Source organism: Sphingobium lignivorans (assembly GCF_014203955.1).
GTDB lineage: Bacteria > Pseudomonadota > Alphaproteobacteria > Sphingomonadales > Sphingomonadaceae > Sphingobium > Sphingobium lignivorans.
On record NZ_JACHKA010000001.1, the window covers coordinates 3,095,986 to 3,153,656 of the forward strand.

General features: G+C 63.6%; 46 protein-coding genes, 3 tRNA genes, 6 pseudogenes and 1 other annotated feature (2 of these 56 only partly in view). Of the genes and pseudogenes, 37 read left to right on the forward strand and 18 right to left on the reverse strand.

Annotated elements, in window-relative coordinates:
• A protein-coding gene (locus HNP60_RS14220; RefSeq protein WP_184155014.1) for a TonB-dependent receptor crosses the window boundary here: on the reverse strand, positions 1–452 show its start. Its footprint begins 2,023 nt before the window's first position; only the first 452 of its 2,475 coding nucleotides appear in the window; its start codon is at positions 450–452; its stop codon lies off the left edge, out of view.
• Between the two features lie 322 nt (positions 453–774).
• Here HNP60_RS14220 and HNP60_RS14225 point away from each other — a divergent pair, with 322 nt between their 5' ends.
• The 7 genes and pseudogenes from HNP60_RS14225 to HNP60_RS14255 form a co-directional block, all read left to right on the forward strand.
• Positions 775–1,251, forward strand: a complete 477-nt coding sequence (locus tag HNP60_RS14225) for an RNA polymerase sigma factor (RefSeq protein ID WP_184155017.1) — start codon at positions 775–777, stop codon at positions 1,249–1,251.
• A complete protein-coding gene (locus HNP60_RS14230; RefSeq protein WP_184155020.1) occupies positions 1,248–2,264 on the forward strand; it encodes a FecR family protein in 1,017 nt (338 codons plus the stop codon). The genes HNP60_RS14225 and HNP60_RS14230 overlap by 4 nt, the downstream gene beginning before the upstream one ends.
• 72 nt (positions 2,265–2,336) lie before the next feature.
• The gene (locus HNP60_RS14235) at positions 2,337–5,471 is read left to right on the forward strand and encodes a TonB-dependent receptor domain-containing protein (RefSeq protein WP_184155023.1); all 3,135 of its coding nucleotides are present in this window, start codon (positions 2,337–2,339) and stop codon (positions 5,469–5,471) included.
• A gap of 13 nt (positions 5,472–5,484) precedes the next feature.
• A complete protein-coding gene (locus tag HNP60_RS14240; RefSeq protein ID WP_184155026.1) occupies positions 5,485–6,561 on the forward strand; it encodes an amidohydrolase family protein in 1,077 nt (358 codons plus the stop codon).
• A gap of 277 nt (positions 6,562–6,838) precedes the next feature.
• Positions 6,839–7,269 (forward strand): annotated as a pseudogene (locus HNP60_RS14245) (transposase family protein); the annotation flags it as partial.
• A gap of 53 nt (positions 7,270–7,322) precedes the next feature.
• Positions 7,323–8,550, forward strand: a pseudogene (locus tag HNP60_RS14250) (IS3 family transposase).
• Positions 7,604–7,720, forward strand: a sequence feature (AL1L pseudoknot). (Overlaps the previous pseudogene by 117 nt.)
• A gap of 38 nt (positions 8,551–8,588) precedes the next feature.
• A pseudogene (locus tag HNP60_RS14255) lies at positions 8,589–8,778 on the forward strand (hypothetical protein); the annotation flags it as partial.
• A 23-nt stretch (positions 8,779–8,801) separates the two neighbouring features.
• Here the strand turns inward: HNP60_RS14255 and HNP60_RS14260 are convergent.
• The 5 genes from HNP60_RS14260 to HNP60_RS14280 form a co-directional block, all read right to left on the reverse strand.
• Positions 8,802–9,470: a class I SAM-dependent methyltransferase gene (locus HNP60_RS14260; protein ID WP_014077203.1), complete on the reverse strand. Its 669-nt coding sequence runs from the start codon at positions 9,468–9,470 to the stop codon at positions 8,802–8,804.
• A 69-nt stretch (positions 9,471–9,539) separates the two neighbouring features.
• Positions 9,540–14,684 (reverse strand): glycosyltransferase, encoded by a 5,145-nt coding sequence (locus HNP60_RS14265; protein ID WP_184155029.1) that lies wholly within the window; start codon positions 14,682–14,684, stop codon positions 9,540–9,542.
• A gap of 158 nt (positions 14,685–14,842) precedes the next feature.
• Positions 14,843–15,775 (reverse strand): sulfotransferase family protein, encoded by a 933-nt coding sequence (locus HNP60_RS14270; protein ID WP_184155032.1) that lies wholly within the window; start codon positions 15,773–15,775, stop codon positions 14,843–14,845.
• Complete coding sequence (locus HNP60_RS14275) at positions 15,772–16,473, reverse strand: hypothetical protein (protein ID WP_014077206.1); 702 nt, start codon at positions 16,471–16,473, stop codon at positions 15,772–15,774. The genes HNP60_RS14270 and HNP60_RS14275 overlap by 4 nt, the downstream gene beginning before the upstream one ends.
• 210 nt (positions 16,474–16,683) lie before the next feature.
• Positions 16,684–16,995, reverse strand: a complete 312-nt coding sequence (locus tag HNP60_RS14280; protein ID WP_184155035.1) for a hypothetical protein — start codon at positions 16,993–16,995, stop codon at positions 16,684–16,686.
• A gap of 133 nt (positions 16,996–17,128) precedes the next feature.
• Between HNP60_RS14280 and HNP60_RS14285 the strand changes: the two genes are divergently transcribed.
• The 3 genes and pseudogenes from HNP60_RS14285 to HNP60_RS14295 form a co-directional block, all read left to right on the forward strand.
• Positions 17,129–17,422, forward strand: a complete 294-nt coding sequence (locus HNP60_RS14285) for a transposase (RefSeq protein WP_221414684.1) — start codon at positions 17,129–17,131, stop codon at positions 17,420–17,422.
• Between the two features lie 11 nt (positions 17,423–17,433).
• A protein-coding gene (locus HNP60_RS14290; protein ID WP_184155038.1) for an IS3 family transposase occupies positions 17,434–18,605 on the forward strand; the annotation gives its coding sequence in 2 pieces (ribosomal slippage) (positions 17,434–17,698 and positions 17,698–18,605; 1,173 coding nt in all).
• A 158-nt stretch (positions 18,606–18,763) separates the two neighbouring features.
• A pseudogene (locus HNP60_RS14295) lies at positions 18,764–19,311 on the forward strand (transposase); the annotation flags it as partial.
• A gap of 9 nt (positions 19,312–19,320) precedes the next feature.
• On the opposite strand, the gene HNP60_RS14300 reads toward HNP60_RS14295, so the two are convergent.
• From HNP60_RS14300 to cpdR, 6 genes and pseudogenes are all read right to left on the reverse strand, one after another.
• Positions 19,321–19,974, reverse strand: a complete 654-nt coding sequence (locus tag HNP60_RS14300; RefSeq protein ID WP_158512728.1) for an FkbM family methyltransferase — start codon at positions 19,972–19,974, stop codon at positions 19,321–19,323.
• 101 nt (positions 19,975–20,075) lie between these two features.
• Positions 20,076–20,229: pseudogene (locus tag HNP60_RS14305) on the reverse strand (IS5-like element IS711 family transposase); the annotation flags it as partial.
• A gap of 12 nt (positions 20,230–20,241) precedes the next feature.
• A pseudogene (locus tag HNP60_RS14310) lies at positions 20,242–20,382 on the reverse strand (transposase); the annotation flags it as partial.
• 41 nt (positions 20,383–20,423) lie between these two features.
• Positions 20,424–20,990: a hypothetical protein gene (locus HNP60_RS14315; RefSeq protein ID WP_184155040.1), complete on the reverse strand. Its 567-nt coding sequence runs from the start codon at positions 20,988–20,990 to the stop codon at positions 20,424–20,426.
• Positions 20,991–21,368: 378 nt separating this feature from the next.
• A tRNA-Val gene (locus tag HNP60_RS14320) sits at positions 21,369–21,443 on the reverse strand.
• 73 nt (positions 21,444–21,516) lie between these two features.
• A complete protein-coding gene (cpdR, locus tag HNP60_RS14325; protein ID WP_184155043.1) occupies positions 21,517–21,894 on the reverse strand; it encodes a cell cycle two-component system response regulator CpdR in 378 nt (125 codons plus the stop codon).
• 147 nt (positions 21,895–22,041) lie between these two features.
• Here cpdR and HNP60_RS14330 point away from each other — a divergent pair, with 147 nt between their 5' ends.
• Positions 22,042–22,944 (forward strand): N-formylglutamate amidohydrolase, encoded by a 903-nt coding sequence (locus HNP60_RS14330; RefSeq protein WP_184155045.1) that lies wholly within the window; start codon positions 22,042–22,044, stop codon positions 22,942–22,944.
• 327 nt (positions 22,945–23,271) lie between these two features.
• On the opposite strand, the gene HNP60_RS14335 is transcribed toward HNP60_RS14330, so the two are convergent.
• Positions 23,272–24,051, reverse strand: a complete 780-nt coding sequence (locus tag HNP60_RS14335; protein WP_014077215.1) for a SapC family protein — start codon at positions 24,049–24,051, stop codon at positions 23,272–23,274.
• Between the two features lie 76 nt (positions 24,052–24,127).
• The gene (locus tag HNP60_RS14340; RefSeq protein ID WP_184155048.1) at positions 24,128–25,576 is read right to left on the reverse strand and encodes an FAD-binding oxidoreductase; all 1,449 of its coding nucleotides are present in this window, start codon (positions 25,574–25,576) and stop codon (positions 24,128–24,130) included.
• Between the two features lie 165 nt (positions 25,577–25,741).
• Between HNP60_RS14340 and HNP60_RS14345 the strand changes: the two genes are divergently transcribed.
• From HNP60_RS14345 to gltB, 15 genes are all read left to right on the forward strand, one after another.
• On the forward strand, positions 25,742–26,233 hold the full coding sequence (locus HNP60_RS14345; RefSeq protein WP_184155051.1) for a hypothetical protein: 492 nt from the start codon (positions 25,742–25,744) through the stop codon (positions 26,231–26,233).
• Positions 26,234–26,360: 127 nt separating this feature from the next.
• A complete protein-coding gene (locus HNP60_RS14350) occupies positions 26,361–27,941 on the forward strand; it encodes an FAD-dependent oxidoreductase (protein ID WP_184155054.1) in 1,581 nt (526 codons plus the stop codon).
• Positions 27,938–28,303 carry a hypothetical protein gene (locus tag HNP60_RS14355; protein WP_184155057.1) on the forward strand — a complete coding sequence of 122 codons (366 nt, stop codon included), beginning with the start codon at positions 27,938–27,940 and terminating at the stop codon, positions 28,301–28,303. The genes HNP60_RS14350 and HNP60_RS14355 overlap by 4 nt, the downstream gene beginning before the upstream one ends.
• A 16-nt stretch (positions 28,304–28,319) precedes the next feature.
• Complete coding sequence (locus HNP60_RS14360; RefSeq protein WP_184155060.1) at positions 28,320–28,721, forward strand: c-type cytochrome; 402 nt, start codon at positions 28,320–28,322, stop codon at positions 28,719–28,721.
• Between the two features lie 205 nt (positions 28,722–28,926).
• On the forward strand, positions 28,927–30,342 hold the full coding sequence (locus HNP60_RS14365) for a DEAD/DEAH box helicase (RefSeq protein WP_184155063.1): 1,416 nt from the start codon (positions 28,927–28,929) through the stop codon (positions 30,340–30,342).
• An 80-nt stretch (positions 30,343–30,422) separates the two neighbouring features.
• Positions 30,423–30,498: transfer RNA gene (locus HNP60_RS14370), tRNA-Ala, on the forward strand.
• A gap of 111 nt (positions 30,499–30,609) precedes the next feature.
• A tRNA-Glu gene (locus HNP60_RS14375) sits at positions 30,610–30,684 on the forward strand.
• Between the two features lie 240 nt (positions 30,685–30,924).
• Positions 30,925–31,356, forward strand: a complete 432-nt coding sequence (locus HNP60_RS14380) for a DUF1810 domain-containing protein (RefSeq protein WP_184155066.1) — start codon at positions 30,925–30,927, stop codon at positions 31,354–31,356.
• 337 nt (positions 31,357–31,693) lie between these two features.
• Positions 31,694–32,389 (forward strand): hypothetical protein, encoded by a 696-nt coding sequence (locus HNP60_RS14385; protein ID WP_184155068.1) that lies wholly within the window; start codon positions 31,694–31,696, stop codon positions 32,387–32,389.
• A gap of 273 nt (positions 32,390–32,662) precedes the next feature.
• Positions 32,663–33,754, forward strand: a complete 1,092-nt coding sequence (locus tag HNP60_RS14390) for an efflux RND transporter periplasmic adaptor subunit (RefSeq protein WP_184157085.1) — start codon at positions 32,663–32,665, stop codon at positions 33,752–33,754.
• The gene (locus HNP60_RS14395) at positions 33,751–36,873 is read left to right on the forward strand and encodes an efflux RND transporter permease subunit (RefSeq protein WP_184155070.1); all 3,123 of its coding nucleotides are present in this window, start codon (positions 33,751–33,753) and stop codon (positions 36,871–36,873) included. Before HNP60_RS14390 ends, HNP60_RS14395 begins: the two co-directional genes overlap by 4 nt.
• A gap of 114 nt (positions 36,874–36,987) precedes the next feature.
• Complete coding sequence (locus HNP60_RS14400; protein ID WP_184155072.1) at positions 36,988–37,950, forward strand: complex I NDUFA9 subunit family protein; 963 nt, start codon at positions 36,988–36,990, stop codon at positions 37,948–37,950.
• Positions 37,951–38,013: 63 nt separating this feature from the next.
• A complete protein-coding gene (locus tag HNP60_RS14405; RefSeq protein ID WP_184155074.1) occupies positions 38,014–38,817 on the forward strand; it encodes an undecaprenyl-diphosphate phosphatase in 804 nt (267 codons plus the stop codon).
• Between the two features lie 175 nt (positions 38,818–38,992).
• Positions 38,993–40,438, forward strand: coding sequence for an NAD(P)-dependent oxidoreductase (locus HNP60_RS14410; protein ID WP_184155076.1), 1,446 nt, complete (start codon positions 38,993–38,995; stop codon positions 40,436–40,438).
• 106 nt (positions 40,439–40,544) lie between these two features.
• The gene (gene gltB, locus HNP60_RS14415; protein WP_184155078.1) at positions 40,545–45,083 is read left to right on the forward strand and encodes a glutamate synthase large subunit; all 4,539 of its coding nucleotides are present in this window, start codon (positions 40,545–40,547) and stop codon (positions 45,081–45,083) included.
• Positions 45,084–45,368: 285 nt separating this feature from the next.
• On the opposite strand, the gene HNP60_RS20365 is transcribed toward gltB, so the two are convergent.
• Positions 45,369–45,500, reverse strand: a complete 132-nt coding sequence (locus HNP60_RS20365; RefSeq protein WP_420825256.1) for a GIY-YIG nuclease family protein — start codon at positions 45,498–45,500, stop codon at positions 45,369–45,371.
• Positions 45,467–45,706, reverse strand: a complete 240-nt coding sequence (locus HNP60_RS20370) for a GIY-YIG nuclease family protein (RefSeq protein WP_420825229.1) — start codon at positions 45,704–45,706, stop codon at positions 45,467–45,469. The genes HNP60_RS20365 and HNP60_RS20370 overlap by 34 nt, the downstream gene beginning before the upstream one ends.
• Before the next feature lie 642 nt (positions 45,707–46,348).
• On the opposite strand from HNP60_RS20370, the gene HNP60_RS14425 reads away from it, so the two are divergent.
• Complete coding sequence (locus HNP60_RS14425) at positions 46,349–46,648, forward strand: GIY-YIG nuclease family protein (RefSeq protein ID WP_184155081.1); 300 nt, start codon at positions 46,349–46,351, stop codon at positions 46,646–46,648.
• Positions 46,649–46,930: 282 nt separating this feature from the next.
• Positions 46,931–47,167, forward strand: a complete 237-nt coding sequence (locus HNP60_RS14430; protein WP_184155084.1) for a hypothetical protein — start codon at positions 46,931–46,933, stop codon at positions 47,165–47,167.
• A gap of 30 nt (positions 47,168–47,197) precedes the next feature.
• On the opposite strand, the gene HNP60_RS14435 is transcribed toward HNP60_RS14430, so the two are convergent.
• A complete protein-coding gene (locus HNP60_RS14435) occupies positions 47,198–47,734 on the reverse strand; it encodes a hypothetical protein (RefSeq protein ID WP_184155087.1) in 537 nt (178 codons plus the stop codon).
• A gap of 157 nt (positions 47,735–47,891) precedes the next feature.
• On the opposite strand from HNP60_RS14435, the gene HNP60_RS14440 reads away from it, so the two are divergent.
• The gene (locus HNP60_RS14440) at positions 47,892–48,563 is read left to right on the forward strand and encodes a glutathione S-transferase family protein (protein WP_184155090.1); all 672 of its coding nucleotides are present in this window, start codon (positions 47,892–47,894) and stop codon (positions 48,561–48,563) included.
• Positions 48,564–48,705: 142 nt separating this feature from the next.
• Here HNP60_RS14440 and HNP60_RS14445 read toward each other — a convergent pair whose 3' ends face one another.
• Positions 48,706–49,866, reverse strand: coding sequence for a GGDEF domain-containing protein (locus tag HNP60_RS14445; RefSeq protein WP_184155093.1), 1,161 nt, complete (start codon positions 49,864–49,866; stop codon positions 48,706–48,708).
• Between the two features lie 245 nt (positions 49,867–50,111).
• Between HNP60_RS14445 and HNP60_RS14450 the strand changes: the two genes are divergently transcribed.
• From HNP60_RS14450 to miaB, 8 genes are all read left to right on the forward strand, one after another.
• On the forward strand, positions 50,112–53,078 hold the full coding sequence (locus HNP60_RS14450) for a M16 family metallopeptidase (RefSeq protein WP_260394906.1): 2,967 nt from the start codon (positions 50,112–50,114) through the stop codon (positions 53,076–53,078).
• A 91-nt stretch (positions 53,079–53,169) separates the two neighbouring features.
• The gene (locus tag HNP60_RS14455; RefSeq protein WP_184053349.1) at positions 53,170–53,754 is read left to right on the forward strand and encodes a NifU family protein; all 585 of its coding nucleotides are present in this window, start codon (positions 53,170–53,172) and stop codon (positions 53,752–53,754) included.
• A 64-nt stretch (positions 53,755–53,818) separates the two neighbouring features.
• Positions 53,819–54,475, forward strand: a complete 657-nt coding sequence (gene tsaB, locus HNP60_RS14460) for a tRNA (adenosine(37)-N6)-threonylcarbamoyltransferase complex dimerization subunit type 1 TsaB (RefSeq protein WP_184155097.1) — start codon at positions 53,819–53,821, stop codon at positions 54,473–54,475.
• Positions 54,475–54,957, forward strand: a complete 483-nt coding sequence (locus HNP60_RS14465; RefSeq protein WP_184155099.1) for a GNAT family N-acetyltransferase — start codon at positions 54,475–54,477, stop codon at positions 54,955–54,957. The genes tsaB and HNP60_RS14465 overlap by 1 nt, the downstream gene beginning before the upstream one ends.
• Before the next feature lie 123 nt (positions 54,958–55,080).
• Positions 55,081–55,500 carry a Ros/MucR family transcriptional regulator gene (locus HNP60_RS14470; protein ID WP_014077254.1) on the forward strand — a complete coding sequence of 140 codons (420 nt, stop codon included), beginning with the start codon at positions 55,081–55,083 and terminating at the stop codon, positions 55,498–55,500.
• A 126-nt stretch (positions 55,501–55,626) separates the two neighbouring features.
• A complete protein-coding gene (locus HNP60_RS14475) occupies positions 55,627–56,055 on the forward strand; it encodes a Fur family transcriptional regulator (RefSeq protein ID WP_014077255.1) in 429 nt (142 codons plus the stop codon).
• Positions 56,056–56,814, forward strand: a complete 759-nt coding sequence (locus HNP60_RS14480; protein ID WP_184155101.1) for a lysophospholipid acyltransferase family protein — start codon at positions 56,056–56,058, stop codon at positions 56,812–56,814.
• A gap of 8 nt (positions 56,815–56,822) precedes the next feature.
• Positions 56,823–57,671 carry the 5' portion of a tRNA (N6-isopentenyl adenosine(37)-C2)-methylthiotransferase MiaB gene (gene miaB, locus HNP60_RS14485; RefSeq protein WP_221414683.1) on the forward strand. It continues 495 nt past the right edge of the window, so 849 of the gene's 1,344 nt are visible here — the first part of the coding sequence; its start codon is at positions 56,823–56,825; the stop codon falls past the right edge of the window.

Below are 57,671 nucleotides of genomic sequence, written 5' to 3' on the forward strand. Positions count from 1 at the left end.
GGTGCCGGCCCGCCGCGCACGACCTCGACACGGCTGGTCATCAAGTCATGCTTGAGGATCGCGTCGCCGCGGAAGAACACGCCGTCATTCTCGTGGAAGAGCGGCAGCCCGTCCTGCTGGAAGCTCACGAAGCCGCCGTCATTGGGCAGGCCGCGGATGCGGTAGATATTCTGCACTTCACCGCCGGTGATCTCGGTCTGGAAGCCCGGAAGCTGGCCGATGAGATCCGCGAAGTTGACCGGCGCGATCTTCTCGACATCTTCCCGCGAAATCGTGTTGACCGCATAGGACACGTCGAAGCGGCGCTCGGCGCGGGTCGAGCCGGTGACGATGATGGCATCGCCGGTCGTCTCGTTCGCGTCTTCGGGCGCGGCATCCTGCGCGTAAGCAGGCACAAAGGGAGTGTTGAGCGCGGCAATAGCCACGCCCGCGGCGAGTACTGTCTTGAGCATGAAGACCCCTTATGGATTTCGTGGTCCCCTGGAAGGCGGGGACGGCGGCCCTCTGAACCTTTACTGTGACAGTTTTATGGAGTGCGCTGATAATGAATATGAATGTGTCTGCCGCCGCGCTCTCCCCGGCGGCCCGAACCACAGGATTCAGGCGGGTGAAATCTCGCGTTTCGGGCTGGAGCGGCGGCAGGTGACCGGGCATGGACACCGGAGCGCAGATTTTTTTGCCGCGCCGCTGAGGGGGCGGGCATAATCTGGCTCAAGGTTGGTCAGGCGTATCTCTCATGGAGCAGTGGTGGCGCGGGAAGGATCTTTGCAATCGATGCATAGCGCGCTCGTGGAGACCCACAGCCGCGCCCTGCGCCGCTATTTCATGAAGCGCGTGCCCATCGGCGAGGTCGACGATCTGGTCCAGGAAGTGCTGCTGAACCTGCAGGGCCGGCAGAAGGATGCGCCGATCGCGAATATCCAGGGCTATATGTTCACTGTCGCGGCGAACGTGCTGGCCCGGCGCTTCCGCCGGAACAATGCCACTATCCTCTCCGGTGACGAAGCGCCCGAACCGGTGGATCCGATTTCTCCCGAGCGCATTCTTCTGGGACAGCGCGACCTTGCCTCGGCTCTTGATGTCATTCGCAACCTGCCGGACCGCACGCGACAGATCTTCATCCTGCACCGCTTCGAGGAAATGACATATGCGCGGATCGCGTCGCGCCTGGGCATCTCCGTGAGCGCGGTCGAGAAGCACATCATGCTCGCCTTGCGGGCGCTGAACGCGCGGGCTGGAGACGAAGAATGACGTGGAGGCAGGTTCTTCGAAAGGAAGGCATGGAGCAGCCCGACGATGCCGCCAGCTGGCTGGCCCGCGCCCGCTCCGGAAAGATGACTGAGAGCGAGAGCCTGGATCTGGCCGGCTGGCTGGCCGATGATCGCAACAGGCGGGAATATGAGGCGCTGAATGCGCGACTGCAGGGGCTGGAAGCCCTGCGGTCCCATCCGGACATCCTCGCGATGCGAGAGGAAGCGCGCCGGCCCGCATGGTTCCGGCAGCCGCTCGCCATGGCCGCGGCCTCTGTCCTGATCCTGGGCTTGTCGGCGGGCGTCCTGTTCCTGTGGAACGCGCTTCCGGGCAGCAGCCGGGATGCGGGGGTCGTGACGGCCCTCTACGAAACGCCGGACGGAAAAACCTCGACCGTCATGTTGCCGGACGGGAGCCAGATGCTGCTGGACGCTGCGACGACGGTGCGGGCATCCATGCAGGAAGACAGCCGCCGGATCGAGCTGCTGAAAGGAAGAGCAAATTTCGTCGTCGCGCCGGACCGGCAACGTCCTTTCGCCGTGAAGGCCGGCGACAGGACGGTCGTCGCGCTGGGCACCCAGTTCGAAGTCAATCTGGCCGAACACAGCGTGGAAATCGTGCTGATGGAGGGACGCGTCGCCGTGCGCGATGCGGACAAGGGCCGACCGCATGCCCGTGACCTCGTGATGAAGCCGGGTTATCGGTTGGTCGCGGGTGACGGCAACTGGACGCTTTCACCCGTCGATCTGCGCAGCCTCTCGCGCTGGAAGGACGGCCTGCTGATTTTCGACGAAGCCCGTATCGGCGACATCGTGGTGGAGATGAACCGCTATCTGCCGGAGAAGATCGTCATCTCGTCGCCAGCCGTCGCTGACCGGCGGATGAGCGCCGTTCTCAGGGCAGGCGACGTCAACACATTCCTGTCCGCCATAGACGCGATCGGCATCGCCACATGGAGCCATGCCGCCGACCGGACCTATCGCTTGAGCGAAGCCGACCACAAAAAAATTTGAGGCGCGTGCTGAGGGGAATCCGTCCAGCTGCCTCGAAGACAAAACAAGGCAGAACAGACGGAGGGGATTCCAGTGGCATTTCTTGATTTCAACACGCGCGCCGCGCTCATGGTCGGCGTGGCGGCATGTGCCTGCATCGCGTCCGCCGCGCAGGCCAAGCCTGCCGATTTCGACATCCCGTCGCAGCCGCTCCCGTCCGCATTGCGGACCTTCGGGTTACAGAGCGGCACGTCGATCATCTTTTCCGCATCGACCACGGGCTATGGCGCTTCCAATCCCGTCCGTGGGCGGCTGGAGCCGGAAGAAGCCCTGAGGCGCCTGCTTGGCACGGCACCGCTGCAGCCGCTTCGGCGCGGTGAAGGCTTCACGATCGTCCGGGTGGAGCCGCGCCCAGCCGCTGCTCAGACCGCCCCCGCCAATACTGCGCCGGCACCCCGGCCGGCCGCTGAAGCCCCTGCCCCTGCCCCTGAAGCGCCGGATGCCGAAAGCGAGGCCATCGTCATCACCGGTTCGCGCATTGCCCGCTCGGGGTTCACGGCGCCCACGCCAGTGACGCAGCTCGGCAGCGAACGGCTGGAGCTGACAGCAGCGGCCAGCGTGGGTGAAGCGCTTTCCCAGCTGCCCGCCTTCCGCGCGACGACCTCGCCCACGACCGGCGGCATCACCATTGGCGCTGGCGGCGCGCGCACGGTCGATCTTCGCGGCCTCGGCGCGCAGCGTTCGCTGGTGCTGGTAGATGGCCGGCGCTTCGTGCCGAGCACCGTTGCCGGCGCTGTCGACACCAATCTCATCCCCGGCGTGCTCATCGAGCGCGTGGAACTGGTGACGGGCGGCGCGTCGGCCGCTTATGGCTCGGACGCCGTCGCCGGCGTGGTCAACTTCATCCTCAACAAGCGGCTGGAAGGTTTCCGCTTCAATGCACAGGCGGGCATTTCCCAGCGCGGCGAAGACAGCGACCAGCTGATCGCCGCAGCGGCGGGTTCCAGCTTCGCCGATGGCCGCGGTCATGTCGTGGTGGGCGGCGAGTATAACAACAATCGCGGCATGGGCGGTTGCTACGACTATTCGCTGTGCGCGCAGGAATGGCAGGTGCTCACCAACAGCGGCTTCGCCACGAACGGGCAGCCGGCCCGCATCATCAGCTCCGACGTCCACACCGCGACGCAGACCTATGCAGGCAAGATCAACGGGCCGACGCCGCTTGCCTCGATCCAGTTCGACGATGCCGGCAATCCCGTCCCCTTCGTCCGCGGCGAATATCCCTCGATTTTCATGCGGGGCGGCAGCGGCCATGGGCAGAACCCTTTCCGTTCGGCCGGTCTGCTCAAGGTGCCGGTCGAGCGCTACGCACTCTATGGCCGCACGGAATATGAGATGGGCGCGATCACGCCCTTCCTGGAAGTGTCTTATGGCCGCGTGAGGGTCACCACGCCGGGCGCACAGACCCGGGACACCGCGCTCATCATCCGCAGGGACAATCCCTACCTCCCCCAATCCATTGTCGACCAGATGACGCAACTCAATGCGCAGACACTGACATTCGGCCGCGTCGGACAGGATCTTGGCGTGGCCATGGGCGACAACCGGACCAGCACGTTCCGGGCCGTGGCCGGTTTTGACGCCAACCTCGGCAATGGCTGGCGGGCGGATGCTTATTATCAGTTCGGCCAGACGGATACGCGTCAGGTCGTCAGCAACAACCGCATCACGGCCAATTTCAATCGCGCACTCGACGCCGTGGACGAAGGGCGTTTCCTGACCGGCACAGCCAACGGCAACATCGTGTGCCGTGACACTCTCAGCGCCAATGCGGCCGTGCGTGATGCAGCAGCCGGGTGCCGGCCGCTCAATCTCTTCGGCCAGTATCGCTTCCTGCCCGAGGCGCGCGACTATGCCTTCGGCACCTCCACGCAGACCACCCGGTTCCAGCAGCATGTCGTTGCAGCGAACCTCACCGGCGAACTATTTGATTTCGGCTCGGGACCGGTGTCGATCGCGATCGGCGGCGAATATCGCAGCGAGCGGGTGCGCGGGTCGGCCGATGACATCTCGCGGACCAACGGCTTCTATATTTCAAATGCGTCGGACTTCGGGCCGGAAACGGTCAACGTCACGGAAGGCTATGTCGAGACGGTCGTACCGCTGCTGCGCCGCCTGCCCGGCGCGGAGCTCCTTGAGCTGAATGCGGCCATCCGGCGGACGCATTACAACACTAGCGGCGCCGTCACGACGTGGAAGGTGGGCGGCATCTACGAGCCCGTGGCCGGGCTGCGTATTCGCGGCACGCGGTCGCGAGACATTCGCGCGCCCAATGCGGCGGAGCTTTACACCCCGCTGGTCGCTGCCCAGGGCTCGGTCTTCGACCTGCAGAATACCGAGCAGGTGCTGGCGCGCGTGTTCCGGGGCGGCAATGATGCCCTCCATCCCGAAATTGCCGACACCTGGACGGCGGGCCTCGTCCTCCAGCCTCGCATGATCCCCGGCCTGCGCTTCTCGGTCGACTATTATGACATCAAGATCCGCGATGCGATCGATCTCGTCGGTGCGCAGGTCATCGCCGATCGCTGCTTCCAGGGCGGGGAATCCTATTGCGCGCTCATCACGCGTGATCCGGCCCGGAACAATATGATCACCGAGGTGGTCGACCAGTATCTCAACGTGAACGAAATCAAGACGAGAGGGATCGACTTCGAGCTCGATTTCTCGCGGCGGTTCGGCGCGGACAATCGCATTGCCATCAATCTGCTTGCCACCCGCGTGTTCGAGCTGGTGCAGGTCGACGCAACCGGTGCCATCAACCGCGCCGGTCAGACCGGACGTCAGGTCAGTGGCCCGCTCGGCGTGCCCGAATACACGCTGGATGGAACGCTCACTTACGAAAAGGGTTCGTTCGGCGTCACCCTGCTGGGCCATTACATCCCCAAGGGCAGCTATGATGCCGGCCTGATCGGCCCTGATGATCCGGACTACAAGACCACCCTGGCAAACAGCATCAATGACAATGTCGTCGACGACATGCTCACCTTCAATCTGTCGGTCCGCTACACCATCGAGAGAACGGGCGGCGCGACCATGCAGATCTACGCGGCCGTCAATAACCTGTTCGATGTCGATCCGCCGATCGCGCCGGGCAACTCCGTGACCAACCCTGTTTTCTTCGATCAGACCGGGCGCACCTATCGCGCCGGCGTTCGCGTGAAATTCTAAGAGGAGAGACCTGATGAATCTGGAACGTAGGGACTTGCTGATCGGCGCCGCTGGTCTCGGCATCGCTGCGATGGCGCAGGGCGCTGGCGCAAAGACGGCAAAACCGGCGGTGAAGGTGATCGATGTTCACACTCATAATTTCACGCCGCGCTGGGTCGAGATGCTGCGCCAGCATCCCGATGCGGACACCCGCCTGATCCCCACCAAGCCCTATGAGAGCATCGAGTATCGCGGTTCGCCGATTGTCCGCCTCGCGCCGGACATGACCGACCTCGATATGCGCATCGCGGCAATGGACAAGGCAGGGGTGGACATCGCCATCATCAGCCTCACCGCGCCCAACGTGTTCTGGAGCACGCGGGAGGTGGCGATCGAGACCGCGCGCACGGTGAATGACGATTTTGCCGCCGCCGAGAAGAAATATCCCGGTCGGATCAAATGGATGGCGTCGCTCCCCTGGCAATATCCCGATGCGGCGATCGAGGAGCTGGCCCGTATCCGCGGGATGGGTGCCGCGGGCCTGTGCCTCGTCACCAACATGTCCGGGATGCTGCCTGACAACGAGCATTTCCACCCCGTCTGGCAGGCCGTTCAGGAGTCCGGCCTGCCCGCCTTCATCCATCCGACCGTGCCCATGGTGGACATCAAGAAATGGGGCGTGGAATCCTTCGGTCTCGCCAATACCGTTGGCTTCACCAGCGATACCACGCTGGTCTTCGCGCGCCTGATCCTGACCGGCTTCATGGACAAGTTCCCGGACCTCAAGCTGATCGCCTGCCATGGCGGGGGGACCCTGCCCTACCTCATCAGCCGCATGGACAAGATGTGGGAGAACACGACCAGCCGCCGGCTCGTTAACAACCCGCCCAGCAGCTATTTCCGCAGGTTCTGGTATGATGCGATCGTCTACGACCAGGCGACGCTGCGCTTTCTGGTGGAACAGGTGGGCGCGGACAAAGTGCTCTACGGATCCGATTATCCCTTTTCGATTCAGGACATGGTTGGCGTGAAAGCGCGGGTCGGCGCGCTGCCCGCCGATCAGCGGGACAAGATCTACGGCCTCAACGCGCAAGCCCTGTTCAAGATCTGAATACGTTAGCGAGACGTCTGATCGAACGGGACCGGTCAGGCATCCAGCCTGGCCGGTGAAATCAGGAGAAGAAACGGTGGCTGCCCCAATCTCCTGAAGACCCGACGATCGCTTGGGGAAATATGAGCTTGATTTCGACAGTCATAAGCCCCTCAAAACGAGATTAAAATCATGATTCTAAAGGAAATATGATAGATATTTACAACCTTTTCGACCAGCCTAGGTATTTTATCTCCCAGTGTAGTAGCAAGATTGATCATGTATGGCGGGAGGAGCTATAGGCCAGATTCCACACGGGAGCGCCCGAACGACCGAGGAAGTTCGTCGAGCGATACAACATAGTGAAGAGAGCGTGAGAGCACTGGCCGGTCGGAACGGGATCAGCCCGACGACGGTGCAGAAGTGGCGCAAGCGGACGCATGTCAGCGATGCGCCCATGGGGCCCCAGGCCATTCATTCCACCGTCCTCACCACCGAGGAAGAGGCCATGGTCGTGGCGTTCCGCCGCCACACGCTGTTGATTGCCTCTATGCACTGCAGCCATCCATCCCGCACCTGACGCCATCGTCGCGGCACCGCTGCCTGAAGCATCACGGCATCAGCCGCTTGCCGGCGCTGGACGGCGAGGCCGCCGAGAAGAAGCGCTTCAAGGCTTATCCGATCGGATACTTCCATATCGACATCGCCCAGGTGCAGACCGCCGAGGGGTGAACCGCCCCGGGATTGCCGGAGGCCCGAACTCCTGAGAGGAAGGGTCTACGATGAGCAAGACGACGAACAAGTTTGCACCGGAGGTTCGTGAACGGGCGGTCCGCATGGTGCTGGATCACGAAGGCGACCATCCGTCCCGCTGGGCGGCGATCACATCCATTGCCGAGAAGATTGGCTGTTCGGGGCACACGCTGCTGGAGTGGGTGAAAAAGGCCGAGGTGAACAGCGGCAAGCGAGCCGGCGTGCCCACCGAGGTGGCTGACAAGCTCAAGGCGCTGGAGCGCGAGAACCGCGAGCTGCGCCAGGCCAACGAGATCCTGCGCAAGGCCTCCGCATATTTTGCCCAGGCGGAGCTCGACCGCCCGTTCAAGCGATGATCGCGTTTATCGACGAGCATCGCGGTGATTATGGGGTCGAGCCGATCTGCCGGGTTCTGCCGATCGCCCCATCCACCTACCATGAGCACCTGGCGCAGCGGCGCGATCCCTCGCGGCTATCTCCACGTGCTCAGCGTGATCAGATGTTGAAGCCGGAGGTGGTGCGCGTCTTCACCGAGAACTTCGGCGTCTACGACGTGCGGAAGGTGTGGCGACAGATGCGGCGCGAAGGCTTCGATATCGCCCGATGCACGGTGGAACGGCTGATGCGCGATCTTGGCTTGCAGGGCGTGATCCGCGGTAAGCCGGTGCGCACGACGATGAGCGACAAGGCCGCGCCTTGCCGCTCGATCAGGTGAACCGGCAGTTCCATGCGCCGGCGCCGAACATGCTGTGGGTCTCGGACTTCACTTACGTCGCGACGTGGTCGGGGTTCGTCTACGTGGCCTTCGTGATCGACGTCTATGCCCGCTATGTCGTGGGCTGGCGGGTGAGCAGGACGGCGCACGCCAGCTTCGTGCTGGATGCCCTCGAGCAGGCGATCCATGATCGGCGTCCTGTCCATCGCGGTGGCCTGATCCACCACAGCGACCGCGGCAGCCAGTACGTCTCGATCAAGTATACCGAGCGCCTTGTCGAAGCCGGGATCGAGCCATCGGTGGGCAGCGTAGGGGACAGCTATGACAACGCTTTGGCCGAGACGATCAACGGCCTTTACAAGGCCGAGGTGATCCACCGGCGAGGTCCGTGGCGATCCTTTGAGGCAGTCGAATACGCCACGCTGGAATGGGTGGACTGGTTCAACAACCGCCGGCTTCTCGCGCCCATCGGCAATATACCACCGGCCGAAGCGGAGAAACGCTACTACGCCATGGTGGACGACACTCCCACGGCCGCATAATTTAAGCCGAATGGCCTCCCACAATCCCGGGGCGGTTCAGCCACGACAAACTGCGACAGCACCTCAAGTTGTTCATCGACGCCTACAACCATGGCCGACGTCTCAAGACGCTCCGCGGCCTCACACCCCTATGAATATGTCGTCCATATCTGGACAGAAGACCCAGCCCACTTCAAAATCGACCCGTATCGCCATTTCTTAAGATTAATCCTGATATACTTTCATTAACCCAAATAAATTACCACAATTCGTCAAAAATCAATCATATCACCAAACCCCCTGTCATCCTTAGTGATTTTTTGGTATACATAAAATCGGCTTGGGCCGGGACGTAGCTCGTAGTTTTTCATATTGTTTTGAATAAATGAACTGACACGCTTCGTGGGGCAATCACGGCCCGCCTCATCGAATATCAAATACCCTCCATCACGGAGAACTTTATCAGACCAATAATAATCATTAAAAACAGCATCAAATCGATGATCACCGTCAATAAAAATTAGATCAAATTTCACACCAGCAGCAGCCAGACTACTTAGACTTCGATCGCTTCTTTCAGGTATGTGACGAAACCATGACGTCAATCCAAAGCGATCAATGGATCGTACGCCTTGCCCCCCGAAATACTCGTGCTGAAATGGGTCGATCGCAAAGTGCAGACCAAAGCCGGACACTGCGTGTGCCGCGGCCATGTGAACAGCGGAAGCACCCTCGCACAGACCGATCTCAATCGTCAGCGCCAGCGCATTCTCGGTGATGAGATCGAACAAGAATCTTCCGTCCGCTAAGCCGATCGCCCATTCAGGATGGACTTCGCCCACACCAGCATCCTGTTCGCGGGTGGTCTCCCCATGGTAGGCGGCCACCAATGAAAAGTAGTGATCCCGATCGATCGCAGTGGTCGTTGGCAGAGCGTTCACCAGTAACTCCTCAAGTCAGTATCTATAGCAAATCAAAGAGATAGCTTAGCATGTCCACCACCCCTTTTCTTAGGCAAATTCCAGGTCGGTCACTTCAATGGACTCAATCAAGAACGACAAGGATCGCGTTTCCTGCCCGCTGGGAGGCGAAACAGATGAGGCTATCAGATCGAGCGTGTTCCAGCCAGGCGCGAGGTATAGATCGCATTGGATCTCACTGCTCACGTCGAGTGTATCGGGCAGCACATCGCTCTGGACCAGTAGCTCGCCATCCTGGACGACGCTGATCCGTTGCCCACGCTCCTGATTTCTCATCGCGATGCGCACGCGGGAAATGCACCCGTTTCCCTCCACCTTGAGGCGTGCCTTGGTATCGCACACCCAATAGAAAGGCGCCTCCAGCCCGAGCGGTGGATACGCGGCTTCGGCGTCCGCAATGCCAGATCCCATCCTGACTCGGGCGTAAGAAGACACCGCCTCAGATGAAGTTGCATCCGACATTGCCACGCCGGACGCCATATCAACGATGGTCAGGCTTTCCAGCAGCAGCACCCGTGGATGGCCGTCAACCGACTCGAAATCCAAACCGCTAAACGCAAAGGTCAGGATATTCGGCCCATCGATCAACCTGATGTCGACTTTTACTTCTGCCGCGCCACTCAGCGCGCCGGGGGATGTGAGCACGAGGTCATGCACTTCGCCATTGACGTCGAGAGAGGCGATAGCCCTTTTGGCCACCATCCGGTAGCGCATCGTCAGGACGGCTTCAGATACGCCTGTCGCATTGACCGTGAGTACTGCGCTCGCGGATGTTATCCACCGGACCGGCTCCATGATACCGAGTTCCGGGAAAGGCCCTCTAAGCGGACCGAAACCGCTTCCCTCCTCTAAGTCACCGATCAGCTGCGTATTCGGCAGGTGCGCGGGCAGCGAACCCTGGACCGCCGATTTCAGCACCGGACTCAGCCGGTCGCCAAGCCGGTCGCCAAACTCGACTGAACTCAGCGCGAAGCTCAGCGATCGACCATTCTCCCTTTCCAGCCTCGACACGCTCGGACGGAACGTGATGTCCGCGAAACCTTCGTGGAAAAAGTGCCGAACAACGATATACTGAACGTCGCTCGCGTTCGCGCTTCCAATCTCGACGGATACTTTCTGTTCGCCATCAATATCAATTCCGAGGACCTGGTCGGAGTAGAAATTACGAATGCCAAAACGCAATTCGCGTTCACCCTCACAAGCGCTGAAGATTTGGAGCGCTGACTCGTTCCCCAGCGCCCAACGAAATTTCGAATCGATCTGAAATTCAGGATAAGGCCCCTCAACCTCCCCGAAATTATGTCCATAACTTACAAGACCATCGGTGTTATTCTCGAACCCATCGCCATCATTCTTGAATTCCAGGCTGCTGATTATCAAAGCGATATCGTTATCAGACATTTCTGAAAATTCGATAATGATCCGATTATATCCCTTCCGCAATCGGAGAGGTAGATCAATTTCTTGGTCGCCTCCCGCAGCATACTTCAGCTCGTACTGGAGGCCTCGTGTATCGTTGACGACGATAGTCAGGCGCTGACGCTCTGTAACCATGCGGTATCCTAGCCGCATCTTGTAGCTTGCATCCCGCACTGCCTCAGCCGCGAGCACGCCCCGCGGTGCAACAGCCACGAAGGCACGCTCCAACAGTGAGCCGTCGCCTTCAAGGAACCTACTTTCTATGGCTGCAACTGGAAACCATGAGGGCGTTTCCGGAAGCAGCACCTCACTCGCCTTTTCGGCGAGATAGTGAAACCGGACAGGTCGCACCCCATCGGCACGAAGGTTAACCGACGGCGCCAAGGGCTTGCCGAATTTGCATGTGACCAACATCGAGAGAAAATCAGCTGCCGCCCTCTCCAGACTGAAGCGGTTACGGACATGCAGGACAGCATTTGCCCCCATGGAGCGCCGCATTGCTGCATCCCTTTTTATGTCAGCGATTGCCTCCCCAAGCGGCTCCGCGCTGCCCTGCTCAACAAGCAGGCCCGTTACTCCGTCGACTACGGCGTCCGGAATTCCGCCTAGATTGAATGCTACGCTGGGCGTACCACACGCGCCCGCCTCGATGAATGTCTGACCCAGCGCCTCTTCTTTACTTGGTCCAACAAAGATATCGGCAGCCTGGAAGTAAAGAGCGACCAGTCGCTCATCCTGCGCATAGCCGGTAAAGCGAACCTCACAGGGCGTTTCCGGTATAGACTTCCCCCACCCGATGATCACGAGGACGACATCATGAAGGTCCGTCCTGCCTTTCAATGCTTCGATCAGCAACGGCAGACCCTTCCGTTCGTCATCGATGTTCGAAGCGGCCGTCAGAATGATGAATCGGTCTTGCGGAAGGCCCAGAATCTGTCGGGCCTCGCGACGGCGTCCATGCGTGAAAAGCCGGGTGTCGACACCGAGCGCCACCGTCCGAACATGGGATGCCAGCGGCTCGCCCGCCGCTTCCTTGATGAAGCGCTCCATGTAGCGGCTGTTCGTGACGATCATCAGCCGTCCATCCTGCGACGCCTTTTCGATAAGGGCGCGTTTGGCGCGAAAACTCGGCGCGATTTCACGTGGCGGAAGCGACGGATACTCCGCCGCCGTCGGGCACGCCTCGTCACAACCGGAGAGAAATTTCGGGCAACCCCCCGTATAGGCGCAGCGCCCTGTCACGATCCACTGATCATGCGCAAAGAAGACCACCGGTACGCCGAGCGACAGCAACACCTCGAGGGGCTCCGGTCCTGAACGGATCGAATGCAGGTTGCCGGCAACGATAAGGTCAGGCTGGTGTTCGTCGATCGCTGATCGGATCAGCTCGGGATCGAACCCGTCGGGTCTCGCTCGATCAAATTCGGCGTAGCCCACAGCGACGACGTCCTGCCCCGCCAGCTGCAACGCCTGCGCCAGACGCCTGTGTGCAATCCCGGCACCATAGTTGAAGCCATAGTCGTTGAGCATCAAAATCTTCAAATGGGAAGCCAGATCTTCGCGGCGCGCTGGCATGGAGGACATTCCTGCCTCCGCACGCAGCATGGAAGCATGACTGGTCAGTTCCGGACGATAGGCTTCGACAGTGCTGGTCTTCTGGTCGGCATGCATACGATAATAAGCGACTGTGCGCCCGATCAATTGGATCCTGGCGCCAGCTTGCGCCATTCTGACCCAGAGATCATAATCCATGGAATAATAAAGATTCTCGCGAACTAATCCCCCGGCTTTTTCCCAGATCGCCCGACTGAAGAATACTTCGGGCTGGTGGAAGAACTGGCCGCGGAGCCAGCAATTCTCCAGATCGAGCAGATCGTTGAGCGGAAGCGGACCAGACTGCAGGCACGGCAGGTGGCGGTGCATTACGGCACCATCGTCACCGAAGACATCGCATACCCCCGAAACCATGTCGACACCCTCCGTCAGGAAGGCGAAAGCAACTGCGTGAAGCGCGCCGCTGGCCAGCAGGTCATCGCTGTTGAGCCAGGTCAGAATATCTCCACTGGCCGCAGCCATGCCCTTGTTGATGGCGTGGCTCTGTCCTTCGTCGGGCTCGGAGATGTAATAGGTGATATGGCGCTCGAATTCGCGCAGTACTTGAGTTGTTTCATCGGTCGATGCGCCGTCACAAACGATGATCTCAAGATTTGGGTAGCCCTGACGGACCAATGATCGCATCGTATCGCCGATGAAATGCGCCTGGTTGCGGGTCGGGACGATAACCGATATGCGCGGCCACTCGCCGTCCAAGGGCGCACGTCCGCCCACCGTTGCTACGGGTGACGGAAGCGACGACACAGGCACGACCTTTCCCGTCCCCCGCTCGAGGATCGGATCGATGCGCATGTCCATGACCATCAGGTTGACCGCGCCCTCTTCTGCCTCGACCTTGAGCTCGATTGCGCAGAGACCGACAGGCAGGAATGATGAAATCCGAACTTCAGTCTCCCGGTCGTGCTCGTAGGGACGGATCAGGCCGCTGAAACCCAGGCGGCCATTGACGCTGATCGCCACGGTCCGGCCGTTGCCCCACGCGCGGAAACGAAATACGATATCATAGCGCCCGCTCTCCTCAATTTCCGCTGTGAGCAGGCCTTGCTCTCCTGTAAGCCACCGCATACCGAAGGGAATGCTAAACTCTGGATGCGGGCCCTCTGGAGCGCTGAAGCCCGAGACGAACTGGCCTTTGATGCTTAACGCCGTGCCGTACGAACCAGATACCTCCGCGGGACCCGACGGCAGCCCATAGCCCCGCATTCGCCCCCAGGCCCCATCTGCAAGGTTGAAGCGCAGCACCGTACTGGCGTATTCACTACGCTCCATCTCATGCCGATTGAACAGCAACTCCTCGTAACGCTGCCGAATTGCAAATATTTTTGGCGCAACGCTCGAAAAAGCTTTTTCTTTATTTGATAATTCTTGAAATTCAATTTGATGAATTTCTGACAATACCATATCTACTTCAGCATAATACTTGTCCATTTGACCAGAAAGCTGGCCAGGGCGCCGCCTATGAAATCCGAGTACAGTGTCTGCGCTGAAATACTCGGTATATTCCGCGAACCTGCGCCACAGATCCCAGTCGCCCGCAAGCTTGAGCCTGTCGTCCAGACCGCCGCACTGATGCCAGAGGTCCGCGCGCCAGAACGTTCCTTCCTGCATGACAAAAGGCAGTGAGCGACCGTCATAAAGGCCCGCCGCCATACATGGCCGAGAATAACTGATCGGAAGATTGATCCCTAAATTATAACCATGTTGATTGATCAAGGCCACACGCCCGCCGAAAAGGCGCACCTCGGGCATGGCCCGGCATATTGAAAGACCAGTCGCTAAGCCCCCTTGAGCAATCCGATCATCGGCGTTGATCCAACCCATCATTGGGTTGCCCACCGATGGAAGTATTTTCTGAAAGCCGCGATTGATCGCGTCGTACATGCCCGCATCGCGCTCGGACGAATATGTGAATTCCAGCCCTTTGCAGGTCATCGGCAACGCGCCTGTCGTCACCAGATTGTGCCAGCGTTCTACGATCGCGAGCGTGTCGTCCGTCGATCCGCCGTCCTGAATATGATATCGCAGATAGAAGTCGCCGGCTTGCATGATGACCGAAGCGATGGTTTCGTCGATGTAGTCAGATCCGTTGAAAACGGGCGTGACAATGCACACATCCGGTTCGAAATCGCCGTTGTTGGTCATCGCAAATCTTTCTTTTTTGCCCCGCTCGTTACGTGCTGCCCTACACGACCGTATCGGAGTAGACGCATTCTTACTGACACCTCGCATCAGGATGCAATAGGCGGCGGCATGATAGGCTGAACGTCATTGTTGTTGAATCACAAGATTTTGAACAGTGCCTACGGCTCGTATCCAAATCGCGCACAGATGTCCCGATAAGGCCGGGACGATCGCTGTATCTCGATTTCGTCAGGCAGGTCCCGGCGTGGACGTTTCTTGATCGTCGATCCGGTCCGGCCGCTGTCTCCGGTCATTCGAATGTTGCCGATCATGCCCAGAGCAGAGACATCGAACGGGAGATTCAGGATGTCACAAATCTCCTCGAGGACGATCGCGGGGCTGGCGACGAAGTCTTCGTAACGCACCAGCGGCACGTCTTCGTACCTCCGAATAAACTTCTGAAATCGAATACAATACTCTTCTAGATTAAAAGGATGGAAGTCTTCTTTCCAGAGATTTAGTTTCAGGGCGCCAAAGGAATCAAGTGGATGCCTTATTGTCACGACCGAGCGCAGCCTCGCAGCCATTGGTAGCAAAAGCTCCCGCAGCGTTGGCCGTGAATCGGGCTCAACCATAGTGTAGAAATGCGAGTGCGCATGGTCACGAATAACAAGGCGGTGCCCCAACGTGCCAAGCGAGGCATTCATAGTGCCGATACTTGCGAGGAAGGTGTTGACGACAATTCGCTCAGGCACCGGCCGAGCAGCCTGTTTCAACGCCAAAATCACGTCTGTGGGTGCGAAGCGGGGCTTTTCCCGCGCCAGCTCCATTGTGCTCAGCGGATCGATCTCGCTGAGCAGAACGACGCCCGGCAACGCGGCGACCACCTTGGAAATCAACGATCCCCCGGTGCACGCGAGGTGGTGGATGGTACATGGGGGCGTCGGCTCGTGGTCACGACTCACGGCCAGCCCGCAATACTCCTCGATCAGGTCGGATACGGAATCGCGCGAAGGGTCACCTGGATCAACGACCGGGACATCGCCAAGAAGCGAAAGGACCTCTTCCAAATCCCTGGCGGGGTTGCGCCCCGCACATGCCTTTTCGGTCATTTCTGAGTCTCGGCTGCGCGCTTCTTCCCGTGAGCGCCGATCTCTGCCGCTCCCTTCCTCCCACTCGGGTGGCGGGCGGCATGAAGACTTTCTCCGGACGTCTCAGGCGCCTCCTGCAGAAACTCATAAGCAGCCGTTTGCAGCGTTGGCGCCAGCCGACGAAGCAGATCCTCAAGTCGCTCCCGCCTTTGTTCCGCGTCCACAAGGCGCAGGTCCATCGTGTTCAGGTCTTTGCGCAGCATGGCGTTCTGGGCCAGATGAAAATCTATGTCAGCCTTGAGCTGGGGGACCTCCTGAGCGGCTTTCCGCAACTCCATGATTAGTGCCTCCTGATCATTGATCATCCGCTGCATCTCCTCGAGCTTGGAGTTACCTTCCGTAACCTTGACGCCCAGACGATCGCGGTCCATCCCGATCTCCTCGGCCAGTCGCTCGATATTACGAAGTTTTGCCTCGGCAACACCAAGCCGTTCCTTGGTCGCATTATAATCGGCCACCGTTGCTTCTAGTTCGACAATACGATGCTGCCTCTCCTCAATTACGGAAGCCAGATCCCCGACCGCACGGTTGCTGTCGGCTGCCGCGTTCTCCAGATCCTGCAATTCGCCGACAATTTGTTCCGAGAGGTCGAGAATAGGAGCGATCAAACCTTCCACTATTCGGTCAGCAGTCGCTTGCTGCGCGGTCTCGTCCGCCATGTTAAATGCCTCTTGCTAGTCAATTATTAGTTGGACGCACCGCCCACCCAGGAATCTTCGCCATCCGGACTGAGAGACGCGGCCACCATGCTCTACCTCAGGATTTGAGCATCATCCACCATGAGCGATCGCGTGATCCGTGTCCATAACCTGCGATTTAATTAAACCGCATCAATGGATTAGGCTGAGTGGACGAATTGGGATTGGGAGTTACTCGGTCACAACGACGGCTTCACCGATGATACGGCCTTCCCACAGGTAGAATTTTCCGGCTTGCCTCATCTGGGATGCGGCCTGATCGCCGGATAGAAACATCCAGCCGAAGCGACCGGTTTCGCCGGGGCATAATTCCACCTCACCCAGGATTGGCCAGCCATCCCAAGCAGGTTCTTCAGGATCGAGGGTCGTCTTGCAGGGGCAGTCCCATCCCGAGAATACGGACTGCGATTTGCCACCTTGATCGGTTGGATACAGCCAAACGTCTGCGATCAGGTCTTGGCGTGCTCGCCGCATATCGTGCATGGAATTTCCTCCGCTGCCGTAATGCCGTGAGACGAAGGCGGGGGCAACGTCAGGGCGGGCTAATGACGGGAATGCCAAACGTTATTGACGAAGCGCGGACAGATTGATTCAAGGCTGCCTTTTGGAGGCAGGTTTGAGCAGGGGCGATCTCACGGAAGCGGAATGGCGCATTCTGAAGGGCTTGCTGCCAATTGAGCCTGAGAACCGTGGCCGGGGTAGGCGGCCCGAGCAGAACCGCTCGATCATCAATGGCATGCTTTGGCGGCTTCGGTGCGGCGCTCCGTGGCGCGACGTGCCGCCCAAATGCGGTAGCTGGAACACCGTCTATCGGCGGTTCCGGCGTCGGAGTGAAGCCGGAGTCTGGGAGACGGTCGCGGTGAGGTGGTGCCGGTTTTCTGGACAGGATGCTAAGCTAATCCCGGCCTGATGGGGTACGGGATGAAAACGACGAGAAAGCGGTACAGTGCGGATTTCAAGGCCAAGGTGGCGCTGGAAGCGATCCGTGGCGACCTGACGCTGGCAGAGCTGGCGGCCAAGCATGGCGTGCACCACACGATGATCGCATCATGGAAGCGGCAGGCCATCGACGGGATGGCAGGCACCTTCTCCGGCGCTGGCGATGCGGCCAGGGTGGTCGGTGAGAGCGAGGTTGAGAAGCTGCACGCCAAGATCGGGCAACTGGTGGTGGAGCGGGATTTTTTAGCGAAGGCCTTCGGTCGATGAGCGTGGACCGGAGGCGGGCGATGGTCGAACCTGCTCACCACCGCCTGTCGATCTCGGCGCAGTGCCGCCTGCTGCGCATCAGTCGCTCGTCTTATTATTACGCACCGGTGCCGGAAACGGACGGGACGCTGGCGCTGATGACGGTAATCGACGAGACCTTCATGGACTGCCCATGGTATGGCAGCCGCCAGATGGCGCGGCACCTTCGGCGCGCTGACCATGAGGTCGGGCGGCGGCGGGTACGGCGCCTGATGGCAAAGATGGGCCTGTCGCCGATCTACCAGCGGCCCCGCACCAGCGATCCGCACCCGCAGCACCGGGTCTATCCGTATCTGCTACGCAAGCTGGTGATCGAGCGGCCCAACCACGTGTGGTGTGCCGATGTGACGTACATCCCAATGCGGCGCGGGTTCCTATATCTGGTGGCGATCATGGACTGGGCAAGCCGGAAGGTCCTCGCCTGGCGATTGTCGAACACAATGGATGCCGGCTTCTGCGTCGCCGCCTTGGAGGAAGCCTGGGCGCGCTTCGGCAAGCCCGAGATCTTTAACACTGATCAAGGCAGCCAGTTCACCAGCTTCGCCTTCACCAGCGTGCTGCGCGACGCGGAGGTCCGCATCAGCATGGATGGTCGGGGGCGGTGGATGGACAATGTGTTCATCGAGCGCCTCTGGCGCTCCCTCAAATACGAGTGCGTGTATCTGCATGCCTTCGAGACCGGATCGGAGTTGAAGGCTGGCCTTGGCCGGTGGATCACCTATTACAATCACCAGCGTCCGCACTCGGGCCTGGCCGGGAGAACCCCGGTCGAGGCCTACCGGCGGACCGGGCAATCAGATCATGGGGGGCATGCCCCCCATGATCTGATGATCAAACAGGCGGCATGAACGACAACCGGGATTAGCTTAACTTAGCCGCCAAACTGTCCAAATAGGCGGGACCACCTCACGGTTACGCTGGCCGAGGTCGTGGCGGACAGCGGCCATTACGGGACTGTCAGGATTTCCGTGTGCGGGCGGGCAAATGGGTAAGAAGGAGTCCCACTATGTCCCGACGCAAAGAACCTGCGATACCGAATGAGCTTCTCGACCAGTTGCTGGCGAGCGGTGCTGCCAGCGCGGCATTTGAACAGCGTGGCCTGCTTGATTTTCTGCAGAAGGTGCTGACCGAACGTGCCCTGAACGCGGAGATGGATCACCACCTTGCCGGCGACGATGGTGCTGGCAACACGCGCAACGACTACGGTCGCAAGACCGTGACGACCGGGAGCGGCAAACTGGCGCTCGACGTCCCGCGCGACCGCCAGTCGAGCTTCGACCCGCAGTTGATCGCCAAATATCAACGGCGATTCCCCGGGTTCAATAACAAGATCATATCGATGTAGCGCGCGGCATGAGCACCCGTGAGATAATCGGGCATCTGCACGATCTGTACGGCATCGACGTCTCGCCCGACCTGATCAGCACGGTGACGGACGCCGTTCTCGATGAGGTCGCAACCTGGCACCAACGGCCGCTCGATCCGATTTACCCGCCGGTCTTCTTCGACGCTCTCCGGGTCAAGATCCGGGACGAAGGCATAGTTCGCAACAAGGGCACCTCTCTAGAAAAGTCCGCCGAAGTCATTTTTTCGACTGAGAAACAAGTTTGCACGAGTCTGCCCACAGATTTCATAAGCATCCTGAACAGCTTTTGATGACCCAACATCATTTAAATCTTTTGTTTTAAAATCATAAGACGCTTCCATAATAACAAGTTTTGGTCGATACGGCGTATTGTCGATCAAGTCATTAAATACTTCTACATCAAGGCCTTCTATATCAAGGCTTAAAATATCGAAACGATGAGGAATCCAGTGCTCGTCTAAAATGGCGCCAAGCCTGCGGACATGAACATCGACTTGCCCACGCAGATCACCCCACCCTGATGCCGCATCCCTCAACAGTGAAGAGACATCATCATTGGCGCCTATGTAGAATGGCAGTATGCCTTCGACCTCCGCGACGGCGCAACGAACGAGTCTGTAGTCGGTCCCGGAGAAGTCGCGCATGATTTCATCGTAGAGCGCCGGATTTGCCTCTACGAGCAACCCCTTCCAGCCAAACCGAGAGAGAAGGTCGAAGCTGTTCGACCGCTCTCTTCCCCTGGCGCCCACGTCCACTATCAGGCCTGGCTTGACAAGCCATTCGAGGATCATCGGAAACTCGCCATCCTGAGAGTGATCAGTGACGGGGGTCGCCTTAAGCTTATCTTTCATCGATACTAGTCCTAAAAATCGCCTAATCTGCTCTAACCGCCGGGAAGGCATGCGAAAAGTAATTTTAGAGATTTCGTCTTAAGTGCTGTCTGCAATGAGTATAGCCAGGTCATGGTGCATATGAGATGGACAAAGCTCATAAAAGGCGGAGAGCGTTCTCTCATAGCGCAAGGCGATGCGTCGGAAGCGCTTGAGCTTGTTGAAGAAGCACTCGATTTGATACCACTCTCTGTAGAGACGCCAGTCGAGCGGTGGCTTCGGACACCCCAGACCGCCATAATTCGACTTCCACTTGTAGAACGTCGCCGAGCTGATCCCATGGCGGCACATGTCCGCGGTTGCCATCCCGGCCCCCTACATCTTCAAGATCGCGATGATCTGTTCTTCGCCGGACCTGCTGCGCTTCATCTTCGTCCGCCCCCTCCACATCGGACTCTACTCAAGATCGCTCACATTTCAGGCGAGAACGTCACATCCGCGACCTTGGCGGTGGGGCCGAAGAGCAGTTCGTTATGCAGTTGCATCTGGTACTGCGCCATCACGTGGGACGCAGCATCCTTGTCACTTGTTCCTGTACTGAACTCTTTGACGTCGATGGTTTGGCGGTTGAGCGATACCGAGCCTCGGATGTAATATATCCCGGACTTCCCGCGGGTGCGGAGTGAGAGCACGTCATTTTCTCCATGAGTTGATCGACCAGCGCCTGAGAGGCACGCAGTCGGGCCGCCGACGTTCAGATACTGAACGCCGTGTTTCTTGAATGTCCGGAGCATCCACCTACGTGGATCGGCGCCCCGGACTTGAAGCTGATCAGCGATTTGCTCAGGCGTGAGCAGGCGCTGCCGACTGGACCCGGGGGCCACTCGGCTCTCATCGAGATTGCACGACGACAGGCGCATAGCTTCGACGTCGTCGAAGCTAGGTCCCGCGCGGTATGCACTCGGCTCAACAGATGACGGTTGAACCGCCACGCTGGCCTGTCGTGACGGCTCGGCTTGCGCCGACGGCACCGCCACGTCCGATGGCCAGCAGCCACGGACGCGGGATCTTTACTCGACATAGGGAGAACCTAGGGGCCGGCGCAGCAGGTTCTCGACCTAGCACCAGACGACGGTCGGAAACCTGCTCGCGCATCAGCTGGATCGAACTCGCCTGGCCGGCCACCCGCTCCGAAACTCGGTGCGCGCCCCTCGTGATCCTAGGAGCGCATGCGTCAAACGACGAATCGAAAAATACGTTCCAGAGTCCCAAAATGGGCGTGCCCAGAATTTGCCCAAACTTGTCGAATTTTTGCCCCGATTTGTTGGGCAAGCAGCCCCGTAAGGGCGCGTCATCCACTTCTGCGACAAGCATAGAAAAACCCCGCTAAGCCATTGGCCTAACGGGGTTTTCCATGGTGGGCGTGGCAAGGATTGAACTTGCGACCCCTGCGATGTCAACACAGTGCTCTACCACTGAGCTACACGCCCACGGGAGCGACGCCCTTACGCAAGCCGGCGGTGCCGTGCAAGCGCTAATCGCGCGTTGCGGCACCGCACTCGCTCAGGAAAGGCCGCTCGCGCTGTTCCTGTCGAAAATGCGGTCCACTTCCATGACGAGGTCCCGCAGGTGGAAGGGCTTGGAAAGCACCTTGGCTTCCGGCGCCATGCGCCCCGCACGCAGCGTGACGGCGGCAAAGCCGGTAATGAACATCACCCGCGTCTCCGGCGCCACTGCCGCGACATGCTGGGCAAGCTCGATCCCGTCCATCTCCGGCATCACGATGTCGGTGAGCAGGAGATCGAATCGCTCCGTCGCGATCAGCGGAAGCGCCGCCGTGCCGCGATCGACCGCGACCACCTGATAGCCGGAGCGCTCCAGCGCCCGGCACAGATATGTGCGCATCGAATCATCGTCTTCTGCCACAAGAATGCGAATCATGCCGTGCCCCGACCCCGTCAAACCTCTTCCGGATGGACAAATCGCCTGCCGTTCTGCCGGGCTTGGCGTCGCTGGCCCTGTTATGCGACAAGCGATTAAGAATTTCCATCGGCCTGACGATTTTGAACCGGACGGAGGCGGACAGGCATGACAGAGACCGAGGCGCTGCCGGAGATGGTGACGGGCAGGCACGATGCTTTTCTGAGCTATGGCCAGCCCGGCCTGCGCGGCCCGCTGATCTTCGCCGTGCCGCATGCCGGCCGCCTCTATACGCACGATCTGCTCGATCGCGCGCGCGTCCCCCAGGCAACGCTCGCCCGGCTGGAGGACAGGTTTGCGGACCATCTCGCTCATGGCCTGATCGCCGAGGGCCATCATGTGCTGGTCGCGCGGCAGCCCCGCGCGCTCATCGACCTCAACCGGGACGAGCGCGAGGTCGATCCGCAGGGCATCAGCGGCGCGCCCTGGAGCTTTCGGCCGCAGACCAGCGCCAAGGTGCGGGGCGGCCTGGGGCTGATCCCCGAGCGGCTCGCGCAGACGGGAAAGCTCTGGCATACGCCCCTGCCCTTCCGGACGCTGCGCGATCGCATCGAGACGGTCCATCGGCCCTATCACGCCGCGCTCGCCGGAGCGCTGGCCGTGGCGCGCGCGCGGCATGGCGTGGCCCTGCTGGTGGACATTCATTCCATGCCGCCGCTGCGCGAGGCGCCCGGCACGTTCGAACCTGCGCCGCGGATCGTGATCGGTGATCGCTTCGGGCGCAGCGCGAAAGGGCAATTGACCGATCTGTGTGCGGATTTCGTGCGCCGCAGGGCCCTGCCGATCGCGGTCAACACGCCTTATTCCGGCAATCATATCCTGGAGCGCCATGGCCGGCCGGAAGCCGGCATCCACGCGATCCAGATCGAGGTGGACCGCTCGCTCTATCTCGATTCGGTGTTGATGAGCCCCGGCGAAGGCCTGCCCGCCATGCAGCGGCTCTTCACGGAGCTTGCCCGCGCCTTGATGCAGGATCTGGCCGGCACCGCCTTCCCGCTGGCTGCCGAATAAAAAACCACCCCGTGCGATGCACAGGGTGGCCCAGGTTCAGGGAGGAGACGTCCCGAAAGGGCGGGACGCCCACGCAAAGGCCCGAAAGGGGGAACAAGCCTCTACGTATTCTTAAGGTAGGACAGTGCCTCGCTGTTTTCAAGCGCAACCAGCACGAAATCCTGAGAATAGTTGAGTTAGTCCCCAAGTATCGGCGCGACTCGCGGCGTATCGCCGCCTTTCCCCGTCTTTCGCCCGCAACGTTCACCGATGCGCGCCCGACAAGAAAAGGCGCCAGTTTGCCGGGAAACTGGCGCCTTCCGGATGCGGATCGCGAAGCTGAGGGGCTCAGCTGATCTCGAACGCCGGGATGGGGCCGAGGCCCAGACGGCGCTGCGCGAAGAAGACCTCGCGCATGCCCTGCAGCGAGAGAAGATGCGCATAGATCAGCGGCAGGAAACCGCTCTGGTTGAACTTGCGCAGCTGGTCGCCGCGCAGGTCGCGCAGCTTCTCTTCGTTGACCATCTGGAAGCCGCGATAGACGAAGGGCTTTTCCACGTCCGGCACCTGGATGCTGAGCTCGCCGTCCATCAGCAGGTCGGCTTCCTTGAGATCGTTCATGAACTGGCCGGTGCGCATCGCCGCTTCCTCGAACTGCTCGCAGAATGCCAGCAGGTCCTTGGTCAGCTGCGTCGCCTCGCCATTCTCGATGAGCGGGCGCCCGTCCTCATATTCGCCGATCAGTTCGCTGGTCGGATCGAAGCAGAGCGACAATTCCTGGCTGTCCGGGTTGAGGCGGACGAGCAGCCAGGGGTAGCGGCGGACATAAGCTGGCACATAACCATCGTCCCGCCGCAGCTTGCCTTCCTCGTCGACGAGCGTGTTCACGCCCTCGTTGAGGCCCATCAGCGCGAGCGGCAGCGGATTGGGGCCAGCGGAGAAGACGATCGGCAGCGCGCGCTGGCACTGCGGGAACTCGTCCACGGTGAGCGGCACGGCATGGACGCCGATGAGAAAAGGCGCGCGGTCATAGTTGCGCAACGTGAAGCCGGCATGCTGCTCCACGTTGAGCGGCACGAGATCCTTGTAGAGCAACGGCAAAGATTGGGCTTGCGGCGCGCTGGCCATGGCATCGAACTCCTGAGACTGGCTAAAACAGCGCACACCGAATGGTCAGGCTGGTCGACGCCCGGCCATAAAGCCGTCAAACCGGAGTGGCAAGGGGCACCAGCTTGCCCGGGTTGAACAGGCCGAGCGGGTCCAGCGCGCGCTTGATCGCCCGCACGGCGCCGATTTGCGCGGGTTCGGTGAGGCGCGCGAACTCCGCGAGCTTCATCTGGCCAATGCCATGTTCCGCCGAAATGGAGCCATTCATCGCCACGACCTGATCGTTGACGAAGCGCGTGGCGTCCTCGCCATGGGAGGCCAGCCACGCCTTGCCACCCTCGGTGCCGCCCGCGCGCGGCGCGCGCACGTGGAAATGGACATTGCCGTCGCCCAGATGGCCGAAGGACGAGGCGGTGGTGCCGGGGAAGCGCGCTTCGCATGCGGCCGCCACATCGACCATGAAGCGCGGCATGGTGGCGATCGGCACGCTGATGTCGAACTGCAGGGCAGGCCCCTGCGCCCGTTCGGCTTCGGACGCGCTTTCGCGCAGCTTCCAGAAGGCCTCCGCCTGCGCTTCGCTCGCGGCGATCGCGGCATCGATCACGAGGCCCTTCTCGAACGCGCTCGCCAGCGCCGCTTCCATCCGCTGCTGCGCGCCGGGGCCGTCGGTCGCCGCGTCGAGATCGACCTCGATCAGCGCATGCCAGGGCGTGAGCGTGTCGATCGGCTGGCGCGTGCCGGGAATCACCGAGAGGATGAAGCCGAGCGTGTCCGCGGCGATGACTTCGAAGCCCTCGACCACCGGACCGAGCTGCTGCTCCATGTGTCGCAGCAGGGCAAGCGCCTGCGCGGGATCGTTCACGCCCACCCAGGCCACGGCCCGGTCGGCAATCGCCGGCACCAACCGCAGGCTGGCGGCCGTGACGATGCCCAGCGTGCCTTCCGCACCGATCAGCAGCTGCTTGAGGTCATAGCCGCGATTGTCCTTCTTGAGCGCCGCGATCCCGTCATGGATCGATCCGTCCGGAAGCACGGCCTCGATGCCTTCCACCAGCGCGCGCATGGTGCCGTGGCGCAGCACCTGCGTGCCGCCGGCATTGGTGGAGACGAGGCCGCCGACCGTCGCGGATCCCTTGGCGCCCAGGCTCAGCGGGAAGCGCCGGCCGACCGCCTGCGCCGCCTCATGCAGGTGGGAAAGGATCACGCCCGCCTCGCACACCGCCAGATTGGCCTCGGGGTCCATCCGCCGGATGCTGTTCATGGCCCGCAGCGAGAGGATGAGCGCGCTGCCGTCAGCCGGTGGCGTGGCGCCCCCGACCATCGAGCTGTTCCCGCCCTGCGGCACCAGCGGCACGCGGTGCTCGGCCGCGCAGCGCACCATCGCGGCGACCTCCTGCGTCGAGCGCGGGGTCAGGATCGCCGCGGCCTCACCATGGAACTTGCCGCGCCAGTCCTCGAGCCAGGGTGCGATGAGATCCTGGTCCTCGATCAGGCCGCGCGGCCCGGCGACGGCACGAAAAGCGGCGAGAGTGTCAGGCGCGATCATGCGCTGCCTTATGGCGATTGCCGCTCCCGAATGCCAGCCTCGCGCGCCCCTGCACTCTTCATCCCGCCGCTGCCCCAATTAATCGCCTGTTCAAGGGCGGGTCACTAGGGCATTCTGAACGTCGGGAACGATTCATTGCCTTTCATTGTCATCACATTCTTCTTGATGCTGCTTACGCTCGCACCAGGCGCCGCGGCTGGTCAGGAGACCCGCGCGCCACGTCCGGACGGCAGCCAGTGGGCGCAGGTGACGATCGAGCAGCGCGTCATCATCCGAATCCCCACCGTGCCCATGCGCCGCTCGCTCGCCACGCCCGTGGAAGATGCCCCCGCCCCGGCGCAATGGCGCTGGAAGGAAAGCAGGGGCCCCAAATGCCTCCCCATCCAGCGCATTCGCGGCGCCTCCATCACGCCGGACGAGGGGCTCAGGATGGTGACCGGCCTCAATGAGCAGTTCCGCGCCCATTTCGGCCGCAGCTGCCGCGCCGCGGATTTCTACGCGGGCTTCTACATCCAGGCCAGCAAGGACGGCTCGCTCTGCGCCGGCCGGGACACACTCCACGCGCGCAACGGCTCGGCCTGCGAGATCGAGAAATTCACGCATCTCGAACGCGAGGCGGTGAAGGACGACGAGAGCGACAAACGCCGGGAAAAATGAGCGGGCACGTTTGGACTGCGGCCATCCGATTGGCCCGCGCGGCACAATCGTCTCATCGGCCTTGCGCGGCAGAGCACTCTCTCTCTATCGTCTCCTCGATTGAATTGCCTGTTGTGGGAGACCGGCCTTGGCAGAAGACGCACGCGGACTTGGTAATGAAACGATCGAGGCCGACCTATGCATCATTGGCGCAGGCGCGGCAGGAATCACGCTCGCATCCAAGTTTGCCAACTCGAACATTCGTGTCCTGCTTCTGGAAAGTGGCGGGCCGTCCATCGACCGGGAAACGGAACGGCTTAATTCCGAGGCGACCGTCACGGGATTAGGCTACCCGCTGCAGGCATCACGCCTGCGGTTCATCGGGGGGACGACCAACCACTGGGCAGGCAATTGCTATCGATTCCTGGAGCGTGACTTCGAGGCCAAGCCGGGTATCGCGCATACCGGCTGGCCCATTCGATTGAGTGATGTCGAACCCTTTCTGCCGGAAGCGTCTCAGATTGCCCTTTTCCGTGAGGAACCGGCAGACTGGGACCCGGCGGATTGGCGCAAGCGCCTTCATACAGCTGCTTGGGACATCGACCCCGGCAAGTTCACCAGCCGCGTCACTTTCCTCGCCAACAATCCCGCGACGGATGACAAGACATTCGCAAATTATCTGCCTCGCTTCGAGAAAGCGCCGAACGTGCGCTTTCTCACCAACGCGAATGTGGTGGAGCTGATCGGCGGGGGATCAGTCGAATCCGCCCGGGTGAGGACGATCGCGGGCAACGAGATGACCGTGCGGGCCAAAACCTTCATTCTGGCAACCGGCGGCGTAGAGAATGCGCGCCTTCTGCTCGCCTCGCGCCGCAGCAATCCCAATGGCATGGGAAATCAGAACGATCAGGTTGGCCGTTATTTTGGTGACCATGTGGTCATCTCGCAGTATTTCGTACGGAATCCGGATATCCCGCTTGATCGACTGATCCTCCAGCAGCCCTTCTATCGGGACACGGAAGCCTTCTCTCATTTCGTAATCGGGGACGAGGCATTCCGCGAGCAGGGGCTGGACGATGTGTTCCTGCGCTTCGATCCGGTGCCTGAGAAGCCACGGGAGGGCGAGCTGGCGCTTTGGCGCCTCAAGGACGCCGTCGCAGGTGGTTCGCCGGGCCAGATCAAAGGTGCTGACGTCGTCGCCGCGATCACACGGCCTCACGAGAGCGGCGGCGCGCTGCTGAGGCGCGCGGTCTGTCGCAACGGCGATCCGATCGCCTTCAAGGTCGCTGGACGTCTCACGCCACGCCCACATCCGGACAGCAGGATCACGCTTTCCGATCGCACGGACAAGGTCGGCATGCCGATCGCGAACCTCAACTGGGCGCTGGCTGATGAAGGCAAGCATTCATTGCACCGCGCGTTCGAACTATTTGCCCAGGAGGCAGGCCGTCTCAATCTTGGTCGTTTCCAGCTCACTTTCGATCCCGCCCAACCCTGGCCGGATTATCCGGAAATGGATGTGGGGTTCCACCACACCTGCTCGACCAGGATGAGCGATGATCCCCGCAATGGCGTGGTCGACCGGAACTGCCGTGTCCATGGCATGGACAATCTCTATGTGGCGGGCAGCTCGGTCTTCTCGACCGCCGGCAGCGGCTCACCCACGATGATGCTGGTCGCGCTGTCCCTGCGCCTTGCGGACCATCTCAGGAAGGAGCGCTTTGCATGAAGAAAATCTCGCGGCGGACCATCCTCCTCGGCTCGGTGGCCACGGTCGCCGGCGCGGTGGCGCTCGTCAACGTGCCGCCCGTGCGCCGCTCATTATGCGGGGATCCGTCTTCCGATCCGGAGGAAACCCTCAGAACCATGCATCTCACAGCGATCGGAAAGGCCTGTGTCGCTTGCGACTCCGGCCTCACGCACGCTTATGTGTCTGAACAATGGACTGCGCTGGGGGCACCCACCGGCGAGGCGCTGGACAAGCGCATCAGGGACGACTTCGCGCAGGGCAAAATGACCAATGTGCAGGGCTGGATGTTCTCGCAGGTCGAGGTCCTGGCCTATGCCGCCACCTATCACGGCATTGCCTAGCAGGATGCACCGACAAATGACTCCCCCAAAGCGGGGCTCCACCTTCGCCGCAGCGCTTGCACTTGCGCTGGCGGGCTGCGGTCAACAGGAAGCGGAAGCGCCAAAGCAGCCGGGGCGCACGGCACTGCCGATGCCGGCGGCCTTCGCCGCATGCCAGACCTGCCACAGCATCGAGCCGGGCGCAGTCCGGCAGGGCCCGAGCCTCGCCGGCCTCGCGGATCGCAAACCGGGAACGGCGCCGAACTTCGCTTCTTCGGAGGCCATCAAGGGCGTCGGTGAACGGTGGACGGCCGAACGTCTCTCCAGTTTTCTCTATAATCCGGGAGAGACTGTGCCCGGCAACAAGATGATGTATGGCGGAACCGCAACGCCGGAGGACGCTCAGGAGATCGCCCGATATGTGCTGAGCCTGCCCTAGCACCGGCTTTGCGCCAGCAGGTCCACCACGCCAGACCGGCCCTGCCACTGCGCTCACCATCCCGTTTCTTGCCCGCTCGCGAGCCCTCCGGCCCGGAAATCCTTGACAGGAGCGCTGCTCTTGCGCATGGCCCAAGCGGCTCAAGACATGCCCGGTGACGGCAGGGTCCGGGCCTATCCTGCCTTCCAGCCTGCACGGAACCCTGATGCACTTTGCCGACCTCGGCCTGTCAGAAGAATTGCTGAAAGCCGTCGAAGAGGCGGGCTATAGCGAAGCGACGCCCATTCAGGCGCAAGCGATCCCCTCTGTTCTCATGATGCGCGACATCATCGGCATCGCGCAGACCGGCACCGGAAAGACGGCGAGCTTCGTGCTGCCGATGATCGACATTCTCGCCCAGGGCCGCTCGCGGGCGCGCATGCCGCGCAGCCTCATCCTTGAGCCCACGCGCGAACTCGCCGCGCAGGTGGCCGAGAATTTCGAGAAATACGGCAAGTATCACAAGCTCTCCATGGCGCTGCTCATCGGCGGCGTATCCATGGGCGATCAGGTGAAGGCGCTGGAGAAGGGCGTCGATGTGCTCATCGCCACGCCCGGGCGCCTCATGGACCTGTTCGAGCGCGGCAACATCCTGCTCACCGGCTGCTCGCTGCTCGTCATCGACGAGGCGGACCGGATGCTCGACATGGGCTTCATCCCCGATATCGAGAATATCTGCACCAAGCTGCCCGCGAACCGGCAGACGCTGCTGTTCTCGGCGACCATGCCCGGGCCCATCAAGAAGCTGGCGGACAAGTTTCTCACCAATCCCAAGTCGATCGAGGTGGCTCGCCCCGCGACGGCTTCGGCGAACATCGCCCAGATGCTGGTGCCGGTGGAGGAACGCGGCAAGCGCGAGATGCTGCGCACGCTGCTCGGCAAGGAAGACGTCAACACGGCGATCATCTTCTGCAATCGCAAGACGATGGTGCGCGAGCTCAACAAGAGCCTGCGGCGCCACGGCTTCAAGTCCGGCGAGATTCACGGCGACATCGACCAGTCTGCCCGGATCGCGGAGCTGGATCGCTTCAAGAGCGGCGAGATCAACCTGCTCGTGGCTTCGGACGTGGCCGCGCGCGGGCTCGACATCAAGGGCGTGTCCCACGTCTTCAATTTCGACGCGCCATGGCATCCGGACGATTATGTCCACCGCATCGGCCGCACGGGCCGCGCCGGCGCCACCGGCAAGGCCTTCACCTTCGTGACGAAGAACGATGCCGAGGCGATCGAGGCCATCGAGAAGCTGATCGGCAACAAGATCGAGCGGCTTGATACCGGCGTCGACCTCGCGCCCGCCGAGAGCGGCGCGAGTGCCTCCCCCGCCAGGGGCGGCAGGCGCGCGGCCAAGCCGAGCCGCGAGAAGAAGCCGCGCACGGATGAGCGCCCGGCAACCCGCGAGGCCGCGCCCAAAGCCGCGAAGGATGACGAACGCCCCGCCCGGCCCGCGCGGGATTCACGGAGCGAGGCGCCGCGCGGCAAGCCCGCCCGCGCGCCTGCGCCCCAGCAGCGCGACGAAGGCCCCGACGAGGGCTGGAACGGGCCGATGCCGGCCTTCCTGTCCTTCGGTTTCGACAAGCCCTGAACCCGATTTCACGGCGCCGCACGCAAGCCTTGAAAACGCGTTGCATTGTGCCCGGCGCCTGCTTATAGGCAGCGCTCCCTGGGGCTGTAGCTCAGTTGGGAGAGCGCATCGTTCGCAATGATGAGGTCAGGGGTTCGATTCCCCTCAGCTCCACCAGGGTTTTTTCTCGGGCGCATCGAGCCACTTTTAGGGCTTGCCTCCACGAGCTTGGCGCGGCATAGGCGCCCGGCTTGCCGCCGATATCCCCCGGGATCATCCGGCGCTCGTGGCCCCTTCGTCTAGCGGTTAGGACGCGGCCCTTTCACGGCTGAAACACGGGTTCGATTCCCGTAGGGGTCACCATAACGCCGGGAATGGCGAAGGCACGCCAGCCCGACGATCTGACCAGACCGGCTCCATCTTCCCAAGCTTCTTTGAGCCTCCGGCAACATGTCGCGACCTGCCACACGCCAGTGAGCTCTCTGACCCCGCCCCACGCCGACACCGACTCCCTCGCCATATGGTCGTGCGGAAACCGCTTCCTCCGTCACCTTCGGGCAGCCCCAGCGTTATGCTGATACACTCACCACAGGAGGCACTGACTTGACCGACGATCCAGCCCTCGATCGTTTCGTGGAAGCACAGGCGCCCGTTTATGCGCATGCGCTGGGCGAAATCCGCAGCGGCGCCAAGCGTTCTCATTGGATGTGGTTCGTCTTTCCGCAGCTCGCGGGTCTGGGGCACAGCCCGGCCGCGCGGCATTTCGCGATCCGTTCGCGCGATGAAGCTCGCGCTTTCCTGGATCATCCCGTGCTCGGGCCGCGTTACCGCGAATGTGTTCGCGCCTTGGAGGATTTGCGAACGAGCGACCCGGTCGCCGTGTTTGGCGAGATCGACGCGATGAAGCTGCGCTCCTCGCTGACGCTGTTCGAGGCGGTCCGGCCCGATCCGTCGATCGCTGCCGTTCTCGACCGCTGGTTCGGCGGCGTGCGTGATCCACTGACCTTAAGACTGCTCGGCATTTCCAACGGCTGAGCGGACGCGCTTTTCATCGCGCCGACGGCGGCGAATATCACTTCGCGCATTGCGCAATCGCGGCGAGCACAGCCGCGCCTCCCTCACGAAAATCGCCGCACAGGCCCCGCCGCGCCCCCCCCCGCCGGCGGGCCCGACCGATCTCCATCCATGCGATCACCCGAGCCTCCCACGGGACGAGCCGAGATGAATATGCTTCATCTTCAAGGGCCTGAGGTTGACCCCTCTGGTCGCATCCCTAAGGTATCCGAGGCATTCAAGCCCTCAAACCAAAACGTGGTCGTGTGTCTGCGTATCCTGATCTGGCGCGCGTCCGCACAGCCGGAAAGATCGCATCATGAACCGTGCTTTGCTGACAGCATTTGTCCTTACTCTCGCCGTTCCCGCCGCCGCTCCCGCCATCGCCCAGGAAACGCTGAGCCCGGAGCAGGTCACGGCGTTCAACGCGGCCGTGGCGGACTTCAATGCCGGCCAGAAGGCCCAGCAGGCCGGCGACCATGCCGGTGCGCTGGCGAAATACGAGGCCGCGCTCCCCGCCATCCGCGCAGCGGTCGCGGCGCAGCCCGACAATATCGACTATGTCAGCTTCCTCGCGAACGCGCTTTATCTCACCGGCGCCGCCAATGCAGGCGCGCAGAAGATGGATGCGGTCGCGCCGCTTTATGAGGAGAGCCTGCCGCTCTGGCGGAAGGTTGTGGCGGCCAAGCCCGCGGACGCGCAGAGCAAGATGATCCTGTCCAGCCTGCTCATCCAGGTGGCCAATGCGAAGCTCGGCCAGCAGGACAAGGCCGGCGCGCTGACTTATTACAACGAGGCCTTGCCGATCGCCCGGCAGGCGGTCGCCACCGCGCCGAACCCGCAGAACAGGAACCTGCTGCTCGGCGGGCTCATTGGCGCCAGCCAGGCAAGCGACGATCCGGCGATCAAGGAGGAAGCGGCGACGTTGTCGAAGGCCATGCTGGCCGATGGCTCGGTCGACGCAGCCAATAAGCCCGCCGCCGAAATCCTGGGCGCGGCGTCCCCCGCCACCTGATCGGGCAGGGGCCGGTCGCGAGAGGCCGGCCCCCTCCCTCGCAGCCTCCTCTTACCGTTCGCCCGCTCCCCGCAGCTGCGCAAAGGTTCCCCGCAATCCGCAGCCCCGAAGTACTGAACCGTATACCATATAAAATTCTTACCGGCGGACTTGACGTCTCTGTGCAGGTGCACAAAAAGAACATTGGCGGTCCGCACGGAAGTGGGGCACCATCGGCAAGTCTTCCCTCAAGTGCATGGTGACGAAGTGAGGCACGAGAGCCGGCATCACGCGATGCACGCAAAGCGCGCGCCGGGCCCGGCCTTGTTGCTGGTGGCCGTTGTCGCGCTGCTGGCGGCCTGCTCCGGTGGCGAGCAGCAGGAGCAGCGGCGCGAGCCTCCGCTGGTCACGGCGGTCGAGCCGCAGCCTCATCTTTTCCGGGACGAGATCCAGGCCGTGGGTTCCGCCCGCGCCAATGAGCAGGTGACGCTGGCCGCCAATGTCACCGAGCGGATCGAGCGCCTGCTGTTCGACGACGGCATGTATGTGCGCGCCGGCCAGTTGCTTGCCGTGCTTTCGAGCGCGCAGGAGGAGGCTGCCCTTGCCGGCGCCCGCGCGAGCGCCGCCGAGGCGCAGGCGCAGCTCGAGCGCGTCAACAGCCTCAATGAACAGGGTTTCGCCACCGGCGCGCTGCTCGATCGTCAGCGCGCCGCGCTGAGCGAGGCGAAAGCCGCGCAGGAAAGCATCCAGGCGCAGATCAGTGATCGCATGATCCGCGCGCCGTTCTCGGGCTATCTCTCGCTGCGCAACGTCTCGGCGGGCGCCATCGTCACCACCGGCACGCCGCTCGTCACGGTGAGCGACATCTCGCGCATCAAGCTCGATTTCACGGTGCCGGAGACTCAGCTCGCGCTGCTGCGGCCCGGCCAGCCGATCAAGGCCTTCGCGTCGGCTTATCCGGACGATCCCATCATCGGACAGGTCAGCGTCATCGATCCGGTGATCGATCCCCAGAGCCGCGCTGTGATGGTGCGCGCGACGCTGCCCAATCCCGGCAACCGCATCAAGCCGGGCATGCTCCTCACGGTGCGCATCGAGACCGGCCAGCGCACCGCGCTCGCCGTGCCGGAAATGGCGGTGATGGCCGAAGGCGACCTGCGCTATGTCTATACGGTGGACGACAAGCATGTGGTGCGGCGCACGGCGGTAACCACTGGCCTGCGCGACGGCGGCTTCATCGAGGTGGCGGGGCTGCCCCGCGATGCCCGCGTCGTGGCCGAGGGCGTCGTCAAGGTGGCGGAAGGCCGGCCGGTCCGCCTCACCGAAGGCCCGGGCCGCGCCAGCAATGAAAATCCCGCGTCCGGCCCGCAGGAACCCGCCTCATGATCCTTTCGGACATCTCGGTCCGACGCCCGGTCGTCGCGACCGTGATGGCGCTGCTGATCACGATCGTGGGGATCATCGGCTTCCTCAGCCTCTCGATCCGCGAATATCCTGATACCGACGCGCCGATCGTCTCGGTGCAGACGCAATATACCGGCGCCAATGCCGGCGTCATCGAAAGCCGCATCACCCAGCCGCTCGAGCAGCGCCTGGCCGGGATCGAGGGCATTCAGTCGATCAGCTCGGTTTCGCGCGACGGCAGCTCGAACATCACCATCGAGTTCAATCCCGGCCGCAATATCGACGAGGCGGCGAACGACGTGCGCGATCGCGTGTCGGCCGGCGCGGCGGACCGCCCGGTCGATGCGCTTCCGCCGGAAGTGCGCAAAGTCGATTCCGATGCCTCGCCGATCATCTTCTTCCCGGTCATGGCGGCCGGGTGGGACAAGACGAAGCTGGGCGACTATGTCTCGCGCGTCATCATCGACCGGCTCTCCACCATCGATGGCGTGGCGCAGGTCCAGGCCCTCGGCATTGCCGAGCCGGCGATGCGCGTGTGGCTCGATGCCGATCGCCTCGCCGCCTTCCGGCTGACGCCCCGCGATGTCGAGAATGCCCTGCGCCAGCAGAATGTGGAACTGCCGGCGGGCCGGATCGAGACGCCCGCGCAGAACCTGTCCCTGCGGGTCGAGCGCGGCTTCACCACGCCCGATGATTTCAGGCAGCTCGTGATCGGCCGGGGGCCTGACGGCTATCTGGTGCGGCTGGGCGATGTCGCGCGCGTGGAGGAAGGGCCGGAGAATCCCTACACGTCCTTCCGCTTCAATGGCGAGACGGGCGTAGGCCTCGGTATCGTGCGGCAATCGGGCGCCAACACGCTGGCCGTCGCGCAGGCCGCCAAGAAGATGGTCGCCGATCTCAGCAAGGATCTGCCGCAGGGCATGGAGATCAAGATCGGCAGTGACAGCACCCTGTTCATCGAGCAGGCGATCAAGGGCGTGTGGAAGACGCTGGCGGAAGCCGCATTGCTCGTCATGGTGGTGGTGTTCTTCTTCCTTGGCAGCGTGCGCGCGACCATCGTGCCGATGATCACGGTGCCGATCTGCCTGCTCGGCACCTTCGCCGTGCTCTGGCTGGCGGGCTATTCCATCAATCTGCTCACGCTGCTGGCTCTGGTGCTGGCGATCGGCCTCGTGGTGGATGATGCGATCGTGGTGCTGGAGAATATCTATCATCGCGTCGAGCAGGGCGAACCGCCGCTTTATGCTGCTTATGCCGGGGCCAAGCAGGTGGGTTTCGCTGTCGTCGCCATGACGCTGGTGGTCTGCGCGGTGTTCGTGCCGGTCATGTTCCTGTCCGGCCAGACCGGCCTCCTGTTCCGCGAGCTGGCGGTGGCGATGATGGCGGCCATCGCCATTTCCGGCTTCCTGGCCCTCACCCTGACGCCGATGATGTGCTCCAAGCTGCTCAAGAACCACGAGCGCGGCGCCTTCACCGCGCGCATCGACCATGCGATGGAGCGGTTCGAGCAGGGCTACAGCCGCATTCTGGACGGCCAGCTCAAGCGCCCCTGGCTCATCATCGCCGCCGTCGTGCTGCTGCTCGGCTCGGCCGCCTGGCTGTTCGGCACCCTCGATTCGGAGCTGGCGCCTGCCGAGGACACCGGCATCGTGCAGATCCGCATGAACATGCCGGAAGGGACCAGCTTCGCGCAGGCCGATGCCTATACCAAGCAGGCCGAAGCGCTCCTCATGCCGATGGTGGGGCATGGCGGCGTGCGCGGCATGATCGCGCGCCTGCCGGGGAGCTTTGGCGCGGGCGAGGATTTCAACAACAACCAGCTTTCGGTCTATCTCCAGCATTGGGACGATCGCACCATCACGTCGCTCGATGTCGCGGACGAGGTGAACAAGCGCGTCGCCACCCTGCCCGCCGTCCGCGGCAACGCCGTCGTGCTCAACCGGCTGTCGCGCGGGGGCCAGCCGATCCGCTTCGTGATCGCCGGCATGTCCTATGAGGAGCTGGCCCGCGCGCGCGACCGGATCATCGATGCCGCGCGCGACAATCCCGGCATCATCAATCTCGATGCCGATTATGTGGAGAACAAGCCGCAGCTCGTCATAGAGGTCGATCATCAGCGCGCCGGCGATCTCGGCATCTCCGTCGATGATGTGAGCCAGGCGCTCCAGACCATGATGGGCTCGCGCCGCACCTCCACTTATGTGCGCGATGGCGAGGAATATTATGTCATCCTCCAGGCCGAAGCCTTCAATCGCGAGGACGAGGCCGCGCTGTCCAAGGTCTATGTGCGCTCGGCCAGCGGCACGCTCGTCCCGCTCTCCAATCTCGTGATCGCGCGGCAGGCCGCCACCGCGCGCGAGCTGGGGCGCTTCAACAAGATGCGCGCGATCACGCTGCAGGGCGGGCTCGCGCCGGGCTATTCGCTGGGCCGCGCGCTCGATTTCCTGGAGGATCAGGCGCGCCTCTCGCCGGAAGTGCTGGCCGTGGGCTATCGCGGCGAGAGCCAGTCCTTCAAGCAAACCGGCGGCGCCATCTGGATCGCGTTCGGCCTGACGGTGATCATCATCTACATGCTGCTCGCCGCCCAGTTCGAGAGCTTCGTCCATCCCGCCGTCATCATCTCGGCCGTTCCGCTTGGCGTGGCGGGCGGCATCCTGGGCCTGGCCGCGACCGGCACGACCATCAATCTGTTCAGCCAGATCGGCATCGTCATGCTGGTCGGCCTCGCGGTGAAGAACGGCATCCTCATCGTCGAGTTCGCCAATCAGCTCCGTGACGAAGGCAAGGACATCGAGGAAGCAATCCGCGAAGCCTCCGCCCGCCGCCTGCGCCCGATCCTCATGACCTCCATCGCGACCGTCGCCGGCGCGGTTCCGCTGGCGCTCAGCCACGGCGCCGGCGCGGGCGCGCGGGCATCGATCGGCTGGGTCATCGTCTTCGGCGTCAGCATCGCGACGGTCATCACATTGTTCGTGGTTCCCCTGCTCTATCGGCATCTCGCGCGCGGCACCCAGTCGCCCGAAGCGATCACGCGCCGCCTGCGCGCGCTGATCGCCGCGCGCGGTGGCGACAAGTCCGGCCTTGCGCATCCGGCGGAATAGCCTGTTCATGTCGCGCGGCGTGCGTGGGGCGGTTGTCTTGCGGCCGCTGCTGTTGCAAGGGAGAGGCGACGCCGCCGCGAGCGGCAGGAACAGGATTTCGAACGGGAAGATGGCATGAGCGCAACGGACAAGCCGGTGGTGTTGTTTGGCGGTGGTGGCTTTGTCGGCCGCCGGGTGGCGCAGGAGCTGCTGTCGAAAGGCTATCGCGTGCGGATCGCGCAGCGCATGCCGCGCCAGGCGATGGCCGTGCGCTCGCTCGGCAACATGGGCCAGACGCAGCTGCTCGCGGTCGACATCACCAAGCCCGGGCAGGTCGCCGCCGCGCTGGCGGGCGCGGGCGCCGCGGTCAATCTGGTCGGCCTGCTCAAGGGCGACATGGTGTCGGCGCATGTCATCGGCGCGCGCAACATTGCGGAAGCCGCCGCCGCACAGGGGCTGGACGCGCTCGTCCATGTCTCGGCGATCGGCGCGGACCCGGCCAGCAACTCGGCTTATGGCAGGACCAAGGGCGAAGGCGAGGCAGCGGTGCGCGCGGCCTTCCCGGGCGCGACGATCGTGCGCCCGTCGATCATGTTCGGCCAGGATGATGGCTTCACCAATCGCTTCGCCCAGCTCATCGCTACCGGTTCGTCCGTTCCGCTCGTGCGAGCCGTGCCGCTGATCCGGGGCGAGACGCGCTTCCAGCCGGTGAATGTCGCGGACGTTGCCCGCGCCATCGCGCAGGCGGTCGAATCGCCCGAGACGTTCGGCGGGCAGACCTTCGAGCTCGGCGGGCCGGACGTCATGACGCTCGCGCAGATCAACCACTGGATCGCCGACCAGATCGGCCGGAAGGTCCGCTTCCTCCCCATGCCGGACGGGCTGGCCAGCGCGCTTGCCGCGATGACCGGCTGGGCGCCGGGTGCGCCGATCACGCGCGACCAGTTCAGGATGCTGCTCCATGACAATGTCGTGGCGGCCGATGCCCCGGGCTTCGAGCGGTTCGGCATCAAGCCCGCGCCGATGGCGGCGCTCGCGCCCGCCTGGCTGACGCATTATCGCCGGCAGGGCCGTTTCGGCGCGCCCGTTCGCGCCTGACCCGCCCCATGAGGGCGGCCGCCGCCCCGCCGCCCTCATCCTGACAGCCGGGACAATCATATCATGGACAGTGCCATCCCCACCGCCCTGCTGCTGGGCATCCTCGAAGGATTGACCGAATTCCTGCCGGTCTCCTCCACCGGCCATCTCATCCTCGCGAGCGAGCTGCTGGGCTTCACGGGCGAATCCTCGGTGACGTTCAAGATCGCCATCCAGCTCGGCGCGATCCTGGCCGTGATCGTGGTCTACTGGCGGCGCTTCTGGGGCGTGGGCATGGGCCTCTTGCAGATGAAGCCCGGCCCGGTGGCCTTCACGCGCAACATCATCGTGGGTTTCCTGCCGGCCATGGTGATCGGCGTCCTGGTGTACGAGGCCATTCGCGTGGCCATCCAGACGCCGATGGTGGTCGCGGTCGCGCTCATCGTGGGCGGCATCATCATTCTGGTGCTCGAACGGACGGTCAAGCATGTGCGGGTCGAGTCCGTGGAGACCATGCCGCTCGGCACGGCGTTCGGCATCGGCTTGGTCCAGTGCACCGCCATGCTGCCGGGCGTCAGCCGCTCGGGCGCCACCATCATGGGCGGCCTGATGATGGGCGTGGAGCGCAAGACCGCTGCCGAGTTCAGCTTCTTCCTCGCCGTCCCCACCATGCTGGCCGCCACGGTCTATGCCCTGTGGCATGACCGGGCCCTGCTCAACGCGGACGATCTCAATCTCATCGCCATCGGCTTCGCCGCCGCCTTCGTCGCGGCATTGCTGGTCGTGAAAGCCTTCGTCGCCATTGTCGGCCGCTACGGCTTCACCCCTTTCGCATGGTATCGAATCGTGGTGGGATCGGTCGCCCTGATCTGGCTGCTGATGAGGTAGGACCGGATCGGACCTAAAAGGATCGGCGGGCAGTGCATAGGCTCTGGTGAGAGCAGGGCCCGCCATAAAATAGGTCAACATTCCTGGCCCAATAGGCCGGAATTGCGTGACTCGGCCGTTTTTTGACGTTATGGACCCGCGCGAGGCCGCCCTTCGGCCTCTGGGGAATCCAAGAATGGCCGAAAATCCGATGCTGAAGTTCGTGGTGCGCTCGCAATCCTATCCGGAGAAGCGGACGGTGAGCGAACGGGCCCATGACTTCCAGGAGATATCCAGCAGCTTCGCGGTGGATAGCGCGGAGGATCAGGCCGGGCGCTGCTCGCAATGCGGCGTGCCTTATTGCTCGGTCCACTGCCCGCTGCACAATCACATCCCGGACTGGCTGCGGCTCACGGCGGAGGGCCGCCTGCGTGAAGCCTATGAGCTGTCCAATCTCACCTCCACCATGCCGGAGATCTGCGGCCGCATCTGCCCGCAGGACCGGCTGTGCGAAGGCAATTGCGTCATCGAGTTCTCGGGCCACGGCGCCGTCACCATCGGCTCGGTCGAGAAGTTCATCACCGATACCGCGTGGAAGGAAGGCTGGGTCGAGCCGGTGCAGGTGGACGAGCCCACCGGCCAGTCTGTCGGCATCATCGGCGCCGGTCCCGCCGGCCTCACTGCCGCCGAATATCTGCGCGCCGCAGGCCATGACGTGCATGTCTATGATCGCCATGACCGGGCCGGCGGCCTGCTGACCTACGGCATCCCCGGCTTCAAGCTGGAGAAGGAAGTCGTCATGCGCCGCGTGAAGCGGCTGGAGGATGCCGGCATCCACTTCCACACCAGCTTCGATGTCGGCCGCGACGCGACGCTCGCCGAGCTGCGCAAGCGCCACGACGCTCTGCTCGTCGCCACCGGCGTCTACAAGGCGCGCGACATCAAGGCGCCGGGCGTCGGCACGAAGGGCATCGTCAAGGCCCTCGATTTCCTCACAGCTTCCAACCGGGCGAATTTCGGCGATGCCGTGCCCGAGCATGAGGATGGCTCGCTGCTCGCCGCCGGCAAGGACGTGGTCGTGATCGGCGGCGGCGACACCGCCATGGATTGCGTGCGCACGGCCGTCCGCCAGGGCGCCAGGAGCGTGCGCTGCCTTTACCGCCGCGACCGGGAGAACATGCCGGGTTCACAGCGCGAAGTGCAGAATGCCGAGGAGGAAGGCGTCGAGTTCGTCTGGCTTTCCGCGCCCGTCGCCTTCGAGGGCACCGATCAGGTCACCGGCGTCAAGCTCACCCGCATGCGCCTCGGCCAGCCGGACGCGTCCGGCCGCCGCTCGCCCGAGCCCGATCCGGGCAGCGAGGCCAGCATCCCGGCCGATCTCGTCATCCAGGCGCTCGGCTTCGAGCCCGAGGACCTGCCGGTGATGTTCGCCGAGCCCGAGCTTGCCGTCACGCGCTGGGGCACGCTGCGGATCGATCATCGCAGCATGATGACAAGCGTCGAGGGCGTCTTCGCCGCCGGCGACATCGTGCGCGGCGCCAGCCTCGTCGTCTGGGCCATCCGCGACGGCCGCGACGTCGCCGAGCACATGCAGAGCTGGCTCAAGGCCAGGGCGGGCACCCGGCAGCGGGTCGCGGCCTAGGCGGAACGAATGTGAACGCCCCCCCGCAGGGCGGACCAGAGGAAAGATCGCCCTGCGTCGAGCGGCAATCCGCGAGGACGGCGCAGCGGACCGGAAGGAACGAATGATGACCGAGCAGACCAGCTTCACAGCCAGCCCGGAAGAACGTGACCGCATCGCCCGCGAAGGCATGTATCGCCCCGAGTTCGAGAGCGACGCGTGCGGCGTCGGCCTCGTTGCCGCGACGGACGGCAAGGCCTCGCGCCGCGTGGTCGAGAGCGCGATCGATGCGCTCAAGGCCGTGTGGCATCGCGGCGCGGTGGACGCGGACGGCAAGACCGGCGACGGCGCGGGCATCCATGTCGATCTGCCCGCGCGCTTCTTCGACGATGCGATTTCCGCGTCCGGCCACAAGCCGATGCCCAACCGGCTCGCCGTGGGCATGGTGTTCCTGCCCCGCACGGACCTGAGCGCGCAGGAGACCTGCCGCACGATCGTCGAGGCGGAGATCATCCAGGCCGGCTACCGCATCTATGGCTGGCGGCAGGTGCCGGTCGACGTGTCCGTCATCGGCGAGAAGGCCCAGCGGACGCGCCCGGAAATCGAGCAGATCCTCATCGCCGGGCCCATGCCCGAGGAACAGGCCGTCGCCGAGTTCGAGCGCGATCTCTATCTCGTCCGCCGCCGGATCGAGAAGAAGGTCATCGAGGCGCAGATCAACGATTTCTACATCTGCTCGCTCTCCTGCCAGTCGATCGTCTACAAGGGCCTGTTCCTCGCGGAGAGCCTGTCGGTCTTCTATCCCGATCTCACGGACGAGCGCTTCGAGAGCCGCGTCGCGATCTTCCACCAGCGTTATTCGACCAACACTTTCCCGCAATGGTGGCTGGCCCAGCCGTTCCGCAGCCTCGCCCACAATGGAGAGATCAACACGATCCGCGGCAACAAGAACTGGATGAAGAGCCACGAGATCAAGATGGCGGCCCTCGCGTTCGGCGAGCAGTCGAGCGACATCAAGCCGGTGATCCCCGCCGGTGCATCGGACACTGCCGCGCTTGACGCGGTGTTCGAGACGCTGTGCCGCGCCGGCCGCGACGCGCCGACCGCCAAGCTGATGCTGGTGCCCGAGGCCTGGCAGCACAGCGATGACGTGCCCGAGGCGCATCATGACATGTACAATTATCTCGCCTCCGTCATGGAGCCGTGGGACGGGCCGGCCGCGCTCGCCATGACCGATGGCCGCTGGGCCGTCGCGGGCATGGACCGCAATGCCCTGCGGCCGCTGCGCTACACGCTCACGGCCGACAATCTGCTGATCGTGGGTTCCGAGACGGGCATGGTCGTGGTGCCGGAAAGCACCGTCACCAAGAAGGGCCGGCTGGGCCCGGGCCAGATGATCGCCGTCGATCTCGATGCCGGCAAGGTGTTCGACGATCGCGCGATCAAGGACCGGATCGCCGCCGAGCGGCCTTATGCCGATTATGTGAAGGGCTTCCGCCACGCCGGGGACCTGCCGGCGCCCGCCGAGGACGCCCGGCCGCAATGGGACCGCGCGGAGCTGACGCGCCGCCAGATCGCCGCCAATCTCACCATGGAGGACATGGAGCTGATCCTCACGCCCATGGCCGAGGACGGCAAGGAAGCCGTCGGATCGATGGGCGATGACAGTCCGCTGGCCGTCATCACGGACAAGCCGCGCACCATCAGCCATTTCTTCCGCCAGAATTTCAGCCAGGTCACCAATCCGCCCATCGACAGCCTGCGCGAGCGGCATGTGATGAGCCTGAAGACGCGCTTCTCCAACCTCGCGAACATCCTGGAGGACGACGCGCAGAACAGCGACGTGCTGATCCTCGATTCGCCGGTGCTGCTGTGCGAGGACTGGTCGCGCCTGAAGCGCTATTTCGGCAAGGTGGTCGCGGAGATCGACTGCACCTTCCCCGCCGATGGCCCGCCCGATGCGCTGCGCGCCGCCATCAACCGCATCCGCGACGAGGCGGAGATCGCCGTGCGCGCCGGCCAGACCGAGCTTTTCCTCTCGGACGAGGCCGTGGGCCCGGACCGGGTCGGCATCGCGATGGTGCTGGCGGCGGCTGCCGTCCACACGCATCTCGTGCGCAAGGGGCTGCGCTCCTACTGCTCCGTCAACGTGCGCACCGCCGAGTGCCTCGATCCGCATTATTTCGCGGTGCTCATCGGCGTCGGCGCGACGACGGTGAATGCCTATCTCGCCGAGGCATGCATCGCGGATCGCCATGCGCGCGGCCTGTTCGGGCAGCGCAGCCTGGAGACCTGCCTTGGCAATTATCGCAACGCGGTGAACGAGGGCCTGCTCAAGATCATGAGCAAGATGGGGATCGCGGTGATCTCCAGCTATCGCGGCGGCTATAATTTCGAGGCGGTCGGCCTTTCCCGCGCGCTGGTGAACGATCTCTTCCCGGGCATGCCCTCCAAGATCTCCGGCGAGGGCTATGCCTCGCTCCAGTATAATGCGCTGGTGCGGCATGAGGCGGCGCGCAGCAAGAAGGTGGTGCATCTGCCCGTGGGCGGCTTCTACCGGCATCGCGCGGGCGGCGACACCCATGCCTATTCCGCCCAGCTCATGCACCTGCTGCAGACGGCGGTGGCGACGGACAGCTACTCGACCTACCTTCAGTTCGCGCGCGGGGCGGCGGAGCTGCCGCCGGTCTATCTGCGCGATCTGCTCGAGTTCAATTATCCCGACCGGGCCGTGCCGATCGACGAGGTGGAAGCGATCACCGAGATCCGCAAGCGCTTCGTGACGCCGGGCATGTCGCTCGGCGCGCTCTCGCCCGAGGCGCACGAGACGCTCGCCATCGCCATGAACCGGATCGGCGCCAAGGCCGTCTCCGGCGAGGGCGGCGAGGACAAGAAGCGCTTCACGCCGTACGAGAATGGCGACAATGCCAACAGCTCGATCAAGCAGATCGCGAGCGGACGGTTCGGTGTCACGGCCGAATATCTCGGCGCCTGCGAGGAAGTGGAGATCAAGGTCGCGCAGGGCGCCAAGCCCGGCGAGGGTGGCCAGCTGCCCGGCTTCAAGGTGACCGAGTTCATTGCCCGGCTGCGCCATTCGACGCCCGGCGTGACGCTCATCTCACCCCCGCCGCATCATGACATCTACTCGATCGAGGATCTCGCGCAGCTCATCTATGACCTGAAGCAGATCAATCCGCGCGCGCGGGTCTGCGTCAAGCTCGTCAGCCAGGCCGGCATCGGCACGGTGGCGGCGGGCGTGGCCAAGGCGCATGCGGACGTGATCCTCATTTCCGGCAATGTCGGCGGCACCGGCGCCTCGCCCTTCACCAGCATCAAGTTCGCGGGCCTGCCCTGGGAAATGGGCCTGTCCGAGGCCAATCAGGTGCTCACCCTCAATGGCCTGCGCCACCGGGTGAAGCTGCGCACGGACGGCGGCCTCAAGACCGGGCGGGACATCGTCGTCGCCGCGATCCTGGGCGCCGAGGAATTCGGCATCGGCACGCTGAGCCTGGTCGCCATGGGCTGCATCATGGTGCGCCAGTGCCACAGCAACACCTGCCCCGTGGGCGTGTGCGTGCAGGACGAGCGGCTGCGCGCCAAGTTCACCGGCACGCCCGAGAAGGTCATCAATCTCATGACCTTCATTGCCGAGGAAGTACGCGAGATCCTGGCTCGTCTGGGGTGCCGCAGCCTCAATGAGGTGATCGGCCGCACCGAGTTCCTCCGGCAGGTAAGCCGCGGCGCCGAGCATCTCGACGATCTCGATCTCAACCCGATCCTCGCCAAGGTGGATGCGGATGACGACAAGCGCCGCTTCAACATCCCGACCTTCCGCAACGAGGTGCCGGACAGCCTCGATGCGCAGATGATCGCGGACGCGAAGGCCGTGTTCGAGCGGGGCGAGAAGATGCAGCTCACCTACACGGTGCGCAACACGCATCGCGCCGTGGGCACGCGCTTCTCGGCGATGGTCACGCAGAAGTTCGGCATGTCCACGCTGGCGGACGGCCACGTCCATGTCCGCCTGCGCGGCACGGCGGGCCAGTCGCTCGGCGCGTTCCTGTGCAAGGGCCTCACCCTCGAAGTGTTCGGCGATGCCAATGACTATGTGGGCAAGGGGCTTTCCGGCGGCATCATCGCGGTGCGGCCCATGGTCTCCAGCCCGCTCGCCAGCCAGGACAACACCATCATCGGCAACACCGTGCTCTATGGCGCGACCTCCGGCAAGCTGTTCGCCGCCGGTCAGGCCGGCGAGCGCTTCGCCGTGCGCAACAGCGGCGCGCAAGTGGTGGTCGAGGGCTGCGGCGCCAATGGCCTTGAATATATGACCGGCGGCATCGCCGTCATCCTCGGCCGCGTCGGCGCCAATTTCGGCGCGGGCATGACCGGCGGCATGGCCTTCGTCTATGACGAGGCGCGCACCTTCCCGCAGCGCGCGAACCCGGAAAGCATCGTCTGGCAGCGCCTCGCCAGCGCCCATTGGGAAGCCGCGCTGCGCACTCTCATCGAGGAGCATGTCGCCCGCACCGACAGCAGCTGGGCCCAGGCCATCCTCCACGACTGGGACCGCGCCCGCGAGCATTTCTGGCAGATCTGCCCCAAGGAAATGATCACCCGGCTCGACCACCCCCTCTCCGACGAGGAAACCGAAATGGCCGCCGAATGACCCGACCCATCCCGAACTGACCCATCAAGGGGCCGGTCCTTTCATGGGGGCCGGCCCCTGATTTTTTGCCCCAACGAGGTTGCCAAACACGTTCGACCGCGCGCTGGAACCGGATGGCTCAGACGTGCCATTGGAAACCTGGCAAGCCCGAGGTGGCACGGACAAATCGCCCCTGACCGGAGTCCGCGATCGGGGCGCGCTGACAGCCTGCGTCGTGGCTGAATTGTTATGGGGAGAGCACCTGCCCTCCTCTTCCTCGTCATTCCCGCGCATGCGGGAATCCAGTCACCCGAGCGACGCGAAACCAAGGTCGACGGCAAGGTCTTCCCAGTTCGGATTCGCCTGCTCGATCAAGTCGAGCTTCCAGGCCCGGCGCCACTTCTTCATCTGCTTTTCACGCAAGATCGCGTGCTCCATCGTCGCATGCTGCTCGAACCAGACCAGCAGCTTGACCCCTGGTCAGCCGAGAAGCCGCCGAATGTTTCCGCGCGATGCTGGGCGATGCGCTGCATCAGATTGGATGTCACGCCCAGATAGAGCGTGCCGTTACGGCGCGAGGCAAGCAGGTAGACATAAGGATCGAGGCAGCGCTTCATCGCAGCGTCGCTACTGGATTCCCGCATTCGCGTGCCACAGATGCTTACTTAAGCACCGTCTCGACCAGCGCAGGCGCGGCGATGCCGGACCGTACCCTTTGCCTTTCAAATGAGGCGCAGAGGCAGGCGTTAATCCTTTCGATCCGTTTCGTTCTGTCCCAGGTACGCCCTTGATCGGCTCCAATCTCCTCTGACGCTAGAGATTCGAGTTTATAGCTGAAGTGTGGCTCTTCAGGCGGTGGTCCATGGATTGCAAGCATCTGCACTAACTGCCACTCATCGACCCCGCAATCACGGGCGGCGATTTGAGCGTTCTGTTCTTTGGCAAGTGGCAGGTCATTACGAGCGTCAGATCGACCTTTGGGATCTGTGCATGACCCGAGTACGATCAGCGGAAGCAGAACCCTCATCCTCATCCGAACATTCATAAGACGCTCTTCTTGGTTGTGAACCCATAAACGTCGGCAGCTAAAGCCCTTGGTATAAGGTCGGACATGCCATTGGAAACGTGGCAAGCCCGAGGCGGCACGGACAAATCGCCCCTGACCGGAGTCCGCGATCGGGGCGCGCTGACAGCCTACGTCGTGGCTGAAATGGGGGTGGAAAGCCGCTTCCCCAATCGTCACCCCGGGCTTGACCCGGGGTCCCGCTTCAGCCGATGCTGTGTTCATGGAGCGCGAGAGAAGCGGCGGCTGGGTCTACATCATGGCCGATCGCTATCGCGGCACGATGTATGTCGGTGTCACCTCACAGCTTCCCGTCCGCATCCACCAGCATCGATCCGGCGAGGGCTCGGACTTCTGCGCGCGATATGGGCTGGTTCGACTGGTGTGGGCGGAGCGCGCAGATGATATCGTCGAATGCATCGCACATGAGAAGCGCCTCAAGCGCTGGCGGCGAGCCTGGAAGTTCGACCTGATCGAGCGCGGCAATCCCGACTGGCAGGACTTGTTCGATACCCTCGCGTGACAAGGAAGCGGGACCCCGGAGCAAGTCCGGGGCGACGATGACGGTAACATCGTCGCGTCCCGCAAGGCTGCTTCTGGATCGGAATCGCGGGCTCCGCAAAGCCAACGCGTTTGCCCACACCACCCCTGCACCAGATCGGGACAGGCCGCCCCCTGTCATCATTGCCGCTCCACGCGCGATCATGCTTAGCCGGATGGAGGCCGTTCCCGCTCATCCGAGTCGAACGGCGGGGAGGCCGATCTGCGCAGTCCGTTCACCAGTCTTGGAGCCGTCGCTGCCCTGATGCTCCTTCCCCTGCCCGCTCAGGCGGCCGGGGATGACGCGGCGCGGGCTTCGGCCAGTGCGCCGGGCCTGCATCGGGCGGGCGAGGCGAAGCAGGAGGCGCAGGACAAGCGCGCCGACCTCCCTGCCCCGCCCATGGCCCTGTTGTTCGGCATCGGCGCGGTGGGCGTGATCTGGGGGCGCCGGCTCGCCGCCGATGCCCGCAAGGCGCGGGAACGGGCCGAGCGCAAGGGATAAAGCGGCTATTTCCGGGCCCTGGCCGGCAGGTCAGGGAAGCTCGTCAGATGGTGGCGGCACGTCGATCTGCGCGTCTCGCGCCGGCAGCTCTGGCCCCGCCGGCACTTCTGTCCGCGCAGGCACGGGCGCAAGCGATCCGGCCGGCACCGGCGCGACGACGGGCCGGGCGGCCGCCCCGGGCGCCCGCGCGCGCTCTCCCGCTCGCTCGCCCGTCCGCACCGGCGGCAATCGGACCGGGACCGGCGGCTCTTCCGGCGCATAGTGCGGCATGACCGGCACCATCAGGTCCACGACCTGCGCCGCCGCGCTGTCATAGAGGCTCGCATCGCAACCCTCGCATTCATAGGATGTCGGGCCGGGCCGCGGGGCGAAGCTGCGGTCCGCCGTCGCCGCGACGGACGTCACGTCGGCGGCCATGCCCTCCAGCATCCGGCTGTAATCCGCCAGTTCGTCCTGTCCGCGCGTGGCCGCGCCGCCGGCCACGAAATTGCCGAGCATCACCCCGCCGACCGCGCCAAGGAACGCGATCACGCCAACGGTGAAGAGACGGCGTGCAGTCCGCTGCATCGGCGCAGCTTAGCAGAGCGCGGCGCCGTTGGCAGCCTCGCTCCGTCCCATGCCAGCCACGGACCGGGGCGCTGGCGGCCTTCCGCGCGCGCCGCATCCGGGTCCCTGCCGAGAATGGAGCTTGCGCGCCACCGGGCGCGGTCTAAGGGAGATGAGGATGTGGCACCTGTATCAATTCCCGCTTTGCCCCTTTTCGCGCAAGCTTCGCTTCCTGATGGCGGAGAAGGGCATCGTCTATGAGCTCGTGCGCGAGTCGCCCTGGGAAGGCCGCGACGAGTTTCTGGATCTCAATCCGGCCGGGACGACGCCGGTGCTCGTCTCCGACGACGGGGCGACCACGCTCGCGGACAGTCAGGCGATCTGCGAATATTTCGAGGAGACGGTCGAGCAGTTTCCCCTCATCTCCGGTTCCGCGCTGGCCCGGGCGGAAGTCCGGCGGCTCGTGGCGTGGTTCGATCAGGTGGTGTTCCGGGACGTCGTGGCGCCGCTGCTCAATGAGCGGATGATCAAGCGCATCGTCGCGCGCGCTTCCCCCGATGCCGGGGCGCTGCGTGATGCCATGCGCAAGGCGAACACCCATATGGACTATATGGACTGGCTGCTGGATCATCGCAGCTGGCTCGCCGGGGGCACGATGAGCCTGGCCGATGTGGCTGCGGCGGCGCATATTTCCGTGGCGGATTATCTTGGCGGCATCGATTGGGAAGGGCACAAGCCCACGCGCCGCTGGTATGCCGGCATCAAGTCGCGCCCGTCCTTCCGGCCGCTGCTCGCCGAGCGCATGGAAGTCGTGACGCCGCCCAAATATTACGACCAGCCGGATTTCTGAAACCCGATTCAGGTTTCAACTTGCTGCGATCCGCCTTGCGCATTTCCCCTCTCGGGAGGCGTTCGGGACAGCGCTTTTTATATGTCCTAGAGTGTCCGGTAATCTGTCCCGTTCCCGGGGAACGCGGAAGCCGGAATCGCCCTTATTGCTCGGGTTCGCGGGCGATATAGACGCGATTACGGCCATGTTCCTTGGCGAGATAAAGTGCCCGGTCCGCGGCCCGTAGCGCATCGCGCGGCTCGGGGTGCGCGAACATGTCCGCCACGCCACCTGAAAAGGTCACCTGGTCCATGCGCTCGCCGGTCTTGCGATCGACGAGGTTGCGGCTGGCCATGTCTGCGCGCGCATCGTCGACCACCTTGGCGGCCTCGGCGACCGGCAGGCCCCGGAAGAGCAGCACGAACTCCTCGCCGCCATGCCGCGCCACATGGCATTTGTCGCCCGAGACCTTGGCGAGCAGCCCGGCGACGAACTTGAGCACGCGGTCTCCGGCATCATGCCCGTGGGTATCGTTGACGGCCTTGAAATGATCGATGTCGCAGAAGGCGACGCTGAGCGGCTCGCCATTCTCCCGGGCAATGGCGCATTCCTCGCGCAATGTGCTCTCGAAGGCGCGGCGGTTCGGCAGGCCGGTCAGATGGTCCTGCTCCGCCGCCTTGCGGGCATTTTCGAGATTCTTCTGGAGCAGCCGCGTCTGCTTCTGCCCCTCGCGCATCCGGCTTTCCACCTCGCGCGTCTTCTCGATCATGCTGCGGGTCAGCGACACGAGATTGGCGATCGTTTCGCCGCCGGCATTCTCCTTGCTCAGCTCGGCCGCCTGCGCCTGCAGCGCCGCGCCGAAATCCTTGGCGGAATTGCTCGACTGGTCGGCGATGCCCGTGATCTGATTGAGGTTCGCTTCCATCTGCGCCAGCATTTCGGTGAGCGAATCGGGTGTCAGGTCCTCGGCACGCTGGTCGGCGATGATCTGTTCGGCAACACCGTTGGTGATGCGCCCCCGGTCGCTGAGGATGGCGCGCACCGCCTTCTCGATCGCGACGTCGTTGCCGGTGATATAATCGAGCGCGAGGCCGAAATTGAGCGGCGTGATATCGAGGTCATGCGCGAAGAGGAAATCACCGACATCCGCATACAAGGCCTTTCGACGCTCGACTTCGCGCCGCATGTGGCCATTGCCCGTTTCGCGCTCTCCCGCGGCGGATATCTCGCTCTCGTTCGGCAAGGTTTCCCCAATCCCGAAGATACGGCCAAGCTTGGCCAGGGTGCCACCTGGTTTATCGGACGACGCATTCGGGGCGGACATTGTGGATCTCCTCCAATGCCCGCCTTCTAGTCGGCTGTGGTAAAGAAAGCTTTGATCGTACGGCGCCCCGGTCTGTCATGCGGAACAGCGTGGACGCGGCATCGCTGGGCGGGCCGCGCGCCGGGCAGTCAGTTGAGGTTCATGACCGCCCGGCGATTGATGCCGTCCCCTCCCCTCTCTGGATCGCGACATGTCGCGACAAGTTTCCGTGTGACGATGCTTCCTTTCACCCCTACACAGGTGCCATGACTATTCGCTCTGCTGCTGTTCGTCGGCTGCTCTCCGCCGCGCTCGGGGCCGCTGTCCTCCTGGCTTCGCCCCTCCACGCACAGGCCCAGCCGGCCGCTGCGCCCGCTTCCCAGTCTGCCGAGCCCCGCCCGTGGTTCTACGCGACAAGCGACGTGCCGATGGACCCCGCCTGGCATTTCGGCGAGTTGCCCAATGGCCTGCGCTACGCCATCCGCCGCAACGAGGTGCCCGCCGGTCAGGTCTCCATTCGCGTGCGGGTCGACGTCGGCTCCCTGATGGAGGAACCGCGCGAAGCCGGGTTCGCCCATTTCATCGAGCATCTCACCTTCCGCGGATCGCGCGACGTGCCGGATGGGGAATCCAAGCGCATCTGGCAGCGACTCGGTGCGTCCTTCGGCAGCGACAGCAATGCCCAGACCTCGCCGACCGGCACGGTCTATGCGCTCGATCTGCCGCGCGCCACCCAATCGGGAATCGACGAAAGCCTCAGGATCCTGGCGGGCATGATGACGGCGCCTGCCATCACGCCGGAGGCCGTGGACGCCGAGCGCATGGTGGTGCTGGCCGAGCGTCGCGAGGGGCTGAGCCCGGCCGCGCGCGTTGGGGACCAGGTCCGGTCCTTCTATTTCGCCGGCCAGCGGCTGGGGCAGCACAGCCCCATCGGCACCGAAGCCACGCTCACCGGCGCCACGCCCGAGGCCCTGCGCGCCTTTCACGATCGCTGGTATCGGCCGGACCGGGCCGTCATCGCCATTTCCGGCGACATGGATCCGGCTGTGATCGAAGCCAGCCTGCGCGCCCATTTCGCCGGCTGGCAGGCACGGGGCGAAGCGACGGAACTGCCCGATTTCGGCAAGCCCGATCCCAAGGCCCCGGCCGTGAAGGTGATTGTCGAGCCCAGCTCCCCTTATTCGGTCGGCCTCGCTTATCTGCGCCCCTGGGTGTTCAACGAGGATACCATTGCCTTCAACGAGGCTCGCCTCGCCGACATGGTGGCGCTGGAACTCATCAACCGGCGGCTCGAGACAGTCGCCACCATGGGCGCGTCCTTCCTGCAGGCCAGCGTGGCTCTCGATGACAGCTCCCGGTCCGCCAACGCCACTTATGTGACGATCGTCCCGATCGGCAATGATTGGGAGAAGGCCCTGCGGGAGGTCCGCGCGATCATAGAGGACGCGCGGCGGACGCCCCCCAGCGCCGCGGACATCGATCGGGAATTTGCGGGCATGGAAGCGCTCTATGCCGCTGCGGCCGCGACCTCGGCCGTCGAGGGCAGCGCCCAGCAGGCGGAAAGTCTCGTCGCTGCCATCGATATTCGGGAAACGGTCGTCTCTCCGCAGGCCCAGCTGGAAATCTTCCGGTCCGCGCGCCGCCTGATGACCCCGGATCACCTTCTGGCCTCGACCAGGAGACTGTTCTCGGGTGATGCCGTGCGCGCCTTGCTCAGCCTCAAGGCCGCCCAGCCCAATGCACAGGCACGCCTCGCCACGGCTCTGCGGGCGCCGGTGCAGCCGGCCCAGAATGTGCGGCTCGATGCCCCCAGCGTCACCATGGCCTCGCTTCCGGCGCTGCCCGCGCCCGGCAAGGTGGCCTCGCGCACGCCGGTCGGCATCCTGGGCATTCAGGATATCGCGTTCGAGAACGGCGTGCGCCTGCTCCTCAATGCCAATCAGGCCGAACCCGGCAAGGTGCGCATCCGGGTGCGGTTCGGCCATGGCCGGCAGAGCTTTTCCCCGCGCGAGAATGATGCGCTCTGGGCCGCCCCCTTCGCGCTGGCGGCCAGCGGCATCGGCGATCTCGGCCAGCGTGAAATGACGGAACTGATGAACGGCCGGCGGCTGTCCTTCGGCTTCGCGGTGGAAGACGATGCCTTTTCCCTGAGCGCGGTCAGCAGCCCGGAGGATTATGGCGACCAGCTGCGCCTGTTCGCCACGAAGCTCGCTTTCCCCCGCTGGGACGACGCGCCGCTGAAGCGGACCATCGCGGCACTGGACGCCAGCTATGATCCGGTTCCCGGCTCCGCATCCGAGGCCATCAATCGCAATCTCGACTGGCTCCTGCGCAATCAGGACAGCCGCTTCGCACCGGCCTCGCCCGCCGTGGCGCGCACCGTGCTGACGCTCGATCGCTTCAAGGCGACATGGGAACCGCGGCTCGCCGCAGGTCCGGTGGAAGTGCAGATTTTCGGCGATGTCGTTGCCGAGGACGCGATCGCCGCCGTGGCCGCCACGTTCGGGGCGCTGGAGCGCCGGACCGATACCCCGCCGCCGGCCGAATATCGGGTCATGGGCTTTCCCCGCCCGGTCTCCTCCCCCATTCTCATCAGTCATGACGGGCCTGGCGAGCAGGCGGCCGCCATCATCGCCTGGCCGACCGGGGGCGGCGTGGACCGCATCCGCGAGAGCCGCCAGCTCGACATGCTGGCGCGGATCATCAACGATCGCCTGTTCGAGAAGCTTCGCTCGATCGATGGCGCGGCTTATACGCCGAGCGCCTCGAGCGTCTGGCCGGAAAGCGCCGATAGCGGCGGTTTCCTCTTCGTGCAGACCCAGCTCAAGCCCGACCGCATTCCCTATTTCTTCGAGCTCATGAACGAGATCGTCGCGGACCTGGCCAACAATCCGGTGACGCAGGATGAGCTGGACCGGCAAGTGGAGCCGGTGCGGCAGCTGCTCAACCGGGCCGCCTACAGCAACGCCTTCTGGATGAGCCAGCTCGACGGCTACACCAGCGATCGCCGCAAGCTCGCGCTCGCCGCCAGCCTGTCGCGGGATTTGCTCGATGTGACGCCGGCGGACCTCCAGCAGCTCGCGACCCGCTATCTGGTGCCGGAGACGAGCTGGTCGGCCATCGTCCTCGCGCGGGGCATGCCGGTTCCGCTGGTCAGCAAGGCAATGCCCGGCGAGGCCAAGGCCGCATCCGCGCCCGCCCCGGCCACCGAGCCCGCCCCCGCCACGCACTGAGCACTTGCGCGCGAGCGCCTGACTGACCAAATGGGAAAGGCATCATCGGCGCTTGCGCCGATGTCCTGCCCTTTTCCGCGAGTGCCAGCCCATGTTTATCGAGACCGAACAGACCCCCAACCCCGCCACGCTCAAGTTCCTGCCCGGCAGGACAGTCATGGCGGCCGGAACGCGGGACTTCTCCAATGCCGATGAAGCGGAGGCATCGCCGCTCGCGCAAGCGCTGTTCGATCTCGGCGACGTCACAGGCGTGTTCTTCGGCCGCGATTTCGTCTCGGTGACGGCAGCCCCGGGCGTGGCCTGGAGCGATCTGCGCACGGACGTGATCTCCATTCTCCTCGACCATTTTTCGGCGGACATGCCGCTGTTTCGGGGCGGCAGCGCCCTTGGCATCTCGGTGCCGCCGGATGAGGATCAGCAGCCGATGCCGGGCGACGATCCGGCCGACGCGGACATCGTCGCGCAGATTCGCGAACTCATCGACACGCGGGTGCGCCCGGCCGTCGCCAATGATGGTGGCGACATCGTCTATCGCGGCTTCACGCGCGGCACGGTCTATCTGCGCATGCAGGGCGCCTGCGCCGGTTGTCCGTCATCCACCGCCACCCTCAAGAACGGCATCGAACAATTGCTGAAGCATTATGTGCCGGAAGTGACGGAAGTCCGCGCTGTCTGAAGACCGCTCAATCGCAACGGGTCGGGGGATCTTGCATGATGAGTGACAGGGAGCGGGCGAGCGCATGAGCGGACGCGTGCTTGTCATTGATTGCGCGACTCCCGCTCTCTCGCTTGCCCTGTTCGAGGGGCCGGATTGCATCGCGGGCTCGCATCAGGAACTGGGGCGCGGCCATGCCGAGGCCCTGCTCCCGGCGATCGCCGCGCTGCCGGAGGGCGGACGCTGTGACCGCATCCTCGTGAATGTCGGCCCGGGCAGCTTCACCGGCGTGCGTGTGGGCCTTGCCGCTGCGGTCGCCCTTGGCATGGCATGGCAAGTCCCGGTGGAAGGCTATGGCTGCCTCGATCTGGTCAGCGCCATGGCCCGCGAGCGGCTGGCCCCGACCACGCCCTTTGCCGTCGTCATGATCGGCGGGCACGGCGAACTGTTCTGGGCCCTTGCGGGGCCGGCAACCGCGCCGGACGCTGGCGCTCTGCTGGAGGTGCGCTCTACCCCCGTGGCCGAACTGGCCGCCTCCATCGATGTTCCGCTGCTCGTCGGCTCTGGCGCGCGCCAGCTTGTCGAGGCCGGCGCGACGGGCGAGGCCTTCGCCTTGCTGCCTGACGCCCGCGAGATCGGCCTGCTGTCTCAGGCGCAGCGCAGCCGCCCGCCCCGGCCAGTCTATGGGCGCGGCGCGGATGCCAGGCCCATGGAACCAGCCTTGCGCGCGGGCCGGGAGTGATGGCGGCTGATCTTACCATTCGGGTCAGCATGCGGGCCACCGATCCGGACATCGCTGATGCGATGAAGGTGATGAAGGCCGCCTTCCCGCCTCAATATGGGGAAGCATGGTCAGCCCCGCAGCTCAGCGGCATGATGTCCCTGCCGGGGTCGCTCCTGGCCATCGCGCGGCTCGGCGACCTCCCCGTGGGGTTCGCCTTGCTGCGCAGCATCGCCGGCGAGGCCGAGCTGCTCCTGCTGGCCGTTCACCCCGATCATCGCGGATGCAGCCATGGCCGGCGCCTGCTCGACCGTTGCATGAACGAAGCGGAGGGCAGCGGCGCTAAGGCGATGTTCCTGGAAGTGCGATCCGGCAATCCGGCAATCCATCTCTACAGCAAGGCCGGCTTTTTTCAGTATAATCATCGACCCGATTACTATGTCGGCAGCAATGGTGAACGGTTCGATGCCCTGAGTTACAAAATCATGCTGGGACATGATTGAACGATTTCGCGCCTGCCTCCCTTGCCCTTTCAAGCATTCGACATTAAACGATAATTCGGATCTGTGCTGGAGAGCACAGCCCAGGGTACCGCAAGAACAATACAACTATTGAAGGATTCCATTATGTCGGATGCAAGCGCCCGCGATGAAGTGCTCGTCACCTTGACCTCGGATATCGTGGCAGCTCATGTTTCGAATAACAGCGTTGCGGTTTCGGATTTGCCGTTGCTCATCCAGAACGTTTACGGCGCGCTTGCAGGTCTTCAGCAGGAAGCAGCTCCCGCGGCGCCCAAGCAGGAGCCCGCCGTCTCGATCCGCTCCTCGATCAAGCCCGACTATATTGTCTGCCTTGAGGACGGAAAGAAGCTCAAGATGCTCAAGCGCCACCTGATGACGCATTATCAGATGACGCCGGACGACTACCGCACGAAATGGGGCCTTCCCGCGGATTATCCGATGGTGGCGCCCAATTATGCGGAGCAGCGCCGCAATCTCGCCAAGAAGATCGGCCTCGGGACATCGCGCCGCCGCACCCGCAAGTAAGCCGGAACGATCATTCCTTCGTAATGACGCTGCCGGCCCGTTCGGCAGCGTCATTCTCTGCGGAATTTGGCTGGGCCACCCATTTTGGCGCTTTGCGCGCGGGGAAATTCGGCTACACAGGAACGCATGACCCGGACAATCGATATTGAAGCGCTCTGCGCCGAGCGTGGCCTGCGCATCACCGAGCAGCGCCGCGTGATTGCTCGTGTCCTTTCGGAAAGCGAAGATCACCCGGACGTCGAGAAGCTGCATGAGCGCGCCTCGGCCATTGATCCCAACATCTCGATCGCGACGGTCTACCGTACCGTCCGCCTGTTCGAGGAAGCGGGCATTCTCGAACGTCATGATTTCGGCGATGGTCGCGCCCGCTACGAGCCCGCGCCCGAAGCGCATCACGATCATCTCATCGACGTCGAGACCGGCAAGGTCGTCGAGTTCGTCGACCCCGAACTGGAGCAACTCCAGCGCCAGATCGCCGAAAAGCTGGGGTATCGCCTCGTCGATCACCGCATGGAGCTTTACGGGGTCGCGCTGGATCGCGAGCGCAAGGACTGAATGCGGATTGCGCGGGCGCTCTGGCGCCTCGTCCTGCTGCTGGCGCTGGTCCTCGCCTGCCTCATCCCGCATCTCGTTGCCCGCCGTCGGGGTCCGTCACGCTGGCCGCGCATCTTCCTGCGGCGCGCCGGCCATATCGCCGGCTTCGACGTGCGCATCACCGGCACGCCGGTGCTTCACGATGTTTTCCTCGTCGCCAATCATCTGAGCTGGCTCGATATTCCGCTGCTGGGCGGCGCCACGGGCTGCGCCTTCATTTCCAAGGATGACGTCCGCACCGCCCCGGTCCTGGGCTGGCTGGCGGCGCAGAACAACACGATCTTCGTCGCCCGCGAGAGACGGGGCGAAGTAAGCCGCCATATCGAGAGCGTCAGGGCGGCGGTCTCCGCGCATCAGCCGATCGCCCTGTTCGCCGAGGGCGGGACCGGCAATGGCGCACATCTGCTTCCCTTCAAGCCGCCCCTGTTCAGCGTGCTCCTGCCGCCACCCCGCAACATCCTGATCCAGCCGCTGCTGATCGACTATGGCGCGGCGACGTCCCTCATGGTCTGGCCGGACGGGGAATCCGGCATCGCCAACGCCTTGCGCATCCTGGGCGCTCCGGGACGCCGCACCGTGACGCTGCATTTCCTGACGCCCTTCGATCCGGGCGATCATCCCGACCGCAAGGCTCTGGCAGCGGAGACCCGGCGGCGGATCGCGGAGGCCATGGAGGTCCGCGCACAGGCGGCTTCCTTGGCCGGCCCATCGGCTGTATAGGGCCCGCCATGACCGATCCCAAGCCCCAGCCCCGGACATTCCACGTCAAGTCCTTCGGTTGCCAGATGAATGTCTATGACGGCGAGCGCATGGCAGAACTGCTGGCCGACCGGGGCATGACGGCGGCCGCCGAGGGCCTCGATGCCGATCTCGTCGTGCTCAATACCTGCCATATCCGCGAAAGGGCGGCGGAAAAGGTCTATTCCGACATCGGCCGCCTCAGGCGGGAAGACGGATCGCGTCCCATGATCGCCGTCGCCGGCTGCGTCGCGCAGGCCGAGGGGCAGGAAATCACCCGGCGCACGAAAGCAGTCGATATCGTCGTCGGTCCGCAGGCCTATCATAATCTGCCGGGCCTGATCGACGATGTGGTCGCGGGACGAGACGCCGTCGACACGGACATGCCGGCGGCATCCAAGTTCGACGTACTCCCCGGCCGCACGCGGCGCAGCAGCCCCACCAGCTTCCTCACCGTGCAGGAAGGCTGCGACAAGTTCTGCACCTATTGCGTGGTGCCCTATACGCGCGGGGCGGAAGTCAGCCGCTCCTGGAGCGCCATTCTGGACGAAGCGCGCGCGCTGGTCGATGGCGGCGCGCGTGAGATCACTCTGCTTGGCCAGAATGTGAACGCATGGGAGGGCGAGGACGAAGCCGGGCGGCGGCAGGGGCTCGACGGCCTCATCCGCGCGCTCGACCGACTGCCGGACCTTGCACGCATCCGCTACACCACCAGCCATCCCAACGACATGGCCGACGGCCTCATCGCCGCGCATGGCGAAGTGGAGAAACTCATGCCTTTTCTCCACCTGCCGGTGCAGGCGGGGAGCGATCGCATCCTCAAGGCGATGAACCGCAGC

Bases quoted from the DNA above. Each gene is read 5' to 3' on its own strand.
- HNP60_RS14225 (WP_184155017.1), top strand. From the start codon at position 775: ATGCATAGCGCGCTCGTGGAGACCCACAGCCGCGCCCTGCGCCGCTAT.
- HNP60_RS14230 (WP_184155020.1), top strand. From the start codon at position 1,248: ATGACGTGGAGGCAGGTTCTTCGAAAGGAAGGCATGGAGCAGCCCGAC.
- HNP60_RS14240 (WP_184155026.1), top strand. From the start codon at position 5,485: ATGAATCTGGAACGTAGGGACTTGCTGATCGGCGCCGCTGGTCTCGGC.
- HNP60_RS14265 (WP_184155029.1), bottom strand. From the start codon at position 14,684: ATGACCAACAACGGCGATTTCGAACCGGATGTGTGCATTGTCACGCCC.
- HNP60_RS14270 (WP_184155032.1), bottom strand. From the start codon at position 15,775: ATGACCGAAAAGGCATGTGCGGGGCGCAACCCCGCCAGGGATTTGGAA.
- HNP60_RS14275 (WP_014077206.1), bottom strand. From the start codon at position 16,473: ATGGCGGACGAGACCGCGCAGCAAGCGACTGCTGACCGAATAGTGGAA.
- HNP60_RS14280 (WP_184155035.1), bottom strand. From the start codon at position 16,995: ATGCACGATATGCGGCGAGCACGCCAAGACCTGATCGCAGACGTTTGG.
- HNP60_RS14300 (WP_158512728.1), bottom strand. From the start codon at position 19,974: ATGAAAGATAAGCTTAAGGCGACCCCCGTCACTGATCACTCTCAGGAT.
- cpdR (WP_184155043.1), bottom strand. From the start codon at position 21,894: ATGATTCGCATTCTTGTGGCAGAAGACGATGATTCGATGCGCACATAT.
- HNP60_RS14330 (WP_184155045.1), top strand. From the start codon at position 22,042: ATGACAGAGACCGAGGCGCTGCCGGAGATGGTGACGGGCAGGCACGAT.
- HNP60_RS14335 (WP_014077215.1), bottom strand. From the start codon at position 24,051: ATGGCCAGCGCGCCGCAAGCCCAATCTTTGCCGTTGCTCTACAAGGAT.
- HNP60_RS14340 (WP_184155048.1), bottom strand. From the start codon at position 25,576: ATGATCGCGCCTGACACTCTCGCCGCTTTTCGTGCCGTCGCCGGGCCG.
- HNP60_RS14345 (WP_184155051.1), top strand. From the start codon at position 25,742: ATGCTGCTTACGCTCGCACCAGGCGCCGCGGCTGGTCAGGAGACCCGC.
- HNP60_RS14355 (WP_184155057.1), top strand. From the start codon at position 27,938: ATGAAGAAAATCTCGCGGCGGACCATCCTCCTCGGCTCGGTGGCCACG.
- HNP60_RS14360 (WP_184155060.1), top strand. From the start codon at position 28,320: ATGACTCCCCCAAAGCGGGGCTCCACCTTCGCCGCAGCGCTTGCACTT.
- HNP60_RS14365 (WP_184155063.1), top strand. From the start codon at position 28,927: ATGCACTTTGCCGACCTCGGCCTGTCAGAAGAATTGCTGAAAGCCGTC.
- HNP60_RS14385 (WP_184155068.1), top strand. From the start codon at position 31,694: ATGAACCGTGCTTTGCTGACAGCATTTGTCCTTACTCTCGCCGTTCCC.
- HNP60_RS14390 (WP_184157085.1), top strand. From the start codon at position 32,663: ATGCACGCAAAGCGCGCGCCGGGCCCGGCCTTGTTGCTGGTGGCCGTT.
- HNP60_RS14395 (WP_184155070.1), top strand. From the start codon at position 33,751: ATGATCCTTTCGGACATCTCGGTCCGACGCCCGGTCGTCGCGACCGTG.
- HNP60_RS14400 (WP_184155072.1), top strand. From the start codon at position 36,988: ATGAGCGCAACGGACAAGCCGGTGGTGTTGTTTGGCGGTGGTGGCTTT.
- HNP60_RS14405 (WP_184155074.1), top strand. From the start codon at position 38,014: ATGGACAGTGCCATCCCCACCGCCCTGCTGCTGGGCATCCTCGAAGGA.
- HNP60_RS14410 (WP_184155076.1), top strand. From the start codon at position 38,993: ATGGCCGAAAATCCGATGCTGAAGTTCGTGGTGCGCTCGCAATCCTAT.
- gltB (WP_184155078.1), top strand. From the start codon at position 40,545: ATGACCGAGCAGACCAGCTTCACAGCCAGCCCGGAAGAACGTGACCGC.
- HNP60_RS20365 (WP_420825256.1), bottom strand. From the start codon at position 45,500: ATGGAGCACGCGATCTTGCGTGAAAAGCAGATGAAGAAGTGGCGCCGG.
- HNP60_RS20370 (WP_420825229.1), bottom strand. From the start codon at position 45,706: ATGCGGGAATCCAGTAGCGACGCTGCGATGAAGCGCTGCCTCGATCCT.
- HNP60_RS14425 (WP_184155081.1), top strand. From the start codon at position 46,349: ATGGAGCGCGAGAGAAGCGGCGGCTGGGTCTACATCATGGCCGATCGC.
- HNP60_RS14430 (WP_184155084.1), top strand. From the start codon at position 46,931: ATGCTCCTTCCCCTGCCCGCTCAGGCGGCCGGGGATGACGCGGCGCGG.
- HNP60_RS14435 (WP_184155087.1), bottom strand. From the start codon at position 47,734: ATGCAGCGGACTGCACGCCGTCTCTTCACCGTTGGCGTGATCGCGTTC.
- HNP60_RS14440 (WP_184155090.1), top strand. From the start codon at position 47,892: ATGTGGCACCTGTATCAATTCCCGCTTTGCCCCTTTTCGCGCAAGCTT.
- HNP60_RS14445 (WP_184155093.1), bottom strand. From the start codon at position 49,866: ATGTCCGCCCCGAATGCGTCGTCCGATAAACCAGGTGGCACCCTGGCC.
- HNP60_RS14450 (WP_260394906.1), top strand. From the start codon at position 50,112: ATGACTATTCGCTCTGCTGCTGTTCGTCGGCTGCTCTCCGCCGCGCTC.
- HNP60_RS14455 (WP_184053349.1), top strand. From the start codon at position 53,170: ATGTTTATCGAGACCGAACAGACCCCCAACCCCGCCACGCTCAAGTTC.
- tsaB (WP_184155097.1), top strand. From the start codon at position 53,819: ATGAGCGGACGCGTGCTTGTCATTGATTGCGCGACTCCCGCTCTCTCG.
- HNP60_RS14465 (WP_184155099.1), top strand. From the start codon at position 54,475: ATGGCGGCTGATCTTACCATTCGGGTCAGCATGCGGGCCACCGATCCG.
- HNP60_RS14470 (WP_014077254.1), top strand. From the start codon at position 55,081: ATGTCGGATGCAAGCGCCCGCGATGAAGTGCTCGTCACCTTGACCTCG.
- HNP60_RS14475 (WP_014077255.1), top strand. From the start codon at position 55,627: ATGACCCGGACAATCGATATTGAAGCGCTCTGCGCCGAGCGTGGCCTG.
- HNP60_RS14480 (WP_184155101.1), top strand. From the start codon at position 56,056: ATGCGGATTGCGCGGGCGCTCTGGCGCCTCGTCCTGCTGCTGGCGCTG.